Here is a 57,671-nt window from a genome sequence, read left to right as displayed (position 1 = left end):
GAAAAGCAAGGCCATCAAGGCGAAGGTATACCCGGCAGGCATGGCGCTGATATTTCCAGAAAAGGCTTGCAACAGTTTCTCAGCCTGGTCCGTAAAATCTTCCCTGCCGGTCAGGCGAGCCAGCCTCAGCAGGTTAAGGGCGGAGACGGAGTTGCCGGAAGGGGTAGCCCCGTCGTAGATCTCTTTCGGACGGGTAAGCAGTTCTTCAGCGTCGCTGCCGTAGAAGAAATAACCCCCCTCTTCGGAATCCCAAAATAAGAGGTTTTGCTGCTCTTGTAGTTCCAAGGCCTGCTGGAGCCAGCGGGGGCTGGTGTCGGCTTGATAGAGTTCGATCAATGCCCAGATCATGAAAGCGTAGTCGTCGATGTATCCGAGATAAGCCGCTTCACCGTCACGATAACGAGCCAGCAGTCGTCCATTTTCGTTGCGAAGCCGCATCCAGATGAAGTCTGCCGCTTTCACAGCGGCCTCTAAGTAGGACAGGTCATGGAGGACGCGGTAGCCCATCGCGAAAGCGGCGATCATGAGCCCATTCCACGATGTGAGGATCTTGTCGTCTTTGTAGGGGTGGACTCGTTTCTCCCGGACTACAAACAACTGTTGCTGCAAATCGGACAAGACCCTTTCCCACGTATCCGGTTCCATCGGTGCCGTATAAGGACGCTGCTCGGCATCGATGCGGTGGAGGATGTTCTTTCCTTCAAAGTTGCCTTTATCGGTCACATCATACCACTGGCAGAGTAGATTGCCCTGCTGCTCACCGAGAACCTGCGTGATCTCCTGAGGTGTCCAGACATAAAACTTGCCTTCTTCGCCTTCGGAGTCGGCGTCTTCGGCAGAATAGAAGGCCCCTTCCCGAGAGGTCATGTCCCGGAGAATGTAGGAGAAGATCTCCCGGGCCGTTTCGGCGTACTCGTCCCTTTCCGTAATCTGATAGGCTTCCAAATAGGCCATGGCGAGCAATGCGTTATCATAGAGCATCTTTTCAAAGTGGGGAACGAGCCACTTTTCATCGGTGGAGTAACGGGAAAAGCCGTAACCTAAATGATCGTAGATCCCGCCAGCCCGCATGCTACTTAGGGTCTTCTCGACCATGGCAAGGGCCTTATCTTCCTTGGCATACTTCCAATACCGCATCAAAAAGGTCAGGTTATGGGGAGTGGGGAACTTAGGAACGTGACCAAAGCCGCCGTACCGGTCGTCAAAGTTTTTGGAGAGATACTCATAGCCGTTTACCAGCGCCTCTTCGTCTAAAGTGCCTATTTTCCGGTTTCGAACTTCCTCTTGGAGCATGTTGGTTACACGGTTTCCCGCTTCCACCAACTGCCCTCGGTCCTCTTTCCACTTTTCGACGAGCGCTTCCAGGACATCGAGTAAGCCCGGCATACCGCGACGGCTGCGTTTCGGAAAATAAGTCCCGGCGAAGAAGGGCCGCTTGTCCGGAGTCATGATGATCGTCAAGGGCCATCCGCCGTGCCCCGTGATCGCCTGGCAAACGGTCATGTAGATATGGTCCACATCGGGTCGCTCTTCCCGGTCGACTTTTACGGAGATGAAATGCTCGTTCAGGTAATTAGCGACTTCTGTATCTTCGAAGGACTCTCGCTCCATCACATGACACCAGTGGCAGGTAGAGTACCCCAGAGATAAAAATACAGGCTTGTCTTCTTGACGGGCTTTCTGGAAGGCTTCATCTCCCCAGGGATACCAGTCGACGGGGTTGTAAGCGTGTTGGAGGAGGTAGGGGCTTTTTTCGTTCTGAAGACGGTTGGGTTTACGGTCGGTTCCAATGACAGCCATAGGCCTAACCTCCATAGTTCATTACGTTATAAACGTAGTATTCGCAATAAACGTTCGCCCGTTAGATTTAGGCAAGCGTACAAACTGTATCTTTTTGCTCTATTAATGATGCTTATGACCGCAGGAGACAAGCTCATCTTCTTGGACTTTATCGAGTGTATTCTGCACGAATTGTTGCACAGCCTCCTCAAAACTTGCCGGACTCGTTTTAAATATTTCCATTCCCTTCTGTTTGAGGGTTTTATAGACCCCGCCACCGATACGCACGACGATGACCGCATCAACCTGTTTCGACGAAAACCACAGAGGGAATTCCTCGTGTCTGTTTTGCATAGTCGGAGTCGGGAGGATTTCTTGATTCACGATTTTTCCATCTTCCAACCGAATAAAAGCAAACGACTTGCTATGACCGAAATGGTCGCACACCTGATCGCCTTCCACAGGTATAGCTAGAATCGACATAGATTTACCGAGCCTCCTTCACTTTTTGCAGCAGAATTGACCAGATTGAACCAAAACAGATCGGCCTTGCCTATTAGGTCCCGCAAAAGGTTCGATAAGGGATAGCCGCTGGTTCCGGCGGGGTGGCGTATTCTTGGCTGTTCAGGTAAGAGAGTGTAGGGGTTGGAGAGAACATTAACCAGGCGATCCATCACGCAGTAATTTTCTTCTTTCACGGCGGCCTCCAATGCCTCTTCTACCCGGTGGTTCCGCGGAATTACAGCAGGGTTGCTCTTTTGCATCAACTGATGAGAAGATGCTCTCGATTCTTGCTGCCTGCCGAGTCTCGCCCGCCACAGCTCATGCCACTGCGCAAATTCTGGGGTTCCGAAGAGAACGGTATCCTCCGGCTTATCCAAAGTTAAAGCTCGGAAAGTATGGGTATAGTCGGCCCGATACTTTTGCATTATCGAAAGCAGGCTTTCGAAAAGGGATTCATCTTGAGTTTCTGCAGAAAACATTCCCAGTTTTGCTCTCATGCCCGCAAGCCAATGATCACGATACTGCTTGGCAAAATCTGTGACTGCATCCTGGGCCATTTTGACAGCCTTCTTCGGGTCCGCATGCAACAGCGGTAAAAGGGTTTCGGCAAAACGAGCAAGATTCCACCCGGCGATAGATGGCTGGTTACCGTAGGCATACCGGCCATGGACGTCAATAGAACTGAAAACGGTTGCCGGGTCGTACGTATCCATAAAGGCGCAAGGGCCATAATCAATCGTTTCGCCACTGATGGTCATATTGTCCGTGTTCATCACCCCATGGATGAAACCGACCAATTGCCATTTGGCGATTAGCACCGCCTGACGACGAATCACTCCCTGAAGCAATGCAAGGTAGCGGTTCTCATCGGTCTCGATGTCGGGAAAATGGCGATCGAGGGCATAATCCGCCAAGACCCGGAGATCGTCGACGGTACCCCAATGGGAAACGTACTGAAAAGTACCAACGCGCAAATGACTAGCCGCCACGCGAGTGAGAACGGCACCCGGTAGTTTGGTTTCACGGAGGACTGTCACGCCCGTTGTCACGACGGCGAGGCTGCGGGTGGTCGCAATACCGAGCGCATGCATCGCTTCACTGATGATGTACTCACGCAGCATCGGTCCGAGAGTTGCGCGACCATCACCTCGCCGAGAATAGGGGGTTACGCCTGAACCCTTGAGTTGAAGATCAACGCGCTTGCCGAGGGGAGTGATCTGCTCACCCAGCAGTATTGCCCGCCCGTCCCCTAACATCGTAAAATGTCCGAATTGATGGCCTGCATAAGCTTGAGCGAGAGGCAGAGCCTCTTCGGGAACCCGGTTGCCAGCAAAGACTGCTACCCCATCTTCGCTTTGCAGTGCCTCGGCAGGTAAACCTAGTTCAGCTGCCAGGGGAGCATTGAGTATGACTAACGTCGGTGATCGTACAGGAGTAGGGCTAATCATGGAAAAAAATGATTCTGGCAAGCGGGAATAGCTATTGTCGAAGTTCCATCCGGTTCCGAGTATAGACTTCCCTTTTGTCATCTTATCTCCTTATGCTGAGACCGATAATGATCTGATTCGTACACTCCGTTGGATCTGAAATATTTTGCATTGATTTGCATTTGATGACACTGTTGCTTTTTCGTTTTTAATCGTAGTATACGCAATAAACGTTTCGCCATAAAAATAGGGCAGCACTTTTCAATTCCTTTATTTGGGGCTAGGCGGAACCATTTTACCCAGTTCAATGAAGTTACTTTTCCTATCGTCATGCTGAAGTTTTAACATCGTAGTACTCTTCAAAAGGGATAAAAGCCATTAAAAAAGGGCCTAGTACAGTTTCGTGTGTAGGCCCTTCTTTTTATGTTTGAGATTGAAATTTTTGTTGCAATTTGTCGAAATTCCGGAAGGAAAAAGACGAGTCATCGCGAATTTACCTCTATGAAAACGTTACCACACGGGAGGGACCGGCTTTGGCCACGATCAAAGATGTCGCCAAGTTGGCAGGAGTTTCTGTATCGACAGTCTCCCGGGTGCTCAACGGAAGCGGTTATGTCGATAAGACAACAGAAGAACGGGTGCTCTCATCGATCCGTTCTCTGAACTATCAGCCAAATCGCATCGCTCGCAGCCTCGTGACACGGAAGACAAAAACCATCGGACTGATCCTTCCCGATATTACGAACCCCTTTTTCCCGGAAGTCGTACGCGGAGCAGAAGATGAGGCCCACAAACGTGGATATAATATCATCCTTTGTAATTCGGACTGGGACGAAGAAAAAGAACAAGTCTACCTGTCGGTGCTGCAGCAGCAGTGCGTCGATGGAGTGATTCTGGTAGGAACAAAACTGAGTGAATCCTATCTAGTTTCCATAGCTGCTACTTTTCCGCCGATTGTTGTGATTGATCGAACCATTGCGTTAGACATGCATTCGATCAGTTCAAACAACATCCAGGGCGCTTATGCTGCGACAGGCCATCTCCTAGCTCAAGGTTGCCGTATCATCGGCCATATTTCCGGCCCAGAGCAATCTGTTTCGGCTCGCCAGCGGATGCAAGGTTACCGACAGGCTTTAGATGAAGCAGGGATTCCTTTTTTGCCGGAACTGGTGGTGGGCGGAGATTACCGTATGACCACGGGAAAGGCGGCTGCTGCAGAATTACTGCGCAGAAGCCCCCAGTTAGAAGGAATTTTTTGTGCCAATGATTTGATGGCTATCGGTGCTTTGGAACAGCTTCGGGAAGCTTCCTTCAGAGTACCTCGTGATGTCGCTGTCGTCGGCTATGACGGAATCGCGATGAGTCGGTATGTCTACCCGCCCTTGACCACCGTCGTACAACCTACATACCGGATGGGGGAAAGGGCCATTCAGCTTCTTTTCGATTCGATTGAGCGGAATCAGCCCGAATTCCAGCATATTGAATTGGAACCCCTTTTGGAAATCCGAAAATCCTCGACCAGGAGGGCATGCGATGAAAACGCCTCACGTTCTCGTCATCGGTAGCATCAATACGGACTTGGTTTGCTATTCCGAGCGGATTCCCCATGTAGGGGAGACAGTCATGGGAAGTCGATTTACCACCGTTCCAGGAGGCAAAGGCGCCAACCAGGCCATGGCGGCGTCGCGACTTGGGGCGCAAGTGAGCTTTATCGGGGCTGTCGGCAAGGATAGCTACGGCAGGGAAATGCTTCAGTATTTCCAAAACAACCATTTACAGACGACCTACATAAAAGAAGTCAATGATTCAACCGGCGTCGCACTGATTAATGTGGACGGTGCAGGCAACAACCAGATCGTCGTCGTCCCAGGCGCAAACTACAAGCTTGACCCGGCTGACTTGGAGGCTTCTCAGGAAGCCTTCGCCGGGTGTGACGTCGTCGTGCTCCAACTGGAAGTGCCGCTGGAGACCGTAGGAAAAGCCATTGAATTGGCAAAGCGCTTTGGAAAACCGGTGATTCTCAATCCGGCACCAGCCCAGTCTATTCCGGATGAATGGCTGTCCCAGATCGATTACCTGGTCCCGAACGAGCACGAAGCCCTTTTGCTCGGCGGTGAGCCCGAAGATTGCTTTGAAAAGCTCTATCATAAGATCAACGGAACATTGATCGTCACGCTGGGGGATAAAGGGCTCCTCTTTATCGACAAAGAAGGTTCCCGTTCGCTGCCCGCCTTCGAGGTAAAGCCCGTCGATACCACAGCTGCCGGTGACGCATTTGTCGGCGGATTTAGCGTTGCCCTTGCCGAGGGGAGACCGATTTCGGAAGCGTTACGTTTCGCCAGCGCGACAGCGGCCCTATCTGTCACCCGTTCAGGCGCGCAAACGTCACTGCCCCAGCGAAATGAAGTACTTGAATTTTTGGAGGAACATTCATGAAAAAGCAAGGTGTGTTGCACCGAGAACTGGCTGCAATGATCGCAAGCTTAGGTCATGGCGATTTGCTCATCATAGCCGATAGCGGACTGCCGGTGCCTCCCGGTGTCGCTTGTATCGATTTGGCCGTGTCAGAAGGTGTGCCTCCCTTCTTGCCCGTTCTGGATGCCATCCTTTCTGAAATGGTGGTGGAAAGAGCCATCGTTGCAGAAGAACTGCAAGGAAATCACCAGTTCGTCGAGCAAATAACGGAACGACTGGCGCCGGTGGAGATTCAAGCCGTATCCCATGAACAATTGAAAGTTCGCAGTCGTCAAGCTCGAGCCATCGTTCGGACAGGGGAATGGACCCCCTACGCCAACATCCTCTTGTATGCCGGCGTGGCTTTTTAGCACCGACCGTCCAAAGGAGGAAAACGTCATGCCGGTAGTGGAGATGCAAGGGATATGCAAGGAATTTCCCGGTGCGAAAGTTTTGAAGAAAGTCAATTTTCAGGTTGGAGAAAGGGAAATTCACGCCCTTTTAGGAGAAAACGGCGCCGGAAAATCGACCCTGATGAAAATCTTGACCGGCATATACAGCAGGGACAGCGGAGAGATCATCTATCAAGGTCAGCCCGTGTCCATCGATGGCCCTAGAAAAGCGGAAGAACTGGGAATCGTCATGATCCACCAAGAGTTTAACCTCGTTCCTCAATTGAGCGTTGCGGAAAACATTTTTTTAGGAAACGAAGCGCCATTTACCCGTTTTGGACAGATCCGCTGGAAGTCTTTGCTGGAAGCAGCTACGGGCTATTTGAAACAGGTTGGGTTGAAAGTTGATCCGAAGACACCGGTCGAAGAATTAAGCGTCGGCGAAAAGCAACTGGTGGAAGTGGCCAAAGCCTTATCGAAAAAGGCAAAGCTGCTGATCATGGACGAACCGACGGCCGCTTTAACTGAGATTGAAAAAGAAAAGCTTTTCTCGATTATGAACAACTTAGTCGACCATGATGTCTCGATCATCTACATCTCACACCGCATGGAAGAGTTATTTCAGATCTGCCACCAAGTGACGGTGCTGAGGGATGGCGAATACATCGCTTCCCGTTCCATCGCCGAAACGAATATGGATGAACTCGTGGCCCTCATGGTTGGGCGCCAAGTAGAGGACCGCTTTCCAAAGGTCTCCGCAGCGTTAGGAGAGCAGATCCTGGCGGTAGACAATTTCTGCAACGAGAAGCTAGCCGATGTAAGCATTGAAGTCCGCGCCGGTGAAGTGGTGGGCATCGGGGGACTGATGGGAGCCGGGCGGACAGAACTGGCCCGGGCCATATTCGGCCTCGATCCGGTAAAAGGTCAAATCAAGCTCAACCTCGGCCAGAAGAACCTCCATCGGGGCAGATTCCGACACCCTCAGGAAGCGATCGGCCATGGAATCGCCTTAGTCTCGGAAGATCGAAAAGATGAAGGCCTTGTCCTCATGGGAAGCGTGCTCGAGAACCTGGCCCTGTCGACGCTGGAAAAGCGTTCCCGTTTCGGGATTATCAATCGGCGGCGAGAACGGCAGATGGTGGACAAGCATGTCCAGCGTCTGAAGATCAAAACGGCGTCCGTAACCCAGCCCGTAAGCAGTCTAAGCGGCGGCAACCAGCAGAAAGTGGTCTTCGGTAAATGGCTCGAAACAGAACCGGGTTTACTTATTCTCGACGAACCGACTCGCGGTGTCGACGTGGGGGCCAAGGTAGAAATATACCAACTCATCAATGAACTGGCTGGACGAGGTATCGGCATCTTGCTCATATCGTCAGATTTGCCTGAACTCATGGGCATGAGTGACCGTATCTACGTCATGTACGAAGGCAAAATCACCGGTCACTTCACGAGGGAAACGATCACCGAAGAGAACTTTATGCGCTGCGCGACAGGAGGGGTACGATGAAGAACCTGAAAATATGGATTCAGCGGTATAAAATTGGTCCTTTGATCGGCCTCATCTTGATTTGCATCGGTTTAACGCTCATGTCGGACCGCTTTTTCACCCCGTCAAACTTGATGAACGTAGCTCGCCAGGTTTCCATCAACACCTTATTGGCCGTAGGGATGACCTTTGTCATTCTCACAGGAGGAATTGACCTTTCTGTCGGATCGATCCTGGCTTTTTCCGGCGCACTGGCCGCAGGCGCACTAGCGGCGGGGATGAATCCCTTTGTCGTCGTGATCTATGCATGTGTCCTCGGTCTGCTGGCGGGTACGATCAATGGCCTCTTTATCGCTTATGGAGGAATAGCGCCCTTTATCGCTACTTTGGGTACGATGACCTTGTTCCGGGGAGCTACCCTGATTTATACGGAAGGCCGTCCGATTCGCGCCGTTGAGGAGACCTTTAGCAACTTAGGCGGCGGCTATGTAGGCCCCATTCCCACCCCGGTCATCATCATGGCTGCGGTAGTCATCTTAGCCTGGTTTATTCTAACCCGGATGACGATCGGCCGGCGTGTCTTTGCCATCGGGGGAAATGAAGATGCCGCCATCTTCAGCGGCATCAAAACAAACCTCTACAAAGTTCTGGTTTATGGAATCAGCGGGTTGCTGGCCGGACTCGCTGGCGCTATCTTGACATCGCGTCTCATGTCGGCGCAACCGACGGCAGGTACCGGCTATGAGTTGGACGCGATTGCGGCGGTTGTTTTGGGGGGGACAAGCCTCTCCGGGGGGGCAGGCGGCGTGCTTGGCACCCTGGTTGGTGCCCTGATCATCGGGGTACTCGACAACGGCTTGAATATATTAAATGTTTCTTCCTTTTATCAGCAAGCGGTGAAAGGCATCGTGATTTTGATCGCGGTACTACTAGACCGCCGAAAAGCGGCGAGGGGGTGAGGTGGACCGGTAACGGTACATAGGAGAGCAGGGGTACAGAGGACCCCCTATGGGGACCCAAAGATCTATTCCTATTCGAACAGTCTAGAACCTGCTCTGCAAAAGCCTTGACATCATCGTGAACAAGCTTGAGTATCCAAAAAACAAAATTAGCGGAGGGAATCAGGAATGAAACGTATCTGGAAATTAGCTGCCTTAGTGGCCATGGCCCTGTTCATGGTCAGCGTAGTCACTGGTTGCGGAAGTTCGCCGAAAGCAGAACAAAAACCGGCTGCCGACGCCGAAAAGAAACTGACCGTTGGTCTCGCCTTGTCCACATTGAACAACCCCTTTTTCGTCGACATGCGTGACGGCGCCCAAGCCTATGCCGACAAGATCGGAGCGAAGCTGGTTGTCGTAGACGCTCAAGACAACGCCTCGAAACAAGTCTCTCAGGTGGAAGACCTGATCCAGCAAAAAGTCGACATTATCTTGTTAAACCCCACAGACAGTGATGGTTTGGTCACGGCTGTCAAAGACGCCAACAAAGCCAACATTCCGGTTGTCACTCTTGACCGCAGTGTCAGCGATGGTACCGTTGTCTCTCATATCGCCTCTGATAACGTAGCCGGCGGCAAACTGGCCGGTGAATTCATCGCCAAAAAACTGAACAACAAAGGTAAAGCGGTAGAACTTGAAGGGATTGCCGGAACCTCTGCAGCTCGCGATCGCGGCCAAGGTTTCCATGCTGTCATCGACACCCAAAAAGATATCAAAGTTGTCGCCAAACAGCCGGCCGATTTTAACCGCTCCAAAGGGATGACCGTTATGGAAAACATCCTGCAGAGCCAGCCCGATGTCCAAGCTGTCTTCGCGCATAACGATGAAATGGCTCTCGGCGCTCTCCAAGCGCTGCAAGCTGCCAAAAAAGACGTGATCGTCGTTGGTTTTGACGGCGGCGCCGATGCGGTTAAAGCCGTTCAAGACGGAAAAATGGCCGCCACCGTGGCCCAACAGCCGAAACTCATCGGAGAGATCGGTGTGAAAACAGCCGAAAAAGTAGCGAAAAAAGAAAAAGTGGAAGCCAAAATTCCTGTTGACCTGAAACTGGTTACGAAAGAATAGGATCTCTGACAGGAATCTACACATATCGCTTAATATTATTTTTAGACCGTGAGCTATTGCGTTGCTCACGGTCCTTTTTTTCTCTAGGATACATTGGTTGTCACCGAATACGGGCGTGAAAGCAAAATATCTAGCCGGATTATCTTTGAGTCCAAAGAAAAGAACAATTTACCAATGATGAAAATGAACAGAAAAAATGTATTGGAAACCACCCATAAATCCGTTACTATTTTTGAGAGACGAAAAGTAGTTCTCCTTTAGTAGAGATAGAGAAAAAGATTAGTTTATGCAAAAAGGAGTCAATATAGTGGCAATCCCTCGAAAACGTCGGAAAAAATCGATGAAAGTCTTACTCATTGGCCTAGGCGTCTTAGTCGTCGGTCTTGGCCTGGCCCTAGGCTATCGCAACTTTGAAGGAGTGGCCGAATCACCGAATCCGTTGAGCGGAGAAGGCTGGCGCATCGGCGATGAAGTACCGCCGGAAGTGTTTGCGAAAGCAGAATCGTTAAGTGCCGGAAAAAAACTCGATATCGTACCCGGACAGACCATGTTCTTCAGCAATGTGCCGGAAATGGTTAAGGAACCGGGCATCATGACGCGAGTCGATAACTGTCTATCAAAAAGCGGCGACGTGCGGCTACTGTACTCCCACTTTAATCTACTCATCGACTACAGTGGGAAAAATATTCGAAATGTACCGGCCCAGATGGGCGTCGCCATCGTCAACCGCACCCAACGAGTTGTCGATGTCTACTATAAACGCTTGGCCAACGGGATCAGTCGAAAACTGGACGGAACACGCATCTATGAGGATGACCTGGCCCCCATGAAACCGGGAGAAACGATTCCCGTTTACTATGGAACCCAACTGGGTAACGTGGTTTTTGCCAACTACCTTAAGCAAAATCCCCAAGAACAGTTATGGAGCAGCCTTAAGCCCGGTGAGAAATCATGGATTTACGATAAAGTGGGGATCCATGGATGGGCGATTATGATGGGAGATTTTGTCTTCCGCGACCACGCCACGGGACAGTTGTTGACCCTGGACAATATCCGAGCAGGTGAAGCCATAGGCATCCGCAGTTTTGTCGCCCCCATCGGGGAGGATCTGGATGCTTTCTATCAGGCTAATGACAAACCGAACTCGATCCTTAATCAAGCTCCTGAAGAAGCCTTCCATATGCGGGGATTGATCACCGACGGAATCACCCGCCAGTTTACCTTATCCTACAACAGCCAAAAGGATGGCCTAAAAACGCTCACCTTCAACTCAGCCTTGGACGCTCAAGACGTCGATCCTTCCCTGCCGGGATTTGAGCCGGCGAAGTTTCAGAATGACCTGACGAGCGGGACCGATGAGTACGGCAGCAAAAATTCCAAAGGTCAAATTCAGCCGCTGCCGGTACAGAACAATGGTTCCTACGGGGCCATGTATGAAGTTACTCTTAATATTATGGGACCCACGGCGATCGCGATTCAAGGGAGTGCTCTCAACAGTCCTGGTCTCGCTTACGTTGACCTGTATAATCAATTTATCACGGCCGGACTCGATTTCGCCCCGGAGAATGTAAAAACGGTGCGTCTCGTCGATCCGAATTACTTCGATTACTACAGTCACCCGGAAAAGCTCCGTCCGCTGGGATATGGCAGCGTGTTCTATGTCTTACCGGAGAAAGGAAGACATTCGCACACATTACACATTGGACTCGCACCGAATTCCTATGCGCCTTTTAAGGTTGTTCTGATGCCCCTGAATAAATAGGTAATAATGCTTCTTTTTGCGAGGACGATCCATGAGTATTATCGTGGATCGCTTTTTTCTTTTGTACAAAAAAGTAAAATCCCTTAGGGAGATTAACCATGTTAAGCTGTTAAGCGCGCGAAATTTAAGATTTGACGATATAAGGGTTTGCTGCAATCCATGCCATATATAGGAAAGATAAAAGGGGGAGCTGTGAGGTATCCTAACGAGAGGATTGAAAGATTGGATATATAAGGGGAGGTCATCATGGGAGTTTTTGATGGATTCAGAGAAGATGAAAATCGAGAGTTAGAAAATACTACCGAAAGCGAGACGGCAGAACAAGGGACCCTGCATCTTCGAAAAGAGGAGCTCGATATCGCCAAAGACAGGGTTCCTGCGGGAGAAGTGAGACTGCGGAAAGAAGTCGTCGAAGAAAATAAAGTGGTCGAAGTACCGGTCGCCCATGAGGAAGTCTTTATCGAGCAGCGAGCCGTCAATGAACCGAGCGACTCACCCATCATGGGTAACGAAGAGATTATTCGCATACCCGTCACTGAAGAACAGGTGGAAGTCGGTAAACACACGGTCGTGACCGGGGAAGTTTCAGCTTATAAACGTGAAGTTGAAAATACCAGACAGATCGAAGAGACCCTTAAAAAGGAAGAGGCTCGCATAGAACGAGAAGGGGATGTCGACATCATCTCCGGCGAGACCGATCACCAACTCCATTAACGAATAATTCTTCAAAACAATGAAACGCCTCGCCAAACCGGAAGAGAGGTTGGCGAGGCGTTTATTTAGTGCAACTTTTTGTAAAAATACGGAGGATTATTGCCTATGAATGTAGAGGTCGGACAGAGAAAGACAAAATATTTGGTAAACGGTATAGTGGGAGGTGTCGTTACCGGAGCCTTAGTGGGGGGGATTTTAGCGATCTTTGGCGGTTCTGCGATCATCGGGATTTCCCTCATCACAGGAGGAATCCTAGGGGCTGTCATCGGGTTATATAAATATCGAACGATTGGTCACGAACATAGGTTGAATGGAACGAACACGAAAATGCAACTGCGCGAAGAACAATTGGATATTGTCAAACGACCGGTGCAAAGGGGAGAGGTAACCGTTCGGAAAGAGGTTGTGACAGAAAACAGAAATATTGTCGTGCCAGTTCTTCGGGAAGAGCTTGTCATCGAAAAGAAAGATCTCGACACATCCATGGATGAAGAGGAACGCCCGGAACCGGTACGGATACCCCTTCGGGAAGAGGCGATTGAAGTCGTCAAACATCCTAGGAAAGTTAATGAAGTGGAACTTATTAAAAGGCAAATACAGGAGAATAAATCGGTTAAAGAGACTCTAAAAAAAGAAATGCTTCACATAGAGAGCGGAAAAAAGGCAAGAGTGTCTAAAAAATGAACCTCTGACAGCACAGACCTTCAACAGTCACATCGGGGTATTGATAATGAAAAAGAGAAACAGCTTCCTTTATTGAGGGAGCTTTGTACCTTCAATTCTCCTCCCATCATTTGGACCAAGCGCTGAGATATTGCTAAACCTAATCCGGTGCCGCTATATCGTCGGGTCGTAGAGCTATCGACTTGAGTGAATCGATCAAAAATGATCCCCTGTTTTTCTTCAGCGATACCAACTCCAGTATCTACGACAGAGAACTGGATGACATCACTGTCATCTGCCCTATTTGGTTGGGGGACCCTTTCGACAATCAGCTTAATCCAGCCTTGTTCGGTAAACTTAACGGCATTTTCCATCAAGTTAAGTAAGACTTGGCGAAGCCGCAAGGGATCTCCTTTGACGATGACAGGCAAATCGGTGGATATTTCCCAGTGAAGTTCCAGCCCTTTTTTCTTCGCTTTGGGTGAGATATAACGGATCACCAGCTCAGCCAATTCACACAGGGTAAAAGGGACGGAGTCCAGAAGCATTTTTCCTGACTCGATTTTAGAGAAATCCAGAATATCGTTGAGGAGGGACAGCAAAGCCTGGGAGGAATCAAAGACGATTTTCGCATAACTCTGCTGGATCGGGTTTAACTCACTGCTGAGCAACAAATCGATCATGCCGAGAATCCCATTCATCGGGGTACGAAGCTCATGGCTCATAATCGTCAGAAATTCACTCTTAGCGCGGTTCGCCTGTTCTGCAAGCTCCTTTGCTCTTTCAAGCTCTTCAGAGGCTTTCTGGATCTCCGTAATGTCTGTAATGACGCCGATCAACCCGTCGAGGCAGCCCTCGCAGTTATTTAACGGGGTAATTATATAATCAAAAATAAATCCGCCGATATTTACAATGCCCCGTACGTCGTTGCCTTCCAGGGCAGTTTTTATTTTTTCCAAAAAATCGAGACGGTCTTGGTAGATTTCGAAAACAGAAGACCCTACATATTGACCGGGCTGAAGGCCGATCTTCTGCAAGCCGCGGCCTTCGAAAAGTTGAAAGATGCCCAGTTTGTCGAGCTGAAAAATAACCGCATCTAAATTGGTGACAACTGTTCGAAAGCGTTCTTCCCCTGCGGTGACGGCAGCTTGGTACTGAACAGTTTCGGTAATGTCCTCGGCAATACCAGCGGTTCGAACTTCCTTACCATCTTCACAGTTAACTGGAAATGAACGAGACCAGAGGTAGCGGATGGTCCCGTCGGGTCGTATAATTCGGTACTTAATATTCATAAGTCCATTACCGAAATGTCGCACCGCCTCCATAACATGGGGAAGATCGTCAGGATGAACAAAACTCAGAAAGCCGTTAGGGTTTTCGTAGAGCCACTGGCGGCTCACTCCAAAAATCCTTTCAAAGGCGGGACTGATATAGAGAGTTTTCTCACGACTCCGCAACCAAAAGACCTGTACCAGGTTTTCCGCCAATTGGCGGAAGTTGTTTTCACTCTCTCTGATTCGCTTCTCCGACCGTTTTGTTTCGCTAATATCCCGCAGTTCCAAGAGGGCTGAACTCTCGGACAGAGGTATCAGACGGACTTCGTAAATACGATCGCCAATATGCGCTTGCGAAGAAGGTTGGGAAGAAGGTAAGGCAATTGGGTATTCGAGCCGTTGCAGATTTTTCGTACGGAAAGCCTCAGCCAGGGACTGCCGCAGGGATATGCATAGATTTACAGGAAGAAGGGACTCCAATGGTTCACCGAAACAGTCGGGCGGTTTCGATGAACTCCCCGCGGAATCGGTAATGCAGTCCAAAATCATCCCGTCTTTATCGATTTTAAATATTAATTCGGACAGACCGCTGAAAAGGCATTTACATTCGCTCATGGCCGCACTCCGCCCATATGAACTATACTCATCAGTTATCTTTACAATACACCCATAGATTGGAGATGTCGACAAGATAGTTTGATTTTAGCCTTTCCTTATATTTTAACAATTTCTCACAAAAGAGCAAAGATTAGTTTAATAGCTATGGACAGAAGAAATGGTGATAAGATCATTGACATCAGCTACGATTTCTGGTTATATAAGGTTATAAAAAGTGATACAGCGATACAGTGAGACAAAGGAGTTTCTTAAGCTAGGCTCATTTTGACCTATGCTTAGGAAACTCCTTTGTTTTTCCTGGCAGATTGAGGAGGAAGAGAACGTTTGTTACTGATTTTCTCTCCAGCCGTATCCCTGTTAAATCGAATAAAGTATGTCCACAAATTCATGCTAATCGCCTTACTCTTATTGGTCCCAGCGTCATACACCATGTATAAGCTATTCGACATTACCAACAGGGCTGTCATCGAGTTTGCTCAAAACGAAAACAAGGGTGTCGAGTACATAAAAAGAGTCAACGGTCTGCTCAAAGATGTCCTGCAGCAACGTAACAGGATCGTGCAAGTACAAATATCGAAATCCACAACCGGTGAGCAGTGGAAGCGGGGACAAGAAAGTATTGAACGCTCAATCGCTGCAGTAGACGCCGTAGAGCAGTTGTATGGAGGAGAGTTCGGATCAAAAGAAAAGTGGGATGAGATAAAGAAGCGATGGAACGAGATAAAGGGAAAAGCACCTGACCTGCAAGGAGACTCCGATTTTGAGCGCTACAACGAATTCGTTACTAACATCGTTTCACTTATCGCATTTGTGGGTGACAAGTCGAACCTGATTCTCGATCCCGACCTAGACACCTATTATCTAATGGATGGGCTTGTCCTTAAACTTCCGAACCTGATGAATAGTCTCAGCCAGGCCTATCGTGAAGCCGCGACGATCAACAACGGAGATAAGAATTCCCATGGTGATAAGATTCCCCTAATCCTACTGGCCGAGCGGTGTAAAAATCTTCTCGAAGGCAACAACGCCGATCTAGATGTATCGGTACGTGAAAACAGCTCTTTAGCAAAGCCGATCTCGACGTCAAAAGAAGAGTATACCCAAGCGATAAAAGATTATCTGAAACTCCTCAATACTGTTGAGGAGAAGGAAGGAAACAACATTTCCGTCGACTCTCTTGGTCAGGCCGTTCAAAAAAGTCAAGACAGCTTGGCCTGTCTATATGAAACAGAAGCACAACTGCTGGATGAGCTATTACAAAAACGCATCGATAAGGCAGAACGAAAAAAGTACCTCGCCTTGGGAATCAATGCGGGCTGCTTTCTCCTGGCCTTTTACGTGTTTGTCGCACTGTATAAATCACTGATGATATCCGTTACAGCATTAGCCAATGCGGGGCGGCGACTAGGCGAAGGCGATTTAACCACGCGGGTCGAATTGGAAGCTCGCGATGAGATGCAGCTGATTGGTGCCTCCTTCAACCAAATGGCAGAAACGCTCGACCATATCATTCAACACAATATGACAATTGCCGATAAAGTGGCCCGTTCCGCCGAGAGCTTATCCTCCGCCGTCGAAGAGACCGGTGTGGCCACCCAAAAGATCAGCGAATCGACTCGGTTGATCGCTGACGGTGCCAAGACGCAGTTGAATGACACTCTGGAGACATCTTCTATCATGGAGAAGATTTCTAACGTGGTGCAGCGAATCACCGAAAAGACCGGAATGGTCGCCGAATCGGCCCAATGCGCCGTTGAACAGGGCCAAGAAGGCAAAAAAGTGGTCACCACATCGATCCAACAGATGGAATCCATCGGTAGCCATGTTGATCGGTTGGCAGAAGATCTACATCTGCTAGAGGAAAAATCAAAAGCCATCGGCCAGATCATCGAGTTGATAAGGGGGATCGCGGCACAAACCAATTTGCTCGCTTTGAATGCGGCCATCGAAGCGGCACGGGCCGGGGAACAAGGAAGAGGTTTTGCCGTGGTAGCTGAGGAAGTTCGCAAATTAGCGGAGCAGTCGGCCGAATCGACTAACCGCATTTCTGGGATGATCACGGAGACCATGGACGAAATTCACCGATCTGTGGGAGCCATGAAATCGGTCATGCAAGAGGTCAATCGAGGCCGAGATGTGAGCCGGCAGACAGGGCGGATTTTCAACGAAATTATTGAGAGGCTCCAGCCTGTCTCCGAGCAGATCCAACAGATGCGAGGATACACCCATACGATTGCTGCGGAAATGGAACAGGTAGATCAAGTCTTGGATAGAACCCAGCGAATCGCCAATGAATTCGCCTTGAGCTCGCAGAGCACTGCCGCTGGTACAGAAGAGCAACTGGCCGCCGTGGGAGATATTTCCACATCGTCCTTTGAATTAAGCCGCATGGCCAATGAGTTGAAAGATTTAACGGTTAAGTTCAAAGTGTAAATGGATATTCCCTTTCCGGTGAACACTACTGCCGGAGGTGGATAAGATGCGTCTAATCGCCCGGTTTATGAACAAAGAACAGGTCAGTGCCCTCGTCGATTCTTTGCGAAACGCCGGCTTTGACCGTAAAGACATGATCATCAGTGATCTCTGGGAAGAGCAAAAGTGGGAAAACTTCGAAGATGCCGCGAAGGAAGTTGCCTTTATAAAAATGGAACGGGACGGGCTCGGGGAAGTGGAGACTTTCGGTGACGGGATTCCGGAAATGCGAGGTAAAGAGGGCATCATTGTTGCTGTAGAGATGCCGAAACACGAAAGCGACCGTGTCCGGACGATCATGAGACAGTCCGGTGCTGTGGAAATTGTGCAGGATTGACAGTAATCCGGCCATCCGAAAAAAGCTTTGGGCGAGAGCCCAAGGCTTTTTTTGTGAAATCATCCCTTTCATCATAGTTTGTAACGGAATGGGTGAAGAAAGTATATTCACTCTCAATAGATGTTTAAGCAAGAAATTGTAATTTCTGTTGAATATATCCCAGTAATTCATGGTAAAATCGAATTAGTACAGTTTCATGGATCGCAAGCGGAGGGATCCTTTATGACATTTACCAACATAAATGTCCGAACGAAGCTTATGGTGCTGGTTCTCCTTCCTGTCGTTTTGGCTTTAGTGATGGTGGGCCTCTTAACGTACAACGTGACTCGTGAGACACTGCAAGAACAGGTCCAGAGTTCACTGAAAACGCAGGCCAAAAACCATGCTCAGGAATTGGAAATCCCTATGCGTGAGGGGGAAACTATCGTATCCGATTTGGTGGACTTGCTAAGGGCTAAACAATTGACGCCAACTGAACAAATAGCGATTCAGACAAATATAAATCAAACCCATCCTGAGTTCCTAGACTCTTACGTTGGTTATGAGGATGGAAATCGTGTCTTTGGCTCTGGATGGAACCCACCAAGCGATTACGATGCTCGTAAACGACCATGGTATATCGGTGCTATAGCTTCTTCAGGTATTACCTATTCTGAACCCTATATTGATGCAAGAACGAAGAAAACGGTCATAACCATCTCCCGAAAATTGGTCGTTGGAAATAAGACAACCGGTGTGGTTGGTGCAGATATCGAATTAAGTAAAATTCAAGCGGCTGTCGGAGGAATAAAAGTTGGCAACAGCGGTTTTGCCTACCTTGTCGATGGAAGAGGCAACTTTCTGTACCACCCTACATACTCGCTTACGGAAAATCTCTACACAGTCCAAAATGGTGCGTACAAACAGTTGGGAGAAACTATTGAAGAGCCCAAACTGATCGAAGGGATATCTATAGACGGCCAAGAGAAGGCCCTTGTAGCGGTACCGGTCGCACAAACAGGATGGAAGTTGATCATCGAAGCACCGGTAAATGAACTTTTTGCGACTATCAAAGACCTAAACAAGCGAATCCTGGGCATCTACGCTGTTACGCTGCTGCTATTAACGGCCCTCATCCTTTATGTGGCGAATAGTATTGTCAAACCAATCGGAAAGACCGTACAAGAGATTGAAAGAGTAGCTGCGGGAGACTTAACGCTGAATGGCGATTCCGACCTTACGGCTGGGAAGGAATTTACTCTGTTGAAGAAAACGATTGATGCCATGGCGAACAAACTCCGGGAACTTGTTACCCAAATTAACCAGTCAGCAGGTGAACTGGCCCTGTCCGCACAAGAACTCATGGAGGGTGCAAGCCAATCGGTGATTACAGTTAATCATGTAAACGATTCTGTCATGATAATCGCCAATGGAGCTGCATCACAATCCGACGCCGTTAATAATGCAAACCGGGTCATTGATAAGATGGTTCAGGACATTCATCAGGTTGGCAACATGGCAACGGTCTTTGGTTCTTTAACGGGTAAAGCAGTTCAGGTGACACAAAAGGGCGGTCAAGTTGTGAGCACCACGGTAGAGAAGATGCTGGAAATCGAGGAGACAGTTCTCCGCTCCGGCAAAGTTGTAATGAATTTGGGCAAACGTTCTCAAGAAATCGGAGGGATTGTAGACTCCATATCTACCATCTCTACACAAACGAATCTTCTGGCGCTAAATGCAGCTATTGAGGCGGCTCGGGCCGGTGAGCAGGGTCGTGGTTTCGCCATTGTGGCAGAGGAAGTTCGGAAACTGGCGGAGCAATCGCAGGAAGCGGCTACCCAGATCGCTCAGTTAATCAAGGAAATACAACAAGAGACCCTATTGGCTGTGGACGCTATGAACGAAGGTATCGTTGTAGTTAAATCAGGTGTCGCTGTTGCCGAAGCAACAGGAAGGGAGTTTCGTGAAGTAGAGCAGATATCAGAACAAATCAACGAGCAAATGGGTCAATTGGCCGCTTCAGTTGACAATCTTGTCTCGGGAACGCGGCAAATAAAAGAAGTCATGAAAAAAGTACATCAAATCAGTGGTGATGCGACATCACAGACCCAAACGGTGGCAGCGACCACGGAAGAACTGGTTGCGATGGGCGATGAGGTGAAAGAGTCAAGCAAACGGTTGACCCAGTTGGCGAGCGAGATGCAGGACACCATAAGCTGGTTCCGTATCTAGCCTCCTATTTTCCTTTTCCGTCGGTTCGATATCCCACCCCCTCTCAGAGATTCCTTGACAGTCTAGTCGCCAAGAGCTTATAATCAATTTGCAAAACAAAAGGATCACACGACTGGCGGAAGTGGAGTTCACCACAGGGAGTGTGATTTATACGCAAAGCCGACCGCCTGGGCAATCGATGTCCAGGCGGTTTTCTATTTTAAAATCGTCTCCGGGCATCGATGATGTGACTCATTTCTGTTACATCGAATGTCAGGAGGTCAAAGATATGAACTTTGCACAATGGAACGGATTTAACGGTGAAACATGGCAAAAAGAGATCAATGTACGGGCCTTTATTCAAGATAACTATACACCCTATACCGGCGATGAGCGGTTTTTAGCCGGACCTACCGAGCGCACTCGCCAGCTTTGGAATCACGTGCTGGAACTGGTGAAGCAAGAACGGCAACAAGGCGGCGTTTTGGATATCGATACAGAGACCATCAGCACGATTACAGCCCATCGTCCCGGATATATCCACCGGGAAATGGAAAGAATCGTCGGTCTTCAGACAGACAGCCCCTTAAAACGGGCCATCATGCCTTTCGGCGGCATCCGCATGGTCCGGCAATCTTGTGAAGCCTATGGTCGCACCTTGAACCCGAAAGTGGAAGAGATCTTTACAAACTATCGCAAAACTCACAACCAAGGGGTCATGGACGTCTATACGCCGGAGATGCGTCAAGCACGTCGGCATGGGTTAATCACGGGGCTGCCTGACGCCTATGGCCGGGGACGGATTATCGGCGACTACCGCCGGGTACCGTTATATGGCGTTGATGGGCTGATCGCCGTGAAAAAGGCCGAGCTTGAAATGACTTGTGCGGCGGGTATGAATGATGAAACGATCCGCCTTCGGGAAGAACTGCATGAACAGATTCTCGCGCTGAAGGAACTGGTAACTATGGCTGAGGGTTATGGTTTTGACCTTCGCCGACCAGCCGCCGACAGTCAGGAAGCGATTCAATGGCTTTACTTCGCCTACTTGGCCGCTGTGAAGGAACAAAACGGTGCCGCCATGAGCATCGGTCGGATATCCACCTTTTTGGATATCTATTTCGAACGGGATTTGCAGCGAGGCCTTCAAACGGAAGCAGAGATTCAGGAACTGATGGATGACTTTATCATCAAGCTACGTCTCGTCCGGTTTTTGCGGACCCCTGAATATAATGATCTTTTCAGCGGTGATCCTACTTGGGTCACGGAGAGCATCGGTGGGATGGGCGTGGACGGGCGAACACTCGTCACCAAAAACTCTTTCCGCATCCTGCACAGTTTGACGAACCTGGGACCGGCCCCGGAACCGAACCTAACGGTCCTCTGGTCCACGCAGCTTCCAGAAGCCTTTAAAGAGTATTGTACCCGCCTATCCATCGCTACCTCTTCCATTCAATATGAGAACGACGACCTGATGCGCCCTTACTGGGGGGACGATTATGGCATCGCCTGCTGTGTGTCGGCCATGCGTATCGGGAAACAGATGCAGTTTTTCGGCGCTCGTGTTAACATGGCCAAAGCACTGCTCTACGCCATCAATGGCGGGAAAGACGAAAACAGCGGAGATCAGGTCGCGCCAGCTTTTGCCCCTATCACTGCCGATATCCTCGAGTATGACGAGGTAATGGAGCGATTTGAAGGGCTGCTGGACTGGCTCGCACGTCTCTACATGGACACGCTGAATATCATCCACTACATGCATGATAAGTACGCCTACGAGCGTGTCGCTATGGCCCTGCATGATCGGGACATCTTTCGCACCATGGCCTGTGGAATGGCCGGTCTCTCCGTCGTTGCCGATTCCCTGTCGGCGATCAAGTATGCCAAGGTGCGCGTCATTCGCGACCCAAAAGGGTTGGCTGTGGATTATGTGGTTGAAGGCGAATACCCAGCCTTTGGCAACGACGATGAGCGCGTCGATGAGATCGCCAACCATATCGTAAAGCGTTTCATGAATAAACTTCGCCGCTGCCAGAGCTACCGCAACTCCGTGCCGACGATGAGCATTCTGACGATCACATCCAATGTGGTCTACGGTAAAAAGACCGGCAGCACCCCCGACGGGCGCAAAGCCGGTGTCCCCTTCGCTCCAGGGGCTAACCCTATGTACGGCCGTGATCGCAAAGGGGCTATCGCTTCTATGAACTCGGTGGCCCAGCTGCCTTACGAACACAGCCAGGACGGTATTTCCTATACTTTTTCCATCGTGCCTCGGGCGTTAGGGAGCACGCCGGTGGACCAGGTCAACAACCTGACCGGTTTGCTCGACGGCTACTTTCGGCAAGGCGGTCATCACATCAATGTGAACGTGCTTGAGCGGGAGACATTGATGGACGCTATGGATCATCCGGAAAAATATCCCCAATTGACCATTCGCGTCTCCGGATATGCCGTCAACTTCATCAAACTGACTCGAGAACAACAGATGGATGTGATTCGCCGCACCTTCCACGAGCGGGCCTAGAGGGGAGGGAAACTCAATGAGGACAGATGCGCCATTGTCGCCTTCTGTATCGCCGTCCCCCTTATCGACTTCTTTGCATAAATCTGCCTTAAATGTGATCGGTTATATCCATTCCGTCGAGACCTGTGGAACTGTCGACGGGCCTGGAATCCGTTATGTCCTGTTTCTGTCGGGTTGCCCCTTGCGCTGCTTATATTGCCACAACTGTGATACCTGGGATCGGCAAGCAGGGGAACCGAAGACGGTAGAAGATGTGATGGCGGACATCAGGCGCTACAAAAATTACTTTCACTTCTCCGGAGGCGGTGTTACCCTTTCGGGCGGAGAGCCCACCGCGCAGACACCCTTTGTGAAAGAACTTTTTCACCAGTGCCGCACCGAAGGCATTCACACTTGCTTAGACACTTCCGGCTACTGTGAGATAGAGAAAGCGGAGCAATTCCTCCCGGAGACGGATTTGGTCTTGCTCGACATCAAACACATGGACCCCCTTCAACACCGCCGCTTGACCGGCGTCGACAACGATAAGATCCTTGCCTTCGCCCAATATCTATCCCAACAACAGACCTCCGTTTGGATTCGCCATGTGATCGTACCTGGATATACGGGCGATACCGGTTCGATTACCGAATTATGCGCTTTTCTCGCCCCGTTACAAAATATAGAACGACTAACATTTCTACCGTACCACACCATGGGCAGCGTAAAACGAGCCGAACTGGGAATCAGCGATCCTCTGGCTGGTGTGAAACCGCCTGAACCGACTGTGATGGAAGCGGCTCGTGCCACCGCTACGCAATTTGGTCTTCCTGTCGACTGAATTTGTCTTTGTTTGACAGCACTCCAAAGGTGTGCTATAGTATTATTCATCAAAGGGGAGTAGCTTTTACTGATTTGGTCAACAGCCGGCTTCTTTGGAAGTCTGGCCGATCAGGACGTTTTGTTTAGCAAGACCTTTGTTCCAAAGATCAGTCTGGAACAAAGGTCTTTTTATTTTGCCTCTTCCCATCTAAGACCTTAGTTCTGAAAATTTCGGAACTAAGGTCTTTTTTTAGGAGGTGATTCACGGTGGAGAGAAGTTGGATTGAATCCATGCAGTAAGGAAACCATGTACTTAAAAATTGGATGCGGGAAAACCAGTCATAGAACAACAGATAAAGATCGAGAAATGGGAGGCTCTCCATGTTTGACTTGGACATACTCACCGGCATTTTGAATATCGTCATCATTAACCTCGTATTGAGCGGCGACAATGCAGTCGTCATCGCCATGGCTAGTATGGGATTATCGGAAAAATATCGTAAGAAGGCGATATTCTGGGGAACCACGTTAGCCGTCGTTATGCGTATCGTTCTAACCTTCGTCGCTGCCGTACTTCTACAGATTCCTTATATCCAGTTTATCGGCGGCACATTGTTGGCTCTGATCGCTTTCAAACTGCTTTTTCCGCAGGAAGAAGGCCATGGAACGGGCCAGGGAAGCAGCAACTTTACGAAAGCCTTATTGACGATTCTCTGGGCTGACCTGCTCATGAGCCTAGACAACGTCTTGGCAGTGGCTGGCGCTTCACAGGGCAACTTGTACTTACTCATCTTTGGCCTCGTGTTTAGCATCCCTATCGTATTAGCTGGCAGCACGCTGTTGACGAAGGCCATGGGAAAATACCCCTGGTTGGCTTATATCGGCTCCGGCGTATTGGCTTGGACAGCCGGGAAGATGGTCGTTGAAGACAAAGCGATTCTCCCGCACCTGCATGCCCTTCCTGTCGTTGAAATCGTGATTCCAGCGCTACTCACGGCAGTGATTATTGGGGCAGGGGTTTGGGTTAGAAACAAAAAGATATCAGAAGCTACGGAGTCCTAAAAAACAAAACCCCGGTGTGATTACACCGGGGTTTTTACTACCCTTCTCTATGCAGATGATGAAATCAATTGACTGACCTGATCTTCAAAGAGTACTTTCTCCACGAAGACTGTCAAATGGCGAGTCAAATCCAGCTCATAGGGACGACTTAGCAGCTTTCCGCTGTGGTCGTAGATGAGTCGAACGACAGGACGGCTTTGATGGATTTTATTGACGTCTACAACGACACCGATGTCGCCCGTATTGAGCTGAACCGTACTGCCGATGGGATAGATGGCGATGTTTTGCAGGAAAATCTGCGAAATGGTGGGATCCAGTTCACGGGCACTGGCGGCGAGGATGATTTCATGAGCCTGGTAGGGAAGATATCCTTTGCGATAGATCCGGTCAGCGACTAAAGCATCATACATATCCGCAATGGCTACAATCCGAGCATACTCGTGGATTTCAGTCCCTTTTAGCTGCCGTGGATATCCGGAGCCGTCGAAACGCTCTTGATGTTGGTAGGCCACATGGGCAGCAAACAGGGAAAACTGCTCCTTATACTGGCGAATGATTTCAAAGCCGAACTCACAATGTCGGCGGATCTCCGTAAATTCTTCGGGAGTCAAGCGACCGGGCTTGTTCAACACTTCCAGGGGAACGAGCATCTTCCCAATATCGTGAAGCATAGCCCCGCAGGCGAGATCGAACAGTTGGAACTCGTTATAACCCATCGCGATGCCGGTCAGAACCGAAAGGACGCAGACATTGACGGAATGACCAAAGGTATAATCGTCAAAGGTCCGGATGTCAGCCATGTGCACCATCACGTGACGGTTTCGTAAAACCTCATCGATGATGGCCGATGCCGCCTCTTTTACTTCGGTGGGATCCAAGCCGTTCTCATGATACAATTGAACCCGGGTGAAGGAATCGCGAACGGTCTTTACGGCGGACAAGCGTACCTGTTCACTGATCACATCGGGAACAGGAAGATCTCCCGTCGTTTGGTCTTTGATGAAAAGAGCAGGAACACCTAACTCTTTGAGCCGCGTAATGAAAGGGGTGGAAAGGGTTATTCCAGCCCCGAGTAGGGTACGACCTTCCGCGCTATAGATGTTCCGGGCGAGGATCATACCCGGTTCAACCAAATCTATGGAAACTTTCCTCATGCCGGGCCGCCTCCCCAATCGCTGAGACATCCATGCTGTATCTCGAAATATTTCGCTTCGGTCAGTACAAAATCCTGCCGGATTCGAGAGGATGCCTGAAAAAGACCTATAGGTCCTAAATATTTTAATTATTCAGAAATTTTGTAAAATATCTGTTGACTTTTACATGTCCAGTCGTTTAGAATAGCGTCACCGGGGTGGTTACAAGGCAATGCCCCGAGAGAAGCCTCTAAATTATGGTGCCGCGGAACCAGTATATGAGGGGCTGTCTCGAGAACATGCCGAAGGAAGAGAGGAGTGGCGACCGATGGGTCACAGCAAAATCATGGCGGCCGCCGGGGAAACTCACTGGGAACTGAAACAACCCCGGGGAAATGATGCGCGGTGGGCGGAAATCAGTGAAAGCGAAGAGTTTCGCGGTCTCATGCGAGCGAAGGCTAAATTTTTAATCCCTGCAATCATTTTTTCCTTTGCCTATTACTTCGCGTTGCCTTTGAGCGTCGGTTATTTTCCGAATATTATGAACAAGAAGATATTTGGACCTATTAACTTAGCGTACTTGTTTGCCCTCTCCCAATTTTTTGTCGCTTGGGCTGTCGCTTTTCTCTACGCCCGGGTGGCTGGCAAAAAGTTTGACACAACGGTAGAGCGGATCAAAGAGAACGTTCGGGGGAGGGACAGCGAATGAAGTGGATTACGTACGGCCTGTTTGGCTTGATCGTCTCCATCACCATCGGTATCACCTATTGGGCAGCCCGGAGGACGAGTTCCGCGTCGGAGTTTTACGCTGCTGGCCGTTCCTTAAGCGGAGTTCAAAACGGGTTTGCCATTGCCGGCGACTACATGAGCGCTGCTTCTTTTCTTGGCATCGCCGGGCTAATCGCCTTGAATGGATATGATGGGTTCCTTTACTCGGTCGGTTGGCTCGTGGCTTATATCTCAGTTCTGCTCATCGTGGCAGAGCCATTGCGGAATTCTGGGAAATATACGATGGCCGATGTGTTGGCTTATCGGTTAAAACCGAAGCCCGTCAGGACGGCCGCTGCTTTGAGTACGCTCGTCATCTCCACCTTCTATCTGATTGCCCAGATGGTTGGCGCAGGCAGCTTGATTCAACTTCTCGTCGGTATCCCCTATGAAACGGCGATTGTCATCGTCGGCGTGATGATGGTCCTCTATGTAGCTTTTGGCGGCATGCTGGCCACCACCTGGGTACAGATCATCAAAGCCGGCCTGTTGATGGCGGGAGCGATCGCTCTGGCGATCATGGTTATGTTGAAGTTCAATTTCAACCCGGTATCCTTCTTTGATGCCATCTCTGCAAAGCACGGTCAACGCTTTTTAGAGCCGGGGCTGCTCTATAAGGATCCCATCGAACTTGTATCCCTTGGTATGGCCCTCGTCCTGGGAACGGCCGGCATGCCTCACATTCTGATGCGTTTTTATACGGTTCCCACGGCAAAAACGGCCCGCGTATCGGTCATCTGGGCGATGGTGCTTATCGGCGTCTTTTATATCATGACAACCTTCCTCGGATTTGGCGCATCCCTCTTCTTATCGAAAGAACAAATCACAGCCGCCGATAAAGGCGGCAATATGGCGGCGCCTCTGTTAGCCCAATATCTCGGTGGTGGGGCAGGAACCGCTGGTGGGGAAGCCATGTTAGCCTTCATCGTGGCCGTCGCTTTCGCGACTATCCTGGCCGTGGTCGCCGGGTTGACCTTAGCCGCTTCGAGCGCTTTCGCTCATGATTTCTATGTAAACGTGCTCAAAGGCGGGAAAGTCGATGAAGCTTCCCAGGTGAAAGTGGCCCGCTATGCGACCTTCGGGGTCGGAACGATGGCCATCCTGCTTGGACTGCTGTCAAAAGGGCAAAACGTGGCCCACCTCGTGGCGCTGGCCTTCGCGGTCGCTTCTTCGGCTAACGTTCCTGTCATCGTTTACTCGGTCTTTTGGAAAAAGTTCAACACAGGCGGTGCTGTCACTGGGATTGTTGTCGGACTGCTTTGCACCTTGGCCTTAGTGGCCGTCAGCCCCAACTACTTCCCGGCGAAAGAGGCCATCTTCCCTTGGAAAAATCCAGGTATCATCAGCATTCCCGTTGGGTTTATCGCCGCCTTTATAGGCAGTCTATTATATAAGGAGCCACAAGCAGAAGAGAAGTTTGACGAACTCTATGTTCGCGCCAATACGGGGATCGGCGCGGAAAGCTAAGGCCACCTCTGTTTACGACTTCCCAGTAAAGTAAAACATCAATCAGAGCCATCCTGTCTTTCCTAGGGGAAGCAGGATGGCTCTGATCATGAATAAAGGAAAATCGTCTTCTTTGTAGAATAGCAATATCAGGCTTTATTCGTTATAATGGCGAAATATAGCCGGAATTTCTCAATTAAATCAGTCATAACCCGCTAGGGGAGCCTGGATCAGCCCAGGCTGAGAGGGAACAAGCGATGAGTGTTCCGACCCTTCGCACCTGATCTGGGGAATACCAGCGGAGGAAAGCGGATAAAGAGCCTCTTTTTATCCCTTCCTACCCTTTTTGGAAGGGATTTCTTTATCCGGTCAGGCAGAATGACAAGGAGGACGAATCATGCATACGAAAACAGGAACACAGATGGAACGGGCCCTGCGAGGAGAAGTCACAGCAGAAATGGTTCAGGTAGCTGAGAGCGAAGGTTGGCAGCCCGAAGAGATCATGGCAGAGATCGCCGCCGGAAGGATCGTGATTCCCGCCAACAACCGTCGTCCCCGTGAATCCTACTGCGGCGTAGGACGGGGTCTCCGGACGAAAGTCAACGCCAATATCGGTACGTCCAAAGGCTTTTCCGGATTGGAGTTCGAGAAGCACAAGCTGGAAATCAGCATCGAGTGCGGCGCTGATGCGGTGATGGACTTAAGCACAGGTCCCGATATCGATGCGGTTCGCCGGGCTTTGATCGATGACTGTCCCATCGCCTTCGGTACTGTTCCCATCTATCAGGTGACAGTAGAGGCACAAGAGATTCGTGGGGCTATCGTATCGATGACGGAAGAAGATATCCTCAATGCTATCAAAAAACAAGCCGAAGACGGCGTCGACTTCATGACGATCCACTGCGGCCTTACCTTGGAAGCGATCGAGCGCCTGCGCAAACACCCGCGCATTACCGATATCGTCTCCCGAGGCGGATCCTTCTTGACCGGTTGGATGCTGCACCACCAGCGCCAAAACCCCTTCTACACCCAGTTTGATAATATCTTGGAGATTGCGAAAGAATACGATATTACGCTGAGCCTCGGCGATGCACTGCGACCCGGTTGCCTTGCCGATGCGACTGACCGTGGTCAGATCACAGAATTGACAATCCTCGGCGAACTGGTCGATCGTTGCCGTGCGGCAGGGGTACAGGTGATTGTTGAGGGACCCGGTCATGTACCGATGGATCAAATTGAAACGAATATCAAGCTGCAGAAGCGGCTCTGTGAAGAAGCGCCCTTCTATGTCTTAGGTCCCCTTGTGACCGATGTGGCTCCTGGCTATGACCATATCACCTCGGCCATCGGCGGTGCCATTGCCGCTGCCGCTGGTGCTGATTTCCTCTGTTATGTGACCCCGGCGGAACATTTGGGCCTTCCCAATGAATTGGATGTGCGCCAAGGTGTGATCGCTTCCCGGATCGCCGCCCATGCAGCCGACCTGGCCAAGGGGATTAAAGGAGCCGCCGATTGGGATCGATCGATGGCCAAAGCCCGCAAAGACCTTGACTGGGCCGAACAGCGCCGGCTTTCCATGGATCCGAAGGCGTTCGATCCCCATCCGCACACCCGGAATGAGACCGGTTGCTCCATGTGCGGCCCCTACTGTGCCATGAAAATTGTGAGCGATTATTTAGGCCGTCCTACCGGGAGTTGCTAACCGATAGGCTCCCGGTAAGGAGGAGAAGATATGCCAGATAATGTGCTTCGATGCCTGCAAGAGAAACTGAGCTTGATGCGGGAGCGCCGTCCGCTGATTCACCACCTGACCAATTTTGTGACTATGAACGATTGTGCCAACATGGTCTTGGCGACAGGGGCTTCTCCGGTCATGGCCCATGCGCCGGATGAAGTGGCGGAGATGGCCGCTGTGTCGGGCGCATTGGTCCTCAATATTGGAACGCTGACACTACCTTGGATTGAGGCCATGGTGGTTGCCGGAAAGGCTGCAAACAAGGCCGGCGTACCAGTGATCCTTGATCCCGTCGGGGCAGGTGCCACGAAGCTCCGGACCGAGTCGTGCCTGCGCATCCTCGACGAGGTCAAGGTCGCTGTCGTACGGGCCAACGCGGCCGAAGCGGCAGTCCTCGCCGGTCAGGCCGGGGAAGTCAAAGGGGTCGATGCGGTAAGCGGCGATGCCCCCTCGGCCGCCCAAGCGCTGGCTCGTCGTTTTGGGCTGGTGGCGGCTGTCACCGGTGTGATCGACTATGTATCAGACGGGCTGAAAACGGTGAAGATCGAAAACGGTGATGCCTGGATGGGCCGGCTGACCGGAACGGGCTGTATGGCCTCTTCAGTGACAGGCTGCTTTTGCGCTGTCGAAGAGGACTTCTTTACGGCGTCGGCGGCAGCCTTAGCCTATTACGGTGCAGCCGGAGAGGTTGCGGCCGGCCGCGTGGAATTTTCTCAAGAAAAGTCCGGGACGGAGCATTGGCCTGTTCCCCGGGGTCCCATGAGCTTCAAAACAGCCTTCTTTGATGCCATCTACGTTCTCGATGGTCGCCGTGCCGCCGAACTGGCCCGGGTGAGCCGGTCATCCTAATAGATTAGCGTAAAAGGTTTTGTTTCCACTCCTTCAGGAGGCTAGACAAGATGGATAAAAACCAGTTCCTGCAAAAGAGTCTCCCCTGGACCTATCTGGTCACAGACCGGCGCATATGTGGCGACCGGTCTCTTTTTTCCGTCGTAGAAAAAGCGCTTCGCGGCGGTGTGAACGTAGTGCAGTACCGGGAAAAAGAGGCTTCCACCCGGCAGATGATCGCAGAAGCGGGGAAAATTCACGAACTGTGCCGGAAATATGGCGCTCTGTTCATCGTCAACGATCGAATTGACGTCGCCCTCGCCGTCAAAGCGCCGGGTGTTCACCTAGGTCAAGAAGATATGTCGTTACCTATGGCCCGGAGAATTCTAGGATCCGATGTGATCATCGGCATATCCGCTTCTTCTGTGGAAGAGGCGCAAACTGCCGAGAAGGATGGAGCCGATTATGTGGGAGCCAGTGCCGTTTTTGCCACACCGACAAAAGAGGAAGCGCCTGCGCTCGGGTTGGCTGGGTTGGCTCAGATTAGCTACGCTCTGTCCATCCCGGTCGTAGCCATCGGCGGGATCCATCGGGGCAATGCGGCTGACGTAATGGCAGCGGGAAGCAGTGGAGTCGCCGTCGTATCGGCCGTCATGGCGGCAGAGGATCCGGAAGAGGCAGCTCGGTTGCTGGCCAAAGCGATTGGGTCGGCCGAGGGTTAACCCGTGAACCGCCGATGAGGGACAAGGAAGTGATTAAGACCGGAATGAACGAAGGAAACAAGGGGACTTCTTTATCCGAAGTGGGGGAATTCGGGCTGATTGCTCGGTTGGCGGCCGCTTGGCAGCGAGGTGCTCAAAAACCTTCCGAACAGAACCTGCCCGGTCTCCGCCTCGGCATTGGCGATGACGCTGCCGTAATTCGCATGCAAGCCGGTGGCGACTTGCTGGTGACGACGGACATGCTCGTCGAGGACGTGCATTTTCTCTGGCTTCCCCATCGGCTCCGCCAACTGGGACGTAAAGCTCTCGCCGTCAACATCAGCGACATCGCCGCGATGGGTGGAAAACCGGGGTGGGCCTTCTTATCTATCGGCGTACCGGCCAAGGCAACGGTAGAAGAGGTAGAGAAGATCTACTCCGGTATGGGAGAGATGGCTGCCTGTCATGGCGTTACCCTAGCCGGAGGAGATACAGTTCGGGCTGATAAATGGGTCATCAACGTAACTCTGCTGGGTGTAGCAGGACAAGAACCGTTCACCCGTTCCGGGGGCCGGCCTGGCGATGCCATCGTCGTTACCGGTACGGTCGGTGACTCGGCGGCAGGCTTACATCTGCTTTTCAGCGGTGAGGGCGAGAAGTCGGAGGACGACCTGCCTGAGGACTGGAGGATGCTCATCTCTCGCCATCTCGATCCAACGCCGCGGGTGAAGGAAGCCTTGGTGGTCGCCGAACTCGGTGGGGTAACGGCGATGATGGACGTCAGTGACGGCGTCAGCAGCGAGGTAAACCACATCTGTAAAGCTTCCGGCTGCGGAGCTCGAATCGATTTGGCGTCCCTGCCGATCAGCCTCGCTGCGCAGCGCTTGACCGAATCTTGCGGGAGATCGGTTTTCCCTTGGGCTCTTTCCGGCGGGGAAGATTACGAGTTGATTTTTACAGTTTCGCCAGAAAAGGTGTCCTCGCTGATGGCGTCCGCACGGAAAAAGACGGGAACCGACTTCACGGTTATCGGTCATCTGACAGAACCGGGGGATGGAATCACAGCCGTTCATCCCGATATCAATGACGGGGCGCCGTTTCCTTTGACTGCGAAAGGGTATAACCATTTTGCCTCGTCTCATCGTGATCCATGATGCATTCATTATATCTGTTCGAAGACGGAGAGTTTTACATGGACAGACCTATACCCAAAGTCTTGACGATAGCCGGCTCCGATCCTGGCGGCGGCGCCGGAATTCAAGCCGATTTAAAAGTGATGACACAACTCGGTGTGTACGGAACGGCTGCAGTGACAGCGCTGACTCGACAAAACAGTCAAGGGGTCCTCGGAGTCCATCCCTTACCCCCCGAATGGGTCTTGGCTCAGGTGGAAGATGTTCTCTGGGACATGGAGCCCCAGGTAGCCAAAACAGGGATGTTGCAGCATGCCGATATCATCCGTGGGGTCGGACATCTCTGGTCCCAATATCGCCATGATCAGCAGATGTTGGTCGTCGATCCTGTGCTTCATTCCGGTACCGGTGTGAGCCTTTTGGAAGCGGGGGGACTATCGGCTTTCCGGGAAGCTTTACTCCCGGTCACCACCGTGTTGACTCCGAATGTTCCCGAAGCGGAGGCGTTGACAGGCCGGTCGATTCGCAACCGCCCTGAGATGGAGTCAGCAGCCAGTGCGCTGTTGCAGTATGGTGTCGAATGGGTGTTACTGAAAAGCGGGCACCTACCCAAAGAAGCCAGTGAGGATATGGCCGATCTGCTGATGAGCCTAGAGGGACCGCTTTGGCTCCAAGGCCGTCGTGTACCCGGAGCCGATTTGCATGGGACAGGATGTTCCCTAGCGTCAGCGTTGGCGTCTTACTTAGCTTTAGGTTTCCCGGTTCCCGAGGCGGCAAAAAAAGCGGTTGATTGGGTTCGGGAAGGGATCTCGTCGCCCTTGTATCCAGGGAAAGGGCGGGGCGTAGTCTGCCAACGGAGATAACGATTGAACGTAAAGTGCATAAACAGGAAGAGGACGAGGTATCAGGCGGCTCAGGAGCAGCTGATTCATCGTCCTCTTGTTTTTCAGTCAGTGTTTACCCATATCGGTTCATGTCTTGCCGGAAAGTACCCTGGAGAAAAAGTACCCCGTAAAAAAGTATCCCGGTGAATAAAGCACCTATGTAAAAGAGTTGGGGCTAACGCTTGCAGAATTTCCGGTTTATCATATCCAACAAGCCGCTCTTATCGACGGGTGCCGCCTCCCCGGGCGGCAGTAAGCCCATCCGTACGAGATCATGATACATCTCGTGAGGCCAAGGCGTCTCCAGACCACACCGGTGAAGCAGATCATCTTGGGCAAAGAGGGAAAGAGGGTTCCCTTCAAAGACTGTCTCCCCTTTGTGCAAGACGATGACATCTTGGGCCCAACGGGCGACGATGTCCATCTGGTGAAGAGACATGATCACCGTCGTTCCAGCTTCATGTAAACGATCCAGTAAGGCTAATATATGCTTTGCCCCCACAGGATCAAGCCAAGCCAAAGGTTCATCCAGGATGATAACTTCCGGCTTCATGGCATAGATTCCGGCGATGCAGACCCGTTTCTTTTGACCATAGCTTAGACCATGGACAGGCCGGTGCCGTAGATCGCCGATGCCGGTCACTTCCAAGGCTTCGTCGACCCGTTGGCGCGCTTCTGCCGGAGAGAGGCCCATATTTAAAGGTCCGAAAGAAATATCTTGTTCGACAGAGGCGGAGAACAACTGCACATCGGGATCCTGGAAAACGAGACCGATACGGCTGCGCAGTTCCCGTAACCCCTTCCGAGAATAATCGAGTTCTTTTCCCTGAAAACGGATCGCTCCACGGCGCGGTTTCAAGGTGCCGTTAAGGTGTAAAAACAAGGTCGATTTGCCAGAACCGTTAGCTCCGACGATGGCCACCTTGCGGCCCTGCTGAATGGTCATACTCAGGCGGTTGAGGCCGGTGGTACCGTCGGGGTAGGCGAATTCGATATGCTCAGCTTCAAGAAGTGAATGTATATTAGGATTCACGATGTTTATCATCCTCTTTTACGCGGCAGGACGCGCAGTTCATCTTCATAACCTCGGGCGGCGAGAGCCGTATACAAGTCGCGAGAACGTAGGAGAGAACGGATAAAGAGGTTGGCAGCCAGGATGCCGAAAGAGCGAAAACTGTTGGCCGTCGTCGTGTAGCCCAGTCGAGCCTCCTGCGCAGTGATCATGGCTTGGGTCGTTTCCATGAGCACGAAGGTGAATCGATAGGTAAGCAGCATTAGATCCGTCAATACTCGGGGTGTTCGCAAATCGTTGAACAGTTCTATCGCGTCGACCATCGGTGTCGTCAGTACAAAAAAGTAGAGGCTCGCCGTGGCGCCGAGAGAACGCAGCAACAAGGTGGAGGCTTCCTGCAGTCCTTGGGCGGAAATACCGATGACATAGGAATAGATGGAAGTCTGCCAGACCGCATCGACAGGCGATAAGGAAAAGGCGATGGTCACCGTTCCGGTAAGCAAAAAAGCAGCAGGAACCGTCATTAATTTCAAAAAGGTTCGCAAGGGAATCCGTGCCTTTACGGTCAACAGGAGGGCCGTGAGAATAATGACAGTCACCGAAACAGCCGGTAAGGGAAATGACAGGGAGAGTATCAGCCCAACTAAAGCGGCCAGCCCTTTGCGGCGAGGTGAAGTGTCTCGAAGGCCGTTAGACCAGGCCCACTGATCGATGGTAAAGATCATCTCTCTTTACCCGCACTTGCAGCGGGATAGTTTTGTTTAATCATTAGCTGTCGACCTCCGCAGCAAATTAATCATCATGCAATGTGGAATATGTGATAGGAAAGACTAGTGAGAATTCAGTATTCTTTGGTGATGCTGACAAAGAGGCGAATTTACAATAGACAGTTAAATTAGACAACAAAATAAAGCCCTCTCTTCCTCCCGAAGTGGGTTTTTTGTCACGACAGGCAGGTCTCCTGGCTCAGGAATCATCCTCACCCGTTTCCTTCCCAGACGGCAGTCCAGTGGATTCTGCAACGGGGTCGTCTTCCCTTACAGTAGCGGGGGCTGCTGAGGCGTTTCACCTCATTCCCTTTTCAGCCGATTCGGCGCCCGCGGACATTTTTGAACATGAGAAATTGTGTACTCCCTGTCATCGTAACACGTTCTCCGGCAGGGGGCAAGGGCGTCACAAGGTTCAGTAAATTTCTTTTCTATAAAAACCTAAAGAAAACCATTGATCTTTGTATTCAAGTGTGCTAAAAATATACTCATTGTGGGAACCAGGGTTCATCCAAATCGGGTTTGGATTGCAGTGACAGACCGACGTCCTGTTAGGGCGGGTCAGACCCACCCCCGGATGGATCACGTAGGTCCCGGCATCAAATTTGCTGGGAAGGGGGCCGAAATGATGGATTACTCCACTTTCGGGCGACATGTAGCGATTGACACTTGGGGCGTTGATTTTGAAAAACTGAACGACGCCGCGTTCCTGGAACAAGAAATGATTAAGGCAGCGGAAATCGCCGGTGCCACCGTGCTCTCGTCCCAAAAAAAACAGTTTGATCCGCAAGGTGCGACTGTGCTGGTCCTGTTGTCCGAAAGCCACATCTCGATCCACACCTATCCGGAAAAAGGGTTTGCCGCCCTGGACTGCTACACTTGTGGCGATACAGTAGATCCACAGGTAGCGATTGAACACATGGTTAAAGTGTTAAAACCGCGTGAGACATCGGTGAAAATGCTCAAGCGTGGTGAAGGACCCATCGAAATCATTAAGTAATGATGGCGATGGTCGCGATTAGAAAAGCCTGGTATTAGACCAGGCTTTTCGCATGTCCCTTTGTATTGACTAAGCGGGCACGTTGTCCGGCAGTCTTATGACTGCCGGCAAGGGGTGGCTTGCTCAGGGAAGCCCGTTTTTGATCTCCTCAAACTCGTCATAGTGACGAAGGAGCAAATGGACCAATTCTCCGTCAATCGCATGGTCATGGGCCATCTTTTGTAAAATCGATTCGACTTTTTCCTGTGCCAGTCCTGCCCGGTAGGGGCGATCTTCGACGAGAGCAGAAAAAATATCTACCACCGCCACAATGCGGCTGCCGAGGCTCAATTGATCTCCGGGAATGTGGAAAGGATAACCACGTCCGTCGATTCGTTCATGATGATAGGCGCCCCATTCGGCGATTTCTGAAAATCCAGGAATATGATCTAAAATGCGGTATGTATAATAGGTATGTTTTTTGACGATTAAGTACTCTTCGTTGGTCAAAGCGCCCGGCTTTTCCAGGATATCTTCGGGGATGCTCAGCTTTCCCAGGTCATGAAGCAAACCGGCGACTTCCATCCGAGCTTGTTGAGCGCAGCAAAATCCTGCCAATCGACTCAAATGGGTAGCCGATGCGGAAACCAACCGGGAGTGACGCAAGGTAAAACGGCTTTTACTGTCGATGATGCGGGCGAAGATGGAGGCTAATCCTTTCAAATCGGCGTAGGGCAATTCCATCATATGGTCGACTGAGCCGATCGCTTTTAAGGTTTGGTCCTGAATAAAATCGCTCTCCATATCCAGCCAAAAGCTCTCTTTCAGAGCCACCTCGTGAAGAATCTCTTGCAGTTCCGGTCGAAAGATGGAACCAAAGAGTTCATCGATTCGTTTTAGCACCGATTGGCGCTGCGCTAAAAGGTAGTTTTGCGTCATCATCACTTCGATGCGATCAGCCAGATGAATCAGATCGCCTAAAAGAAGCAGTGACTCATCGCCAGGAAAGTCTTGCGGGTTTCTCTCGCTCCACTTATCATGATGATGGCGTATAATGGTAGCGATATCACGGAAGTGCGGCGCTTGACGCAGCATGTCATAGCCTTTTTCACAATGGAGCTGAGGCGATTGAATTTCAAAGCGTACCAAGTGCGACTTTTCCGCAAAAGTGATGGCACCGATATCATGAATGCTGGCCGCACAGAAAAGGGTGCGCAATGTTTGACTATCCAGGCCCAGCGCTTTTCCCATGATGACTGAGATATAAGCGACCCGGCGATGATGCTGACTGAGCCCATGGGCGGTAAAATCTAGAGCCATCGATAAGGCAGCCAACAGCCGAGCAAGATCCACGGAGATGATGTTTTGCATGCATTCCCTCCAGAACGGTCCAAATCCAAAATCAATACATGTTATTAGCATCTTACCATATATTTAAGCCTGTGACTTGTCCTTTTTGCCACTGGTTTTGTGAAAGGAGGTGATAAAGTGATTACACGCGTGACTGTAGAATGCACCGAATGCGGTACTGTGCGGAATAAAGTGAGAGCCGCCCACCCCCATGTTGTGCTGGGCGAAGATATATTGACCGAGATGAACCGGACTGAAACTTGCCCCTACTGCGACCATACCGGAGTTCGTCCTGTCGAAGAAGTGGCCTAAGGCATCTCAAAATCTCATCATCAACTTGCTGTCGACATGCTTATTGTCGACATTTTCTTTTTCATTCAGGAATATTAAGAGATTGAAAATACCATCCAGAAATATGTAGCCACCGGAGACCAGTTAAGTTATGATAAGATCAGATCAAGGAATTCCTCAAGAAGAGGTGGATGTTGTATGAGCGAATACCGTCCCACAGGTATTGAATTACCTCATGTAGCGTATTTTTGTATGGAATACGGGTTGGAAGCCACCTTACCGATTTACTCTGGCGGTTTAGGCATATTAGCCGGTGACTTCATCAAGGCCGCCCGGGAATTGGGGCGTCCGATGGTGGCCATCGGTATCCTATGGCGTCAAGGATATACTCAGCAGCACATCGACGAGAACGGTCAAGCCTATGACATCTATGATGATTACGATTTTAGTGATCTAAAAGACACGGGAGTTACTGTACAGGTACGGATTCAAGAACAAGATGTGACTTGTAAAGTCTGGCTTTGTGACACTTACGGAAACGTACCGTTATATCTTCTAGATGCTGGTTATCCCGGCAGCCCTTATGCCTGGATGACACAGCGCCTGTACGGCGGAGGCAGGACAGAACGAATTGCCGCAGAGATCATTCTCGGGATCGGCGGTGTGCGGGCTTTGCGCGCCTTGGGCTTCAAGGTAGATGTGTATCACTTCAACGAAGGTCATGCCGTATTTGCGGGATTAGAATTAATTCGAGAAAAGATGGAACGGGGATTTTCCTTTGAGCGAGCTTGGCATGACACTCGTGAGGAAATCGTCTTTACCACCCATACACCGGTTGCCGCCGGGAACGAGGTTCATGATCACGATATCTTGCAGCAAATGGGTGCCTATGACGGGATGAACTACGATCAAATGCGAGCCCTCGGGGGAGATCCCTTCAGCATGACCGTGGCCGGTCTGCGTCTATCCTACATGGCCAATGGCGTTTCCAAACTGCACGGTCGGACCGTTCATCGCATGTGGGGGCATTTAGAGGCCATCCCGCTGATCTTCTCCATTACCAACGGCGTTCACCCGGGGACGTGGCAAGATCCGCGGATCAAGGAAGCTTTTGAAAAAAGAGGCGATCTATTCTCCATCCACATGGATAACAAGCGCCGGCTGATCGAACATATTCGTGATAAAGGCTTGGGGAATCTCCGTGAGGATGCCTTGCTCATCGGTTTTGCCCGCCGGGCCGCCTCTTATAAGCGGGGCGACTTGATCTTCCGCAATCCCGATGTGATCGACCCGTACCTGGCGACGGGTAAAATCCAGATCGTCTTCTCGGCAAAGGCCCACCCGGCTGATACGATGGGCAAAGAGATCATCGCCCGCCTCGTCAGCTTCCAGAAAAAGTATCCCAACAGCGTTGTCTTTATTGATAATTACAACATGGACATCGCTAAACTGCTCGTTCGGGGCTGTGACATCTGGTTGAACAACCCTCGCCGCCCTCAAGAGGCGTCCGGTACGTCAGGCATGAAAGCGGCCATGAACGGCGTTCTCAATCTGAGCATCGAAGACGGCTGGGTCGGCGAAGGCGTCCAAGATGGGATCAATGGCTGGCTTCTCGATTTCCATCCCGGAGAAAACCTCTCTCCCGTGGAGCAGGATGAATGGGATATGAACTCCCTCTACCAAGTGCTGCTCCAGGAAGTGGTTCCGATGTATTATAACAACCGTAAGCACTGGGTGGAGATGATGATGCTTAGCATCGACATGTCTCGTTGGCAGTTCTCGTCCCATCGCATGTGCCGCGAGTATTATGATTTGATGTACACGCCGGTCACCAATAACAAGCGCCAGGCTGTCGCCCAGACAGTATAAGAGTATCACAAAACATAGACCATTTATCGGACTTTCATCCTATGTCATTCGCGTAGAGCGGGTGTTACACTGAAGGGGACAACAAGGATGGAGGTGGGTAGATATGAATGTTTCCCAAGTTCCGACCGGGTTGGTAAACGCAGCATCAAACGGGGATATGATCAACTTATTGGTCTTAAAAAAGGCGATGAACTCTTCTGAGGTTCAGGGTGGAGCTATGATCCAGATGATGGAGCAGTCTGTAAATCCCCATCTCGGGCAAAAGGTGGATATTCAAGTCTAGTCTAACTGGTCTGGCAGCAGGTATGATTAAGCTCTTTCCGTCATAGGGAAGAGCTTTACTTTTTTCCGCAGTTACTTTTGTCGGCGATTCTTCCCGATAAGTAACGCGAGCCCAGGCGACGATTTGGCCTGGGCTTTTTCTACACCATTTTTTTTGTTACGCCATTTGACTTTATGATAAAATAATGCGCGATATAGTCGGAGGATACTAACCAGGGACCGAAGGTAGCACATAGGAAAGGGTCGAAGATGTGTCGAAGGAATGGCTAACCCATCGAGTGACAGAGGAAGAGGACGGGCGGCGGATTGAGAGCATCATAAAACATACTTTGGGTTTTTCCCGGCGGCGCGTGCAGGTGCTCACTCGATCCAACGGATTTACCTTGAACGAAAAAAAAGCTCACCTCGATCGGCGGGTCAAGACGGGAGATCTGTTGCGGGTCTGTGTCCATCAGGAGGAAGAGAGCAACTTAGCTCCTGTGGAGATGGATCTTGTCATCCTTTACGAGGATGATGATGTGCTCGTATTAGACAAACCACCCGGTATCGAGGTCCATCCACCAGAACAGAAGGCTCGTTTCCGGCCTACGCTGGCCCATGGCGTTGCCCATTATTTCGAACAGCAGGGACTAAAAGCCCGAGTTCGACCTTTACATCGGTTAGACAAGGATACGACCGGGGTTGTTGTATTTGCAAAGAGCGCCTTTGCTCATCAGGCCATGGATCGGCAACTGAGAAAGGATACGCTGCAGCGTGGATACCAGGCCATCTTAGTCGATGAGCCGGAAGAAGCGGTAGGGATCATCCGGGCTCCCATCGGCCGGGATCCAAACCATCCCATGCGGCGGATGGTTTGCGACGATGGGGAAGAGGCGGTTACCCACTACCGGGTCCGGCAAATACTGCCGAATCGCTTTTGCCTAGTAGAAGTGCAGTTGGAGACAGGGCGGACCCATCAGATCCGGGTCCATTTCAGCCATTTAGGTATCCCGCTCGTCGGCGATCGTATGTATGGCGGTCATTCTTCGCTTATCGAACGGCAAGCCCTGCATTCGGCCTGGGTCAGCTTTCAGCAGCCGCGCACCGGCGAGGACGTCAAGGTGACGGCAGAATTGCCTGAGGATATGCGGCGATTACTCGAAGCGAAGAAGTAACACAGAGACAATGAGAAAACGAGGTTTCACATGCGTTTACGACGAATTCCAGGCACGAGAGAGAGAATCCGCCAATATGCGCCTTGGTTAGCAGAAGAAGCCCAGCAGTGGCAAGGGTGCTGGCAGGAGTATATCGCCAGTCGGCTGGAAATCACCCCAACCCCGGCGGAGCGAAAAGAAATCCATCTTGAGCTCGGTGTGGGCCGCGGCCGGTTCATCAATCAGATGGCCCAGGAACAGCCACAGCATTTTTGGATTGGAGCGGAACTGCGGGAAGAAGTTCTGCTGACTGCGATCGAAAGGGCGGAAAAGTGGCAGGCGCCTAACTTGGCCTTTCTCTGGATCGATATCGAAACGACGACAGATATCTTCGCCCATGGAGAAGTGGATGCGATCTATCTTAATTTCTCCGATCCCTGGCCGAAAGATCGCCACGCCAAGCGGCGCTTGACCCATCGTAGATTTTTAGACCGCTATCGCCAGTACTTGAAACCAGGCGGCAAGATTCACTTTAAAACCGATAACCGGGATCTCTTTGACTTTTCTCTAGAGGAATTTAAAGCGAACGGTTTTTCCCTCGAAGCGGTCACTTTTGATCTGCATAAGGACCCGAACTGGTCTTCCTACGATCTATCTGCCCGGGTGATGACCGAGTATGAACATCGTTTTTCCCAGAAAGGCCAGCCCATCCATCGATGTATTGCTGTACTTCCCCGAGAACAGGTTGACAAGCCTTCCGAAAATCAGTACGATATACTTGCTCAAGGGGAGTAGTTTTTCGGGTAAGGTCAACAAACTGGCATTGCGCCTGGCTTTACCGGCTGGAGATCTAGCTAAACGAGACCTTGGACACGTTTTTTTGGCGTGTCCAAGGTCTTTTTATTTTTCTTCCTGCCGATGTACCGGAAAATCCCTTTGAATTGGCACGAAATACGGCAAAGGAGGAATTGTAATGGAAGCTTTTTGGTCGTCGGCGATCCTAGTCGTCTTGGCGGAGATGGGCGATAAGACCCAACTGCTGGGGATGGCTTTCGCCACCCGCTATAAGGCGATGACTGTTCTAGCCGGGGTGCTGGTGGCGACGTTGCTCAATCACTTGTTGGCGGTCGCGCTGGGCGATTATCTCACCGCCTTTATTCCCATGGAGACGATACAACTGGTGGCGGCCATATCGTTCATCTTTTTCGGTCTTTGGACCGTCCGGGGCGATGAGTTGGAAGGGGAAGATAAGAAACAGTACTTCGGTCCCTTTATGACCGTGACCATCGCCTTTTTTATGGCCGAGATGGGCGACAAGACCCAGTTAGCCAGCATCGCTCTGGCTGCCAAGTATCATAACCTGATTCCCGTGTGGATGGGGACGACGACAGGGATGATGATTTCCAATATCATTGGCATCTTTGTTGGTGTCGTCTTGGGGAAAAAAATCCCGGAGCGGATCGTCAAATACATCTCGGCAGGGATATTCATCCTCTTTGGCTATGCCGGTATCATCGCGTCCGTCCATGACCAGACGATGTTGTATGGTTTACTGGCAGGCGTCTCCGTGATTACGGCCGCTGCCCTCTATTTCCTGACTCGTGAGACAAAAACGAAATCCCCCTCGGAGTAACGCTGGATAGAGCAAGGCTTTACGAAGTGACCACACTCCGTCCACCCGGCACAGTGCTATTCAACCGGCAAGAAAACTCTATGCCCGTCTAAATCAAACCATCTGGTATGATACTAGTAGATGGATATGAGGTGACGGAATTGGCAGAAAAGATCAAAGAAGTGGCCATAACCGCTTGTGATGACTACCGTCAAGAAAAAGTGGACGCGGCTGTAAGTCGAATTTTGGAACGGGTAGGTGGCTTGGAAAGCTGCATTCGCCCCGGCATGCGGGTGGCCCTAAAGCCGAATCTCGTCATGGGAAAAGATCCGGCGGCGGCCGTTACGACCCACCCGGCACTGGTCGAGTCTGTCGCCAAGGCGGTTATGAACATGGGGGCCGTCCCTTTTGTCGTCGACAGCCCTGGCGGCCCCTCGGCTAATGCGGCGGGACTACGGATGGTCTATAAAAAGACAGGCATGACTGCCGTGGCTGAGCGGCTGGGCATTGAGCTTTGCCATGATACGACGGAAGTGGAAGTCGCGCTGACCGAGCAGAGCCCGATCCGGAAAGTAGCGCTGCTAAAGGTGATCCACGAAGCCGACGCGATCATCAACTTGCCGAAGGTGAAGACCCATGCCCAAACAGGCTATACCGGGGCCGTTAAAAACCTCTACGGTGCGATTCCGGGGATGCGAAAGGCCGAATACCATTTTCGGGTGCAGGAGCGAAAACCTTTTGGACAATTGCTGGTGGAACTCAATCTCGCTCTTCGGCCGGTGCTGACGATCATGGATGGGATCATCGGCATGGAAGGAGACGGGCCAACGGCGGGGGAACCGAAAGCCTTTGGTTATCTATTAGCCTCTCGCTGTCCCTTCACCTTAGACAACTATGTGCTATCGCTCATACGGATCGACGATATCGAGATGGACCGCGTCGCTCAGGCCCGTGGGTTAGTCGGCCCCTTTCGACTGGTAGACGACGGAAAGGAAATCAGACCGGTCCCCTTTCGACCTGCCGTTCATCGCCGGGTGAATTTCGTCGAAAACTACCTGCCGGCTTTTCTGGCCCGGCCCATCTCCCGGTCCTTGCGGCCGCTGCCCGCCTTTCTTCCACAGAAGTGTGTTCGTTGCCGCATCTGTTTACAGAGTTGTCCCGCAGACGCGTTAACAATGGAAGGTATTCCTCAACTGGATAAGGAAAAGTGCATCGGCTGCCTTTGTTGCCAGGAGATGTGCCCAGAACGGGCTGTTGAGGTACGCCGGTCCGGAATTGGGCGATTTCTCTTCGATTCTTTCCACTGATTGAATAATCAGTGGATTTTTTATTATTGACAGGCCCTTTTATTCGTGGAAAAATGAAGTCTGTTGAATGAACGTTCATTTAGGAAGGGGTAAAAAGTTTTGTCAGACCGTCCGAACACAGATCGACGGGATATGTTTAAAGCGGCAGCTATGGAGATCGCCTGCCAGCGGGGATATGATGGCGCAACGATCAAACGGATCGCCGAAAAATGCGGTGTCACCGTCGGTTCGATTTATCATTATTTCGAGAACAAAGAAGAACTGTTTCGCGAAGCCCTGCAAGAACGCACCTTTGCAGCCGTTCTCGAAAAGCTCGTTGATGAAATCGAAGATCTTCCTATTGAAGAAGGGCTGTTCCAGGTGGCAGTGAGATTTGTCAGTGTATTACGGGAACGGATAAACCTGTTTTCCATTCTCGCCGCTGAAAGCTTACATAACACGGAGATTGGGAGTCTTTTTTCGGACGTGAGTCGACGGAACTCAGAACTGATGAAATCTTATTTGGACGGGAAAATCGCTGCGGGGCAACTGGCGCCGATTCACACGGGGATTGCTGTACAAATGTTTTTCGGTCACTTTTTCAATGCCTTTTTGCACAAAGAGCGGCTGCACATGCAACATCTGCCCGAAATTAACGATGAGTTCATTCACCAAAGTATAAGATTAATTTTAAATGGCTGGAGACAGGAGGACATTCATGCCTGAGCAACAATTCAATCGAAATCGCATCAAGGCTATTACGGTGGGATGTATCCTCACCACCACGATAGCGTTAACCGGCTGTAGCGGTGGCACGGCCCCTTCCTCGGATGTACATAAAGTGGTCGTAGAGACCGTGGGCGACCAAGGACTCAATAAAGCCCGTGTGGTAGCTGGTCGTGTCATGGGGGATACCGAATCGGCCATCATGAGTAAACTCAACGCTCGAATCGTCAAGGTTGCCTGTGATGTGGGACAGGAAGTCCAAGCGGGCCAACCGCTGATCTATCTTGATGACCGTGATTTTCGGGCTTCCCTGGCCCAAGCGGAAGCCAACTTAAAAGGCGCCCAAGCCCGCTTGGCGGACACGGAAAAGGGTGCGCGCGCTCAAGACCGGCAGCAGTTGCAAGAACGGATCGAAGCGGCTGCGGCAGCCTTAGATAATGCCAAGAAAACCTTAGAGCGGTCCCAGTCCCTGTTTGATGCTGGCGCAACTCCGAAAACGCAACTTGAGTCAGCCCAATTGGCCTATACGCAAGCCCAAAGCACTTATGATCAACTCATCCAGCAGCAGAGCCTGATGAACGAAGGCGCCACTGCCGAAACACTGGAAAACTTGCGGGCGACGGTGCAACAGATGAGTGCCCTCGTCGATATGGCCCGGTTGAACTTAGAAGCGACAGTGATCCCGGCGCCTGTCAGCGGAAGAATCGCTTCCAAACCAGTCCATGAAGGCGAAATGGCTTCTACAGCGCCGGCACCGAACGTTCTGCTGACGATCGTCAGCAGCGATCCCGTCGTTGAAGCGAGTGTTCCCGAAGAATATATTAAGCAGATCCAAGTGGGCCAAACGATGAAGGTGCGCATCGAGCAAGTTTCGTCAGAAATTGTTGAGGCCAAAGTGGTCGCGATCAGCCCTATCGCCAACAGCGCCAGCAAAGAGTATCCCGTCAAATTGAGCCTGCCTCAATCGGGTCTGTGGAAATCAGGTATGTATGCTGAAGTGACCCTTCCCGAAGCGGGGACGAGTCAACGGATCGTTGTCCCTAAAGACGCTCTTGTAAAGCGGGGCAGTGATCGCGTCATCATGGTCACCGATGGGTCTACCGTAAGCAGCCGTTCCGTGACACTTGGCCGGTCCGACGGCAGTAACATTGAAATCCTTGGCGGACTCAACGCTGGTGACAAGATTATTACCGTGGGACAAAACGAATTGAAAGACGGCGACAAGATCCAGGTGATCGCAGAAAGGGGAGCGGCGAAGTGAAGAAAAAAATTGCCACCGTCGTCGGTGCCGCTCTAGTTCTATCTGCCATCGGATATGCCGGTTACAGCTATGTTGATTCCATCCGTTATGTGACGACCGATGATGCTCGGGTGGACGCGGATATGCTGAAAGTAGGGCCGGAGATCGCCGGTCGGATCACGGAAATTCGGGCCAAAGAGGGCGATATGGTCCAGGCTGGCGAGACGATGGTCCGGCTGGAAGAGAAAAACACTACGCTTCAAAACCGCGACTCCGCCTTAGTCCGGGCTCCCGGAACGGGTCTGGTGATGAAAAAGTCGGTCAACGACGGCGAGTTGGTCTCGCCGGGTCAACGCCTCTTTTTGCTGGCTGATTTCCAAAATTTATACGTCTCCGCCCGGATTGAAGAGACGAAAATAAACCGGTTAGCGGTGGGAGAGCCGGTCACCCTTACCGTCGATGCCTTTCCCGGTCAGGAACTCAAAGGGGTCGTGGAAGAGGTAGGTTTTGCGGCCGATAGTGTCTTTTCGCTTCTACCGAGCAGCAACGTTTCAGGGAACTACATCAAAGTGACTCAACGGATCCCCGTCAAAATAAAAATTCTTGACGATAAGGGGCTGCGTATACTTCCCGGGATGAACGTCATCGCCAAGATTTCCACGGGGGGATGATAGAGGTGCAGGCTAAAAAGCTCATTATCCTCATCATCGGCAGTTATCTCGTGGCGGTGGGACTGATTTCGGCCTATTACGGCTATCAACATACCTTTTATGTGCAGACAGACGACGCGAAAGTCGGAGTCGACTTGACGGTGATCCGGGCGCCCATCGGCGGACGAATCACGGATCTAAAGGTTCAGGAAAAGGATACATTGGCTAAGGACGAAGTTGTGGCCATTATGGAAGGAAGTCCAGCGCCGAGCCAGCCCATAAACCGAGTACCTGTCGCTGCCCCGATAAGTGGTCAAATCCTTCGGCTCGACGCGCGGGATGGTGAAGCCATGACGGCTGGGCAACCACTGGCCGCTGTAGCTGACTTGAAGGCGGCCTATGTGGAAGCGCGGTTTAAGGAAGAGGAATCGAACCGAATTAAAGTAGGTCAGACCGTTGAAGTTCAATTGGATGGAGCTGGTGGAAAAACCTATTCCGGGATGATTTCCGACCTTAAGCGAAATACAGAGATGATCACTTGGCCGATGATCTCATTGACGCCAGCCCGTCAACAACCGAAAGAAGACCAATTAGTGACCGTGAAGATTCAAGTGCCCGATGCCCCCTTGATTCCGGGTACGAGCGCCGCTGTAAAAATTAAGGTGAAGGAGTGATGGCCATGGCTTCTCGTGAAAACGGACACCCCGGTGTGCTGGTGGTTACGATGGTTGTGGTCATCGGCACCTTCATGGCGGTCCTGGATACATCCATTCTGAATGTGGCGCTGCCCAAACTGATGGTCTTGTTTAGCGTGGATACAAAAGAAATTCAGTGGATTTTGACGGCATACATGCTGGTATCGGGTGCAGTCATCCCGATCATGTCCTACCTGGGCGATAACTTTGGCTACCGAACGCTCTATGCCTATTGCCTAGCCTCCTTTACGCTCGGCTCCCTGCTTTGCGGTCTCGCTTGGAACAATGAAAGCTTGATCGTCTTTCGGGTGATTCAAGCATTGGGCGGCGGACTGATTCAACCGGCCAGTATGGCGCTGATGTTCCGCTTCATCCCCAAAGAAAAAATGGGCATGGCGATGGGACTCTTCGGATTATCCATCGCGGTGGCTCCTTCCATTGGTCCCACTCTCGGCGGTTTCATCGTGGAAGACTATAGCTGGCGCTGGTTGTTCATGATCAACGTCCCCCTGGGAGTGTTGGGATTTGTCCTGTGCCAGACCCTTCTTCCGGAAACGGAGAAAAACCCGTCTTCCCACTTTGATTTTTGGGAGCTCTTACTATCTTCGAGCAGCGCTTTTCTCTATTTGCTCGCCTTAGATAAAGGGCAGGACTGGGGATGGACGAGTTATTCCATTGTTATGCTGTTTGTAACGGCCACGGCTTTGCTGGCGCTGTTGATTGTGGTGGAACTCAATCACCCGCAGCCCATGCTGGATCTACGTCTGTTCAAAGTGGCCCAGTTTACATACGGCGTGGTCATCTCCAGTTGTTTGACCATTCTTCTCATGGGCGGAATTTTGCTCTGGCCCATCTACCTGCAAAACATCCGGGGATATTCGGCGATGCAGACGGGGGTGATTCTTATGCCCCAGGCCGTAGCGATGGGCTTGATGATGCCCATTGCCGGGAAGCTCTACGATAAACTTGGAGCCCGTCCCATGGCGTTGGTGGGGATTCCCTTGATCGGGATCTCGACGTATTTGATGCATATGATCACCGTCGATACACCCCAATCCGTTTTTAACGTATGGTTGATTCTTCGGGGGATGGGGCTCGGCTTGACCTTTATGCCGGTAAATACGGCCGCCATCGGCGCCGTGCCCCTGATGAAGTCAGGAGCTGCATCGACCTTAAACAACTTGGTCCGGGCGGTAGCTGGGTCCTTCGGCATTGCCATGACTACATCGCTTTTAGAAAACCGGCAGGTCTTTCACCTACACCGCATGGTCGAAGGACTCGACCTCTTTTCGCCGAGTTGGCAAGTCATGCAGCAGTCGGCGACGGGTATTCTCGCGGCCACAGGGGACACGTCAGCAGCCCAGCCGACCATGTTGACCTTGATGTATAACCAACTTCAATTGCACACTAATACATGGGCTACGGCAGATGTGTTTATGGCTTTTTCCCTCTCGGTCGTTCTCGTGCTCCCGCTGGCATTTTTGCTGAAGAAAACCGGCAGCAAAGGCGGCCCGCCGGCGATTACCGAGTAAATTAAATCAAGATAAGAAGGCGCTGGGTTTCGCAAAGAGCGAACCAGCGCCTTTTTTTACTAACCGGAATCGGCTGATCTCTTTAGTTACATCGTTACTTTTGTTAATATAAGTTAGGACATACACAACTACTTTGGTAAACGGACAAAATAATGGAGCATGACGGAAGAAAGGGGAAAGGTCTGTGAAAACTAAACTGACAGAACTTCTGGGAATTCAGTATCCGATCATCCAAGGCGGTATGGCCTGGGTGTCGGAAGCTAACTTAACTTCGGCCGTTTCCAATGCCGGAGGGGCCGGTATCATCGCCACGGGAGGGCGCCCGACCGAGTGGGTTCGGGAAGAGATCCGTAAGGCCAAGTCATTGACGGCCAAGCCTTTTGGTGTAAATATCATGCTGATGGCACCGAACAAGGATGAGATCGTCGATGTAGTCTGTGAAGAAAAGGTCGCGTTTGTGACTTTGGGAGCGGGTAACCCGGTGCCCTTTTTTGCCAAATTAAAGGAGGCAGGCATTAAAGCGATCCCTGTCGTTCCCAGTGTGAAGCTGGCGAAACGAGTGGAAGCGGCCGGGGCTGATGCGTTGGTGATTGAAGGCATGGAAGCCGGCGGTCATATCGGTACACTGACGACCATGGCGCTGTTGACCAACGTGATCCCGGAAATGAAAATCCCCGTCATCGCTGCCGGCGGCATCGCTGATGGCCGCGGGATTGCTGCAGCACTGCTGATGGGCGCCTCCGGTGTACAGATGGGTTCCCGATTCCTCTTGGCTGAGGAATGTTCCCTTCATCCTAACGCGAAAGCGCGGATCATCCAGGCTGTTGATACCGATTCGATCGTTACAGGATATTCTCGAGGCCATGGCGTCCGAGGCCTGAAGAACGCCATGACCGAAAAGTATCTGGAACTCGAGCGCAAAGGCGTTCCTCAGGAAGAACTGGATAAAATCGCCATTGGTACGAACCGCTTGGCCGCCATCGAAGGAGATATTGAAAACGGTTTGGTTCAGGTGGGGCAGAGCCTTCACCCGTTGCAAGAGGTTAAACCCGTCAAAGAGATCGTCGAAGGATTGATGGCGGAGGTAAGCAAAACGCTTACCGGGGCATCCCAGTTGCTCCATTCGTAACCGACATAAAAAGGAGCCCCGAACAGCGGGGCTCCTTTTCCCTTAGCTTTGAGTTATAGCTTGATCGACCGAATGGGCTGTGACCACTTTTTTCGCCGATCTAAAAGATCAGCGATGACGAAGGGGACGTAGGAGAGTAGCATTAAGAGGAGCCCGACAGCCTCCAGTGAGAGGATGTACCAAGGCCAGGGTCCCATATAGTCCATCAGGGAGGCGCCGGAGGGTTTGGCACAAATGTACATGTAGTTGCCGCCGGTAAAATGGTTGACGACGGCAATGGCGGCCATGTAAACGTTAGAGAAAAGGACCGTTTTTCCGATGGATATCAACTGGGGGCGGTATCCTTCTACGAAGGTCATGTACAGGCAGGCGAGAACAATCGCGCCGTGAGTGATGAAAAATCGGTAAAAAATAACGTGGGGGAAGGCGAACATCCCTAAGTCAGGCGTCAACAGGGCTTGCACAGCGGCGACCATTCCCCAAAAAAAGGCCACCTCGTAGAGGGAATAGCTGCGATTGAGCAGCATGATCCCGCACAAAAGAGCCGTCACATTGCACAGGTGCAGGGGCAGGCTGGAATCGGCAGACCAGGTCCCGTTGGCCATGTTCCACCCTTGAATGAACAGTTCTTGAAAGAATAAAATGAAGGCCAAGGCGTAACGAATCGTCTGTTTGCTTTTTTCGTCGAGATTTTTGCGAAGGATGTATAAGGCTGCACTCGTCAGCAAAAGCAGCATCAACGCCGTAAGGTGAGATGGGGAAAACAGGACAAAGGGGCTATCGGGAATTTGGAATGTAAGCACTGAGTTCATCGTAAGTCCTCCAGGCTTCCGAGTTTTCGATTAAAAACCGGATAATATGTATGAATCCTTTTAAATTATGCCACTCAAATGTAGGTTTTTCCATAGTAATATGGGATCAATTGAAGGAGGAACGCTGATGTTGTATCGAGCTTTGGGAAATACGGGAGTGAACGTCTCCATCCTTGGCTTTGGTTGTATGCGACTGCCTGTACTGAATGGGAAGTCGCACCAAATTGATGAAGAGAAGGCTGCGGAAATTCTCCACTACGCCATAGATCATGGGGTCAATTATGTAGATACAGCCTATCCCTACCATTCGGAAATCCCCTTTCAGGCAGGAATGAGTGAGATCTTCCTCGGAAAAGCCCTCAAAAATGGCTACAGGGAAAAAGTTCATTTGGCTACGAAGCTGCCCAGTTGGCTCATTAAAACGAGGGAAGATATGGATCGTTACCTTAATGAGCAACTTACCCGGCTGCAAACAGACCATATCGACTTTTATCTTATTCACAGTTTGAACCAGGCCCTATGGCCGAACTTGAAGCAATTAGGCGTTCTCGAGTTCTTGGATTCAGCCTTGGCCGACGGTAGAATTCGCCATGCGGGCTTCTCTTTCCATGACGAGTATCCGCTTTTCAAGGAAATCGTCGATGCTTACAACTGGTCGTTCTGTCAAATTCAATATAATTTCATGGATATCCATTACCAAGCCGGTCGGAAGGGCTTGATGTATGCTGCCGAAAAAGGCCTCGGTGTCGTTGTCATGGAACCGCTGCGCGGTGGAAAATTGGTTAACCGGATCCCAGCGGACATTCAACAGATCTGGGACCAGGCCGAAACTAAACGCAGTCCTGTCGAATGGGCCTTCCAGTTTCTTTGGAACCATCCCCAAGTTAATGTCGTTCTTAGCGGCATGACGGAAATGCAGCACGTGATCGATAACCTCAAGGCAGCCGAAAAGGGCTATCCGAATTCGTTGACTGAGCAAGAGCTTGAGCTCTTCACTGCTGTAAAAAAGATGTATGAATCGAAAATTAAGGTCAACTGCACCAACTGCAATTACTGCATGCCCTGCCCTGCCGGTGTGCACATTCCCCGCAACTTCTCCCAGCTAAACAATGCGTCCATCTACGATGATGTGGCTGGTGCTAAGATGGCCTATCATACCTTTATGCCGAAACACCTGCGGGCCTCCAATTGTACTGACTGCGGCCAGTGCGAAACACTGTGCCCGCAAAACATCCCGATTCGGAGTGTGTTGAAAGAAGTAGACCGCACTTTTGCCTGAGCTGGCTTAATCGCGAGCGAGCTTCATTGAAAAGCTCGATGAAGAGCCACATTAGGAGCTACATTAGGAGCTACATGCGGACAAACCTGATATCGCGAGGATCATGAAAATGGGCTGAACCAAATCGTTGCTTTTGGTTTCAGCCCATTTCTGCTTTTGTTTAACCTAAATTCTCTACGTAGATGACCAGTACAACAGCCGGACCGTGAACGCCGATCGTCAAATCCATCTCAATATCGGAGGTTCGACTCGGCCCCGTGATGAAGTTGAGTGCCCGGAAGTCCTTTGAGCCGAGCCGGTCAAAGGCTTCCCCTAAGCTTTTGACCAGTTCCCGCCGCGAGAAAAGGGATAAATGAACCGGTGGAAGCACGCTGGTTCCTCGATGAGACTGGGGGCCGGCCAGCAAAGCGAGTGTGCCTGTTTCAGCGATGGCTCCGTGGGTCCAGGTGATCCCGATCTTCTTGCCCGCTGTAATACCGATATCCCCACCTCGGTAGATTTCAGGAAACGTCTCCCATAGCGGTGCTAATTCCGGCACGTCCCAGGCTGCCGCTTCTTCAGGACGTATATTCAGTTCCATAAAAATTTTGCGAATCTGCTCGACCGCCTCATTCCAGTTTTCCACCCGAAAGAACCGGCCGTTAATTCCGACGAAAGCTTGTCGAAAAGCTTCCAAGGTGCCTGCTTCGTCTAAATGATCGATGGCCCGCGGCGGGAGGGTATATTTCAATGATTCCGTCACGGTTGAGGGCGTAGGGCGGCCTAAGGCCTTCGCGATGCTACCTAGAATTTGCTGTTGAGACAAGGCTTAAATCTCCCCTTTCCGCCAACGATCCCGGAAGGTCTCTTTAGCGATCGGCGGGAAGTAGCGCGAGTTGGTCCAGGCCGATAAGGGTGTTGGGCCGCCTTCCAAATGGCCTTCTTTCATAAAAGGTTTTTGACCGATATAGCCGCCTTTCATGGACAGTTTATACAGCGTCGGATTTCCCCAGGTCTCAGACCAGAGGCGAAAGGCGGTTCGTTCCAAGGAACTGGTGGCCCCTGAAACGGTACGTTCGAGCCGCAATTGGATCAGCATTTCATGCAGGGGAATTTTTGTAGGACAAGCTTCCGTGCAGGCGCCGCAGAGGGTGGTCAAATAGGCTGTCTCACCCCAGTTTATCAAGTCATTTTGCAGCAGCGGCGTCAGTACGGCGCCGATAGGGCCGCTGTAAACCCAGCCATAGGTGTGGCCACCCACTTGCCGGTAGACAGGGCAGACGTTGAGGCAGGAACCACAACGGATGCAGCGGAGCACCTCTTGATATTTTGGATTCGCTAAAATGCGGGTGCGCCCGTTGTCGACGATGATGATATGCATCTCCTGAGCGCCGTCTTGTTCACCGGGCCCTTTCGGTCCTCGGATGACCGACATGTAGGAAGTAATTTTCTGCCCTGTGGCGGACCGTGGCAGCAGTTTGGCCATCACGTCGAGCTCCCGAAAGGTGGGAACGATGCGCTCTAGCCCCATGAACACCACGTGAACAGGTGGAACACTAGTGACCAGGCGGCCATTGCCTTCGTTGGTGAAGAGCGCAACGGCTCCCGGATCGGCCACCGCAAAATTGCATCCCGATACGCCGATAGGAGCATCTAAAAACATCTGGCGAAGCTTTTGCCGGGCGTACCGGGTCAGCGACGCCGTGTCCGGTTGCTGCTTTTGACCGGAGTCCTTTTCAAAGAGGTCGGCCACTTCTTGACGGGTTTTGTGAATCGCTGGGACGATGATATGCGAAGGCGTCTCGCCGGCAAGCTGGATGATATACTCGCCGAGATCGCTTTCCACCGCGTGAATGCCCCGATCTTCAAGGACATGATTCACATGCAGCTCTTCCGAGACCATCGACTTGGACTTCAAGACGAGTTTGGCTTTGTGCTTGTCTACGATACCTTGAAAGATGCGCAATGCATCTTCGGCGGTCACCGCCCAGTGAACTTGAGCGCCCTGCTGAAGCATATTCTTGGCAAACTGCTGCAGATAGGTGTCCAGGTTTTCGATGACATGGTTGCGAATCTGCATGCCAAGATTTCGCCAATCTTCCCAGTGCCCTAGATCATGGGTAACCACGTTTTTGCGATCGCGCAAGGTATTGGTGGCCGACTTGACAGCCTTTCGCAGGAAGGGGTGGCGGAAGGCCGACTGGATCCGACCCTGTAAATCCCGGTTGCCGGCAGCCATCTACAGACCTCCTTGGGCCTGGTCAAAGACTTGGGCTACATGCATGACCGGCATGGCATGGCCCATTTTTTCCAAACGGCCTTTGATGTTTATCAAGCATCCCATATCGGCACCGACTAACATATCAGCACCGCTTTGTAAGACATTTTCCGCCTTTTCCGTAACGATCGCCTCCGATATGTCCGGCATTTTGACGGAGAAGGTTCCACCGAAGCCGCAACAGTCATAAGCGCGAGGTAATTCCAGCAGTGTTAAGCCCTCGATGCTTTGTAGGAGTTGAATCGGCTCATCTTTGACGCCCATAAGACGAGTCATGTGGCAGGAAGGATGGTAGGTGATCTTCTGATCAAAGCGGCCCCCTACAGAGCGGACCCCAGCCACTTTGACGAGGAATTCCGTAAATTCGTAGGTTTTCTTACTCAGTGCTTTGGCCTGTTCCAATTCAGAAGGGTAGCGATCAAAGAGTCGCAGGAAGTTTTCTCGAACCATCTCAGCGCAGGAGCCGGAGGGACTGACCACATATTCGGCTTCCCGAAAGGCTTTCAAAAAGGTCCGGGCGACACGGCGAGCTTCGTCGTGGTATCCGGCATTGAAGGCGGGTTGACCGCAGCAGACTTGGTCGGGAGAAAAGGAGACTTCCGCACCGGCGCGCCGCAATACCCGAACGATCGACTCGCCGACCTCCGGAAAAAAACTGTCGCAGAGGCAGGTGATCATCAAAGAGACCTTCACAAACGACCATTCCTTTATTGCTTTGGTGACTTATCTTCTTGAGTGCTGGTGAGCCCGGGAGCCGGTCCGGGGCTGGGAAGCGGCGGAAGGGAGGCGCCAGACAGTGCCTCAAGAGCACGTATGCGCGATTCACCGGCCAATCGCTGACTTTCCGATAAGAGGCGGAGTGCTTCCTGGGGGTTGTGAAAGCCCATTGAGTTTTCGGCCGAGATGAAGTCAAGATACCACTGGGCTTGGCGGTGCAGGCTGCGCGCTTCTGTCAGTTTGGCTGCGTTCACCGTCGGTAGTTTGCTGGCTGAGGAAATGGCTTCGATGGCGCCGGCTACTACTTGCTCGCCTTTGATCAACTGATCATAGACGCGCCGTTGCGTGTAAAGGATACGTTCTTTCAGGTAATCTTCCGACTGTCTGTGGCAGGTCCCGCAAGCTTCGGAAATGTAGCGCAGGGGGCTCGTCATCCAGTGGGAAGAGATCTTTGAGGTACCAATGCGGACATAGGGCATATGGCAGTCAGAGCAAGATACACCGTTGCGTTGATGGGTGCTGTTTTGATTTAGTTCATAATCGGGATGTTGGGCTTTGAGCATCGGTGTCTTTGCATCAGCATGTTCCCAATCGGTGAAGCCGAGTTCCTGATAGTACTGAAGGATATCGTCAGCTCGGAAACCTTTGTCCCAAGGGAAAGTCAGTTTCTTTGTCCCCGTCTGAAAATAGTACTCTACGTGGCATTGGGCACACACCAGGGAGCGCATCTCGTTTCGGGTCGCTTTGGTGATGTCCTTCCCTTGACGGGCGAAAGCTTCTTTGAGGGCAGGGCGGGTAATGACGAGGGCGTTGGTTTTCGGATCATGGCAATCGATGCAGGCGATAGGATGTTTGGCCTCATCGAGCAAATGAGTGATCGGCTGTGTATAGTAGGATTCACCATATTTGTTGTAAAGCTCTTTGAAATTGGCGGTTTTACAGGTGATACAGGTACCGGCGCTCTTGCGGGCCGGATCGATCATGCGAATGTCTTCTAAGGAGTAGGTATGGCCGCGATCCTCTGTATACTCTTTGGAAAAGCCGTAGCCGGAAAACAAGGTTTTTAAGAGGGGCTCCCGTTCTAGTTTAGAATACTTGTCAGAACCGCCGTACTCCGTTCGGGCAGTCATGTTATTTTGCAGATAAGTATCGTAGTGATCGGGGTATTTCTTGCCCCAGACGGCCGGATCTGCTTCAAACTCGCCGATTTCTACACCTTGCGATGGCTCCTGCCGTTGTTTCGGCGAGCAACCCGGCGAAGAGGCGATGAAAATGAGCGGGATGATCAGCCATACCAGCAGGATGATTGGTTTGAAGTTTTTTCGAAAAGTTCCCAGCGTAATACCTGTAAAGCGTCTCATTATTGTCTCAACTCCCTAGGATCGGGACCTATGCCCGTTTGAATGCCATGGGGGACGTCGCGGTGACAGGAAAAACAGTATGTGCCGCCATTATGCCGGGTATCGCCGATGCGGCTGATCACCTCGGTGTGACAACGAATGCAGTTATCTTGCAGGATTTCCACGGTGTGGGGTTTTGCCCGAAACTGAGCCGGCATGGGACCGATGAAGTATACCCAGGTATCGACGATCCCGGCGCGGGCTTTGGTAAAGTATTTGCCGACGAAATTGTGCGGGGTATGACATTCATTACAGACCATGTTGCGATGGGCCGAGTGGTACCAAGATTCATAATGGGGTCTCATGACATGACAGAGGATGCAAAGCTCGGGCTTGTCCAAGGCATAAGCCAACCCTTTCAATGGTTGTCGTCCGATGGTAAAGCCAATGCCGATAAGCACGATCACCGATAAAATCCCATATTGCCACCAATGCCAAGGCCAATTCCATTTCCATTTTCGTTTCCCGGACATTTCTTCACCCTCTGTTCAGTCTTTGTAGCTTTTTGTAGGGCTATTCTGGCTCATGGGTGGTCCATTAAAATTACGATAGTTCTTGGGTAACAGAGCAGGTACGGATAAGAACGGACATGCAATTAGAAGTTTAAGTGGGATTAATCTTAAATTTGTGTTGACAACTTGGATTGAAGTCGTTATTATATGTAAATGTCGCAGGTGCGCGGAAATAGCTCAGCGGTAGAGCATCGCCTTGCCAAGGCGAGGGTCGCGAGTTCGAATCTCGTTTTCCGCTCCAGAGTGCGCCCGTAGCTCAGCTGGATAGAGTAATTGACTACGAATCAAGAGGTCAGGGGTTCGAATCCCTTCGGGCGCGCCACTATTTCATTAGATACTTCCTCATCGGATGATAGTTATAAACAATTATCTTCGAATTGAGTAAGTTCTAAAAATTACCTGTTGCCTTGCCGGGATTGATGTGATAGTATCTATAACTGTCGCCGGCAGGTGCCGACAGACAAAGACATCTGGTCCTTGAAAATCAAACAGTTGTTAAAGCAAAAGCGTGCGAAACCAAAGTCAATTCGGCCCGCGCAAGCGGGACGGATGGACAACTTCTTACGAGTGGATGACTTCTGTTATAAGAGACATTAACTCGACAAGAAACTTTATCAATCAGAGCTTGACTCAAGCTTATCTACAATATTTTGTGGAGAGTTTGATCCTGGCTCAGGACGAACGCTGGCGGCATGCCTAACACATGCAAGTCGAACGGAGCACGGATACTTCGGTGGAAGTGCTTAGTGGCGGACGGGTGAGTAACGCGTGGATAACCTGCCTGAGAGTGGGGGATAACAGCCCGAAAGGGCTGCTAATACCGCATAACGTTGTTTGGGGACATCCCCGGACAACCAAAGGAGCAATCCGCTCTTGGATGGGTCCGCGTCCGATTAGCTAGTTGGTGAGGTAATAGCTCACCAAGGCGACGATCGGTAGCCGGCCTGAGAGGGTGAACGGCCACACTGGGACTGAGACACGGCCCAGACTC

General features: G+C 51.2%; 50 protein-coding genes, 2 tRNA genes, 1 rRNA gene, 1 pseudogene and 3 riboswitches (1 of these 57 running past the window's edge). Of the genes and pseudogenes, 40 read left to right on the top strand and 14 right to left on the bottom strand.

Annotated elements, in window-relative coordinates:
* From H1S01_RS08885 to H1S01_RS08875, 3 genes and pseudogenes are all read right to left on the bottom strand, one after another.
* Positions 1-1,800: the 5' portion of a thioredoxin domain-containing protein gene (locus tag H1S01_RS08885; RefSeq protein ID WP_188039788.1), read on the bottom strand. It extends 270 nt beyond the left edge of the window; only the first 1,800 of its 2,070 coding nucleotides appear in the window; it begins with the start codon at positions 1,798-1,800; the stop codon falls past the left edge of the window.
* 102 nt (positions 1,801-1,902) lie between these two features.
* Complete coding sequence (locus H1S01_RS08880; protein WP_188039787.1) at positions 1,903-2,262, bottom strand: NifB/NifX family molybdenum-iron cluster-binding protein; 360 nt, start codon at positions 2,260-2,262, stop codon at positions 1,903-1,905.
* 73 nt (positions 2,263-2,335) lie between these two features.
* Positions 2,336-3,812 (bottom strand): annotated as a pseudogene (locus tag H1S01_RS08875) (protein adenylyltransferase SelO).
* A 431-nt stretch (positions 3,813-4,243) separates the two neighbouring features.
* On the opposite strand from H1S01_RS08875, the gene H1S01_RS08870 reads away from it, so the two are divergent.
* From H1S01_RS08870 to H1S01_RS08830, 9 genes are all read left to right on the top strand, one after another.
* Positions 4,244-5,275 (top strand): LacI family DNA-binding transcriptional regulator, encoded by a 1,032-nt coding sequence (locus H1S01_RS08870; protein WP_188039786.1) that lies wholly within the window; start codon positions 4,244-4,246, stop codon positions 5,273-5,275.
* Positions 5,244-6,146: a ribokinase gene (rbsK, locus tag H1S01_RS08865; RefSeq protein ID WP_188039785.1), complete on the top strand. Its 903-nt coding sequence runs from the start codon at positions 5,244-5,246 to the stop codon at positions 6,144-6,146. Before H1S01_RS08870 ends, rbsK begins: the two co-directional genes overlap by 32 nt.
* Positions 6,143-6,535: a D-ribose pyranase gene (gene rbsD / locus H1S01_RS08860; RefSeq protein ID WP_188039783.1), complete on the top strand. Its 393-nt coding sequence runs from the start codon at positions 6,143-6,145 to the stop codon at positions 6,533-6,535. Before rbsK ends, rbsD begins: the two co-directional genes overlap by 4 nt.
* 28 nt (positions 6,536-6,563) lie before the next feature.
* On the top strand, positions 6,564-8,063 hold the full coding sequence (locus tag H1S01_RS08855; RefSeq protein WP_188039781.1) for a sugar ABC transporter ATP-binding protein: 1,500 nt from the start codon (positions 6,564-6,566) through the stop codon (positions 8,061-8,063).
* Positions 8,060-9,001, top strand: a complete 942-nt coding sequence (locus H1S01_RS08850; protein WP_188039779.1) for an ABC transporter permease — start codon at positions 8,060-8,062, stop codon at positions 8,999-9,001. Before H1S01_RS08855 ends, H1S01_RS08850 begins: the two co-directional genes overlap by 4 nt.
* Before the next feature lie 168 nt (positions 9,002-9,169).
* On the top strand, positions 9,170-10,105 hold the full coding sequence (gene rbsB, locus H1S01_RS08845; protein WP_188039777.1) for a ribose ABC transporter substrate-binding protein RbsB: 936 nt from the start codon (positions 9,170-9,172) through the stop codon (positions 10,103-10,105).
* Between the two features lie 307 nt (positions 10,106-10,412).
* Complete coding sequence (locus H1S01_RS08840; RefSeq protein ID WP_188039775.1) at positions 10,413-11,867, top strand: hypothetical protein; 1,455 nt, start codon at positions 10,413-10,415, stop codon at positions 11,865-11,867.
* Positions 11,868-12,110: 243 nt separating this feature from the next.
* The gene (locus tag H1S01_RS08835; protein ID WP_423751920.1) at positions 12,111-12,581 is read left to right on the top strand and encodes a YsnF/AvaK domain-containing protein; all 471 of its coding nucleotides are present in this window, start codon (positions 12,111-12,113) and stop codon (positions 12,579-12,581) included.
* A gap of 105 nt (positions 12,582-12,686) precedes the next feature.
* Positions 12,687-13,265: a YsnF/AvaK domain-containing protein gene (locus H1S01_RS08830; protein WP_188039771.1), complete on the top strand. Its 579-nt coding sequence runs from the start codon at positions 12,687-12,689 to the stop codon at positions 13,263-13,265.
* A 20-nt stretch (positions 13,266-13,285) separates the two neighbouring features.
* On the opposite strand, the gene H1S01_RS08825 is transcribed toward H1S01_RS08830, so the two are convergent.
* The gene (locus H1S01_RS08825; RefSeq protein WP_188039769.1) at positions 13,286-15,133 is read right to left on the bottom strand and encodes an ATP-binding protein; all 1,848 of its coding nucleotides are present in this window, start codon (positions 15,131-15,133) and stop codon (positions 13,286-13,288) included.
* Between the two features lie 327 nt (positions 15,134-15,460).
* Here H1S01_RS08825 and H1S01_RS08820 point away from each other — a divergent pair, with 327 nt between their 5' ends.
* The 6 genes from H1S01_RS08820 to H1S01_RS08795 all read left to right on the top strand — a co-directional run bounded on the left by H1S01_RS08820 (position 15,461) and on the right by H1S01_RS08795 (position 24,522).
* Entirely contained in the window at positions 15,461-17,569 is a 2,109-nt protein-coding gene (locus H1S01_RS08820) for a methyl-accepting chemotaxis protein (RefSeq protein ID WP_188039766.1), read from the top strand.
* A 46-nt stretch (positions 17,570-17,615) separates the two neighbouring features.
* Entirely contained in the window at positions 17,616-17,945 is a 330-nt protein-coding gene (locus H1S01_RS08815) for a hypothetical protein (RefSeq protein WP_188039764.1), read from the top strand.
* Between the two features lie 222 nt (positions 17,946-18,167).
* Positions 18,168-20,156, top strand: a complete 1,989-nt coding sequence (locus tag H1S01_RS08810; RefSeq protein WP_188039762.1) for a methyl-accepting chemotaxis protein — start codon at positions 18,168-18,170, stop codon at positions 20,154-20,156.
* A 98-nt stretch (positions 20,157-20,254) separates the two neighbouring features.
* Positions 20,255-20,336: riboswitch (ZMP/ZTP riboswitch) on the top strand.
* 88 nt (positions 20,337-20,424) lie between these two features.
* Complete coding sequence (gene pflB / locus H1S01_RS08805; protein WP_188039760.1) at positions 20,425-22,659, top strand: formate C-acetyltransferase; 2,235 nt, start codon at positions 20,425-20,427, stop codon at positions 22,657-22,659.
* Between the two features lie 16 nt (positions 22,660-22,675).
* On the top strand, positions 22,676-23,479 hold the full coding sequence (gene pflA / locus H1S01_RS08800; protein ID WP_188039757.1) for a pyruvate formate-lyase-activating protein: 804 nt from the start codon (positions 22,676-22,678) through the stop codon (positions 23,477-23,479).
* 362 nt (positions 23,480-23,841) lie between these two features.
* The gene (locus tag H1S01_RS08795; RefSeq protein ID WP_188039755.1) at positions 23,842-24,522 is read left to right on the top strand and encodes a TerC family protein; all 681 of its coding nucleotides are present in this window, start codon (positions 23,842-23,844) and stop codon (positions 24,520-24,522) included.
* Positions 24,523-24,569: 47 nt separating this feature from the next.
* Here the strand turns inward: H1S01_RS08795 and H1S01_RS08790 are convergent, their stop codons facing one another.
* Positions 24,570-25,676, bottom strand: a complete 1,107-nt coding sequence (locus tag H1S01_RS08790) for an HD-GYP domain-containing protein (RefSeq protein WP_188039753.1) — start codon at positions 25,674-25,676, stop codon at positions 24,570-24,572.
* A 211-nt stretch (positions 25,677-25,887) separates the two neighbouring features.
* On the opposite strand from H1S01_RS08790, the gene H1S01_RS08785 reads away from it, so the two are divergent.
* The 7 genes from H1S01_RS08785 to thiD all read left to right on the top strand — a co-directional run bounded on the left by H1S01_RS08785 (position 25,888) and on the right by thiD (position 33,129).
* Positions 25,888-26,364, top strand: a complete 477-nt coding sequence (locus H1S01_RS08785; RefSeq protein ID WP_207732262.1) for a DUF485 domain-containing protein — start codon at positions 25,888-25,890, stop codon at positions 26,362-26,364.
* Positions 26,361-27,890, top strand: a complete 1,530-nt coding sequence (locus H1S01_RS08780; RefSeq protein ID WP_188039751.1) for a solute symporter family protein — start codon at positions 26,361-26,363, stop codon at positions 27,888-27,890. Before H1S01_RS08785 ends, H1S01_RS08780 begins: the two co-directional genes overlap by 4 nt.
* A 186-nt stretch (positions 27,891-28,076) precedes the next feature.
* Positions 28,077-28,193, top strand: a riboswitch (TPP riboswitch).
* Between the two features lie 73 nt (positions 28,194-28,266).
* On the top strand, positions 28,267-29,571 hold the full coding sequence (gene thiC, locus H1S01_RS08775) for a phosphomethylpyrimidine synthase ThiC (protein ID WP_188039749.1): 1,305 nt from the start codon (positions 28,267-28,269) through the stop codon (positions 29,569-29,571).
* A gap of 30 nt (positions 29,572-29,601) precedes the next feature.
* A complete protein-coding gene (gene thiM, locus H1S01_RS08770) occupies positions 29,602-30,453 on the top strand; it encodes a hydroxyethylthiazole kinase (RefSeq protein WP_188039748.1) in 852 nt (283 codons plus the stop codon).
* A 50-nt stretch (positions 30,454-30,503) separates the two neighbouring features.
* On the top strand, positions 30,504-31,154 hold the full coding sequence (gene thiE / locus H1S01_RS08765; RefSeq protein WP_188039746.1) for a thiamine phosphate synthase: 651 nt from the start codon (positions 30,504-30,506) through the stop codon (positions 31,152-31,154).
* Positions 31,155-31,183: 29 nt separating this feature from the next.
* Positions 31,184-32,287: a thiamine-phosphate kinase gene (gene thiL, locus H1S01_RS08760; RefSeq protein ID WP_207732261.1), complete on the top strand. Its 1,104-nt coding sequence runs from the start codon at positions 31,184-31,186 to the stop codon at positions 32,285-32,287.
* A 38-nt stretch (positions 32,288-32,325) separates the two neighbouring features.
* A complete protein-coding gene (gene thiD, locus H1S01_RS08755) occupies positions 32,326-33,129 on the top strand; it encodes a bifunctional hydroxymethylpyrimidine kinase/phosphomethylpyrimidine kinase (protein ID WP_188039744.1) in 804 nt (267 codons plus the stop codon).
* A 196-nt stretch (positions 33,130-33,325) separates the two neighbouring features.
* Here thiD and H1S01_RS08750 read toward each other — a convergent pair whose 3' ends face one another.
* Positions 33,326-34,183, bottom strand: a complete 858-nt coding sequence (locus H1S01_RS08750) for an energy-coupling factor ABC transporter ATP-binding protein (protein WP_341479065.1) — start codon at positions 34,181-34,183, stop codon at positions 33,326-33,328.
* Between the two features lie 8 nt (positions 34,184-34,191).
* Positions 34,192-34,887, bottom strand: coding sequence for a cobalt ECF transporter T component CbiQ (cbiQ, locus tag H1S01_RS08745; RefSeq protein ID WP_188039743.1), 696 nt, complete (start codon positions 34,885-34,887; stop codon positions 34,192-34,194).
* A 209-nt stretch (positions 34,888-35,096) separates the two neighbouring features.
* Positions 35,097-35,276: riboswitch (cobalamin riboswitch) on the bottom strand.
* Positions 35,277-35,557: 281 nt separating this feature from the next.
* Here cbiQ and speD point away from each other — a divergent pair.
* Complete coding sequence (gene speD, locus H1S01_RS08740) at positions 35,558-35,929, top strand: adenosylmethionine decarboxylase (RefSeq protein ID WP_188039742.1); 372 nt, start codon at positions 35,558-35,560, stop codon at positions 35,927-35,929.
* Between the two features lie 123 nt (positions 35,930-36,052).
* On the opposite strand, the gene H1S01_RS08735 is transcribed toward speD, so the two are convergent.
* On the bottom strand, positions 36,053-37,279 hold the full coding sequence (locus H1S01_RS08735; protein ID WP_188039741.1) for an HD-GYP domain-containing protein: 1,227 nt from the start codon (positions 37,277-37,279) through the stop codon (positions 36,053-36,055).
* A gap of 117 nt (positions 37,280-37,396) precedes the next feature.
* Between H1S01_RS08735 and H1S01_RS08730 the strand changes: the two genes are divergently transcribed.
* From H1S01_RS08730 to H1S01_RS08670, 13 genes are all read left to right on the top strand, one after another.
* The gene (locus H1S01_RS08730; RefSeq protein WP_188039740.1) at positions 37,397-37,570 is read left to right on the top strand and encodes a hypothetical protein; all 174 of its coding nucleotides are present in this window, start codon (positions 37,397-37,399) and stop codon (positions 37,568-37,570) included.
* A gap of 177 nt (positions 37,571-37,747) precedes the next feature.
* On the top strand, positions 37,748-39,418 hold the full coding sequence (gene glgP / locus H1S01_RS08725) for an alpha-glucan family phosphorylase (RefSeq protein ID WP_188039739.1): 1,671 nt from the start codon (positions 37,748-37,750) through the stop codon (positions 39,416-39,418).
* Between the two features lie 103 nt (positions 39,419-39,521).
* Complete coding sequence (locus tag H1S01_RS08720) at positions 39,522-39,701, top strand: YjfB family protein (RefSeq protein ID WP_207732259.1); 180 nt, start codon at positions 39,522-39,524, stop codon at positions 39,699-39,701.
* Positions 39,702-39,951: 250 nt separating this feature from the next.
* Positions 39,952-40,854, top strand: a complete 903-nt coding sequence (locus H1S01_RS08715; protein ID WP_188039737.1) for an RluA family pseudouridine synthase — start codon at positions 39,952-39,954, stop codon at positions 40,852-40,854.
* A 30-nt stretch (positions 40,855-40,884) separates the two neighbouring features.
* Positions 40,885-41,628, top strand: a complete 744-nt coding sequence (gene trmB / locus H1S01_RS08710) for a tRNA (guanosine(46)-N7)-methyltransferase TrmB (protein WP_188039736.1) — start codon at positions 40,885-40,887, stop codon at positions 41,626-41,628.
* A 178-nt stretch (positions 41,629-41,806) separates the two neighbouring features.
* Positions 41,807-42,466 carry a TMEM165/GDT1 family protein gene (locus tag H1S01_RS08705; RefSeq protein ID WP_188039735.1) on the top strand — a complete coding sequence of 220 codons (660 nt, stop codon included), beginning with the start codon at positions 41,807-41,809 and terminating at the stop codon, positions 42,464-42,466.
* 140 nt (positions 42,467-42,606) lie between these two features.
* Positions 42,607-43,752, top strand: coding sequence for a DUF362 domain-containing protein (locus H1S01_RS08700; RefSeq protein ID WP_188039734.1), 1,146 nt, complete (start codon positions 42,607-42,609; stop codon positions 43,750-43,752).
* Positions 43,753-43,851: 99 nt separating this feature from the next.
* On the top strand, positions 43,852-44,457 hold the full coding sequence (locus H1S01_RS08695) for a TetR/AcrR family transcriptional regulator (protein ID WP_188039733.1): 606 nt from the start codon (positions 43,852-43,854) through the stop codon (positions 44,455-44,457).
* Complete coding sequence (locus H1S01_RS08690; RefSeq protein ID WP_188039732.1) at positions 44,450-45,718, top strand: efflux RND transporter periplasmic adaptor subunit; 1,269 nt, start codon at positions 44,450-44,452, stop codon at positions 45,716-45,718. Before H1S01_RS08695 ends, H1S01_RS08690 begins: the two co-directional genes overlap by 8 nt.
* Entirely contained in the window at positions 45,715-46,368 is a 654-nt protein-coding gene (locus tag H1S01_RS21415; RefSeq protein WP_188039731.1) for an HlyD family secretion protein, read from the top strand. Before H1S01_RS08690 ends, H1S01_RS21415 begins: the two co-directional genes overlap by 4 nt.
* Before the next feature lie 5 nt (positions 46,369-46,373).
* Positions 46,374-47,021 carry an HlyD family efflux transporter periplasmic adaptor subunit gene (locus H1S01_RS08680; protein WP_188039729.1) on the top strand — a complete coding sequence of 216 codons (648 nt, stop codon included), beginning with the start codon at positions 46,374-46,376 and terminating at the stop codon, positions 47,019-47,021.
* 5 nt (positions 47,022-47,026) lie between these two features.
* Complete coding sequence (locus H1S01_RS08675; protein WP_188039726.1) at positions 47,027-48,574, top strand: DHA2 family efflux MFS transporter permease subunit; 1,548 nt, start codon at positions 47,027-47,029, stop codon at positions 48,572-48,574.
* 184 nt (positions 48,575-48,758) lie between these two features.
* Positions 48,759-49,703, top strand: coding sequence for a nitronate monooxygenase (locus tag H1S01_RS08670; protein WP_188039724.1), 945 nt, complete (start codon positions 48,759-48,761; stop codon positions 49,701-49,703).
* 53 nt (positions 49,704-49,756) lie between these two features.
* Here H1S01_RS08670 and H1S01_RS08665 read toward each other — a convergent pair whose 3' ends face one another.
* Positions 49,757-50,515, bottom strand: coding sequence for a YwaF family protein (locus tag H1S01_RS08665; protein WP_188039722.1), 759 nt, complete (start codon positions 50,513-50,515; stop codon positions 49,757-49,759).
* 127 nt (positions 50,516-50,642) lie between these two features.
* Between H1S01_RS08665 and H1S01_RS08660 the strand changes: the two genes are divergently transcribed.
* The gene (locus tag H1S01_RS08660; RefSeq protein WP_188039720.1) at positions 50,643-51,794 is read left to right on the top strand and encodes an aldo/keto reductase; all 1,152 of its coding nucleotides are present in this window, start codon (positions 50,643-50,645) and stop codon (positions 51,792-51,794) included.
* Positions 51,795-51,954: 160 nt separating this feature from the next.
* Here H1S01_RS08660 and H1S01_RS08655 read toward each other — a convergent pair whose 3' ends face one another.
* From H1S01_RS08655 to H1S01_RS08635, 5 genes are read right to left on the bottom strand one after another with little or no spacing between them, the layout of a single operon-like run.
* On the bottom strand, positions 51,955-52,599 hold the full coding sequence (locus H1S01_RS08655) for a LutC/YkgG family protein (protein WP_188039718.1): 645 nt from the start codon (positions 52,597-52,599) through the stop codon (positions 51,955-51,957).
* Positions 52,600-52,602: 3 nt separating this feature from the next.
* Entirely contained in the window at positions 52,603-54,012 is a 1,410-nt protein-coding gene (locus tag H1S01_RS08650; protein ID WP_188039715.1) for a LutB/LldF family L-lactate oxidation iron-sulfur protein, read from the bottom strand.
* Complete coding sequence (locus H1S01_RS08645; RefSeq protein WP_188039713.1) at positions 54,013-54,744, bottom strand: heterodisulfide reductase-related iron-sulfur binding cluster; 732 nt, start codon at positions 54,742-54,744, stop codon at positions 54,013-54,015.
* Positions 54,745-54,758: 14 nt separating this feature from the next.
* Entirely contained in the window at positions 54,759-56,129 is a 1,371-nt protein-coding gene (locus H1S01_RS08640) for an ammonia-forming cytochrome c nitrite reductase subunit c552 (RefSeq protein WP_188039711.1), read from the bottom strand.
* Positions 56,129-56,641, bottom strand: coding sequence for a NapC/NirT family cytochrome c (locus tag H1S01_RS08635; protein ID WP_188039709.1), 513 nt, complete (start codon positions 56,639-56,641; stop codon positions 56,129-56,131). Before H1S01_RS08635 ends, H1S01_RS08640 begins: the two co-directional genes overlap by 1 nt.
* Before the next feature lie 205 nt (positions 56,642-56,846).
* Here H1S01_RS08635 and H1S01_RS08630 point away from each other — a divergent pair.
* The 3 genes from H1S01_RS08630 to H1S01_RS08620 all read left to right on the top strand — a co-directional run.
* Positions 56,847-56,921 (top strand) — tRNA-Gly (locus H1S01_RS08630).
* Between the two features lie 4 nt (positions 56,922-56,925).
* Positions 56,926-57,002 (top strand) — tRNA-Arg (locus H1S01_RS08625).
* Between the two features lie 327 nt (positions 57,003-57,329).
* A 16S ribosomal RNA gene (locus tag H1S01_RS08620) occupies positions 57,330-57,671 on the top strand; the annotation flags it as partial.

This window comes from Heliobacterium chlorum (assembly GCF_014502795.1).
GTDB lineage: Bacteria > Bacillota > Desulfitobacteriia > Heliobacteriales > Heliobacteriaceae > Heliobacterium > Heliobacterium chlorum.
Note: the sequence above shows the minus strand (reverse complement) of the source record. Positions and strands in the feature narration are given on the sequence as shown.

Bases quoted from the DNA above. Each gene is read 5' to 3' on its own strand.
- H1S01_RS08880 (WP_188039787.1), bottom strand. From the start codon at position 2,262: ATGTCGATTCTAGCTATACCTGTGGAAGGCGATCAGGTGTGCGACCAT.
- rbsK (WP_188039785.1), top strand. From the start codon at position 5,244: ATGAAAACGCCTCACGTTCTCGTCATCGGTAGCATCAATACGGACTTG.
- rbsD (WP_188039783.1), top strand. From the start codon at position 6,143: ATGAAAAAGCAAGGTGTGTTGCACCGAGAACTGGCTGCAATGATCGCA.
- H1S01_RS08855 (WP_188039781.1), top strand. From the start codon at position 6,564: ATGCCGGTAGTGGAGATGCAAGGGATATGCAAGGAATTTCCCGGTGCG.
- H1S01_RS08850 (WP_188039779.1), top strand. From the start codon at position 8,060: ATGAAGAACCTGAAAATATGGATTCAGCGGTATAAAATTGGTCCTTTG.
- rbsB (WP_188039777.1), top strand. From the start codon at position 9,170: ATGAAACGTATCTGGAAATTAGCTGCCTTAGTGGCCATGGCCCTGTTC.
- H1S01_RS08830 (WP_188039771.1), top strand. From the start codon at position 12,687: ATGAATGTAGAGGTCGGACAGAGAAAGACAAAATATTTGGTAAACGGT.
- H1S01_RS08825 (WP_188039769.1), bottom strand. From the start codon at position 15,133: ATGAGCGAATGTAAATGCCTTTTCAGCGGTCTGTCCGAATTAATATTT.
- H1S01_RS08815 (WP_188039764.1), top strand. From the start codon at position 17,616: ATGCGTCTAATCGCCCGGTTTATGAACAAAGAACAGGTCAGTGCCCTC.
- H1S01_RS08810 (WP_188039762.1), top strand. From the start codon at position 18,168: ATGACATTTACCAACATAAATGTCCGAACGAAGCTTATGGTGCTGGTT.
- pflB (WP_188039760.1), top strand. From the start codon at position 20,425: ATGAACTTTGCACAATGGAACGGATTTAACGGTGAAACATGGCAAAAA.
- pflA (WP_188039757.1), top strand. From the start codon at position 22,676: ATGAGGACAGATGCGCCATTGTCGCCTTCTGTATCGCCGTCCCCCTTA.
- H1S01_RS08795 (WP_188039755.1), top strand. From the start codon at position 23,842: ATGTTTGACTTGGACATACTCACCGGCATTTTGAATATCGTCATCATT.
- H1S01_RS08790 (WP_188039753.1), bottom strand. From the start codon at position 25,676: ATGAGGAAAGTTTCCATAGATTTGGTTGAACCGGGTATGATCCTCGCC.
- H1S01_RS08785 (WP_207732262.1), top strand. From the start codon at position 25,888: ATGCCCCGAGAGAAGCCTCTAAATTATGGTGCCGCGGAACCAGTATAT.
- H1S01_RS08780 (WP_188039751.1), top strand. From the start codon at position 26,361: ATGAAGTGGATTACGTACGGCCTGTTTGGCTTGATCGTCTCCATCACC.
- thiC (WP_188039749.1), top strand. From the start codon at position 28,267: ATGCATACGAAAACAGGAACACAGATGGAACGGGCCCTGCGAGGAGAA.
- thiM (WP_188039748.1), top strand. From the start codon at position 29,602: ATGCCAGATAATGTGCTTCGATGCCTGCAAGAGAAACTGAGCTTGATG.
- thiE (WP_188039746.1), top strand. From the start codon at position 30,504: ATGGATAAAAACCAGTTCCTGCAAAAGAGTCTCCCCTGGACCTATCTG.
- thiD (WP_188039744.1), top strand. From the start codon at position 32,326: ATGGACAGACCTATACCCAAAGTCTTGACGATAGCCGGCTCCGATCCT.
- cbiQ (WP_188039743.1), bottom strand. From the start codon at position 34,887: ATGATCTTTACCATCGATCAGTGGGCCTGGTCTAACGGCCTTCGAGAC.
- speD (WP_188039742.1), top strand. From the start codon at position 35,558: ATGGATTACTCCACTTTCGGGCGACATGTAGCGATTGACACTTGGGGC.
- H1S01_RS08735 (WP_188039741.1), bottom strand. From the start codon at position 37,279: ATGCAAAACATCATCTCCGTGGATCTTGCTCGGCTGTTGGCTGCCTTA.
- glgP (WP_188039739.1), top strand. From the start codon at position 37,748: ATGAGCGAATACCGTCCCACAGGTATTGAATTACCTCATGTAGCGTAT.
- H1S01_RS08720 (WP_207732259.1), top strand. From the start codon at position 39,522: ATGAATGTTTCCCAAGTTCCGACCGGGTTGGTAAACGCAGCATCAAAC.
- trmB (WP_188039736.1), top strand. From the start codon at position 40,885: ATGCGTTTACGACGAATTCCAGGCACGAGAGAGAGAATCCGCCAATAT.
- H1S01_RS08705 (WP_188039735.1), top strand. From the start codon at position 41,807: ATGGAAGCTTTTTGGTCGTCGGCGATCCTAGTCGTCTTGGCGGAGATG.
- H1S01_RS08690 (WP_188039732.1), top strand. From the start codon at position 44,450: ATGCCTGAGCAACAATTCAATCGAAATCGCATCAAGGCTATTACGGTG.
- H1S01_RS08675 (WP_188039726.1), top strand. From the start codon at position 47,027: ATGGCTTCTCGTGAAAACGGACACCCCGGTGTGCTGGTGGTTACGATG.
- H1S01_RS08665 (WP_188039722.1), bottom strand. From the start codon at position 50,515: ATGAACTCAGTGCTTACATTCCAAATTCCCGATAGCCCCTTTGTCCTG.
- H1S01_RS08660 (WP_188039720.1), top strand. From the start codon at position 50,643: ATGTTGTATCGAGCTTTGGGAAATACGGGAGTGAACGTCTCCATCCTT.
- H1S01_RS08650 (WP_188039715.1), bottom strand. From the start codon at position 54,012: ATGGCTGCCGGCAACCGGGATTTACAGGGTCGGATCCAGTCGGCCTTC.
- H1S01_RS08640 (WP_188039711.1), bottom strand. From the start codon at position 56,129: ATGAGACGCTTTACAGGTATTACGCTGGGAACTTTTCGAAAAAACTTC.
- H1S01_RS08635 (WP_188039709.1), bottom strand. From the start codon at position 56,641: ATGTCCGGGAAACGAAAATGGAAATGGAATTGGCCTTGGCATTGGTGG.